The following is a 55,661-nucleotide window of genomic DNA, read 5'->3' on the forward strand; positions in this document are numbered from 1 at the left end:
CGAGGCAGGAAGGCGTACGGATCGCCCCACGGCTCCTCGTCGTGGTTCTGGCCGTGGACGTCGAGCAGCGGGATGCCGCCGGCGGCAGCGTCGCGCCGTGCCGGGCCAGGCCGGTGACGGCCACGCCGCCGAGGAAGGGGGCGAACGGGCAGAAGCGGCGCACCTCGTGCGCGAAACGCGGTGGCGAAGGCGGCGTCGCCGGCCCGCAGCCGGTCGCGGTGGTGCGGCCACCGGTGCGGGGCGTGGGCGCCGAAGGCCACGAACCAGCTGACGGCGGCCGTGGGCCGCAGCACGTCGAGCAGTTCCACCGCCGCCGTGCGCGCGTCCGGCGGCCCGTCCGGGGTGTCGCGGTGCCGGGCGGTCCGGTCGAGCACCGAGCCCGGGGGCGTGGTGACCGCGCCGGGCCGTACGTCCTCGGTCAGCCGGGCGAACCGGGCCTCCTGACGGGCGCGGGCGCGCCTGGCCCGTCAGCGGCGGGGGCCGAGGGCGGCGAACCCGTCGACCAGCGCCGGCAGGTCCCGGGCCAGCGGCTCCGCCGCGTCCTCGGCGAGCGGCATGCCGGCCCAGCGGGCAGACGCCGCGGGTGAGGACCACACCGGCCACGTCGAACAGCACCACGCGGGGGCGTGCGCTCCAGGCGCGGACAGCCTCGTCCCAGGCCGCGGTGGCCTCCGCGGTGACGCCCGCGACCTTCTCGGGTTCGAGCAGCGGCAGGAACAGTGCCTTGCGGGCGCGGTGGGCGTCCCCGTCGAGGGGGGCACCGCGCCCCGTCCGAAGAGGGTGTGCAGGACCGGCCCGGGCAGGGCGTCGTGGCGGCGGACGCGGCCCTCGTCGTGGAAGAGGCGCACCGCCTCCGATCCGCGTACGGCCAGCGCCGGGCGGCCGAGGAGCCGGGTGGCGACCACGGGGCCGTCGCTCGCGCGCAGCCGGTCGGGCAGCCACGCGTAGCCCTCGGCCAGTGCCGGGAGGGTGCGGTCCGTCAGCGGGCGGCGCAGTGCGTTCATGCGGGGTGGGTGCCTCGGCGGCCGGCCGCCGGGACGCCCGTCGGCGCCCGCCCTGACTTTTGTCAGGGACCCCTGACGCTCCGCGCTCCCTACAGTGCCGGGTGACCGACAGCTGCCGCGGCGCGGTACGTGCGTACAGGTCACGGCAGATCAGCACAGGGAAGACAGACATGCCGAACCGTCCCTCCAGCGGGGTCGCGGTGCTCGCGGCCGGGACCCTGGTCCTGCTCGCGCCGCTCGCCGTCACCACCGCCGGCACGGCCCCGGTCGCCGGCCCGACGCCCGCCACGGCCCCCGTCGCGGCCGACGCCGGCGTACGGGGCGGTGACCGGGGCCGTGCCGCGCCCTACACGGTCGAGGCCCACGAGAGGGCCGACGTGCACTCGGGCCCCGCCCGGTCCTCGGCGAGGACCGGGTCGCTCGCGCCCGGCCGGCCGCGCGGCGCCTACTGCTGGACGCACGGCGGGACCGTCACCGGGAACGGCCGCGGCGACGACGTCTGGGTCCGGCTCCTGGCGGGCCATGTGAGCGCCGTCCATCTCGAGGGCGGTGCGTACGGCGGCCTGCCCGCCTCGGCGACCTGCTGACGCGGGTCTCCGGCCCGCCCCCGGGTGCCGCCGTCAGGACCGCCTGCCGACGGCCGTGACGGTGGTCGCCCCGAAGGCGGCGGCCGGGGCGTCGGCGAGGGTGCCCGCCCGGTCCCGCCGGACGACAGCAACGGCGCTGCCGCCCCGGTCCACCGGGGCACAGGCCGACGTCGGCTGTACCGCGCCCCGCCGGAGGGGCGGGCGCGGCGGCAGGTCGGCCGGTTCCAGCAAGCCGGGTGGGCCGGGGACGGGACGGCGGCGGCCGGGGCGGCGGAGACGGCGAGCACGGCCACGGCCACGGCCACGGCCACCGACACGGCGACCGCGTCGGGCCTGCCCCGTACGACCCGGCACGCCGGCTGAGCGCCGCGCGCGCTGCGGCGCTCAGCCGGCGTGCCGCCGTACCTGTTCCTCCAGCCGCCGCAGGCTGGTGTCCAGGGCGTCGGTCACCGCCCGGTGCCCCGGGTCGTGGCGGTCGTCGAAGAAGGACAGGTGGACCGTCACCTCGCTGGTGCCGCCCTCGACGCCGGCGACCTGGAGCCAGCCGGCGTAGGCACCCTCGTCGCGGGTGCCCCATTCGAGCCGCAGCTGCTCCGGCCGGGCCCGCAGCAGTGCGGAGGTGTCCTGGTCGGTGCGGTCCTCGTGCACGGTGACGGCGGGCGGGTCCTCGACGCGCACGTGCAGGTCACGGGGCATCCAGGCGTCCAGCCGCCCGGCGTCCGCGGCCTGGTCGAAGACGCGTCCGGCGTCGGCGGGCATGGTGCGGGAACGCTCGTACTCGGTCATCGCGGCACCGCTCCTCGGCTCGGGGGTGGTCCTGCCACAGCCCCGCGTGCCCGGTCCGGCGCGGTCGAAGCGTCCGGCCGCGCTCGGCGAGCGGGGTACGGCGGGCGGTGCCAGACTGGCGCGCAACGCACCCCGGCCGGTGCGTGACTCATCCAGGACGACGTGCCCCACCCGCACGACGAGGGAGGACGAGTGTCGACGGCAGAGCCGGACGCCGGGCGGCTGTACGAGTTCCTCGCCGATCCGGAACACCTGACGCTGGATCTGTCCACCGCGGTGACGCGCTGCGCCAAGGCCCTGGCGCTCCAGCACGCCGTGGTCTACCTGGTCGACCTCCAGCAGCGGCACCTCGTCCCGCACACCGACGTGGCCGCCACGCTGCCCGTCGACGGCTCGCTGGCGGGCTGGGCGTACCGGACCCAGTCGCTGCGGGTGGAGGAGGGGGAGGCGGGCGGGGTCACCGTCTGGTTCCCGCTGCTGGACGGCGCCGAGCGGCTCGGGGTGCTCGCCGTCAACCAGTCCGCGCTCACCTCCGGAGGGCTCACCCGAGGCCGGGCGCTGGCCTCGCTGCTCGCCATGATGATCACGTCGAAGCGGGCCTTCGAGGACTCCTTCGTCCGGCGCACCCGTACCGAACGGATGCAGCTGCCCTCCGAGATGCTGCGCGCCTTCCTGCCGCCGCGCACCATCGGCGACGGCCAGGTGGTGTCGACCGCCGTCCTGGAACCGGCCTACGAGATCGGCGGCGACGCCTTCGACCACTCGCTGACCGAGACGACCCTGCACGTCGCGGTCCTGGACGCCATGGGGCACGACCTGGCCTCGGGGCTGACCAGCGCCGTGTCGCTGGCCGCCTGCCGCAACGCCCGGCGCTCCGGCGCCGACCTGCCCGAACTGGTGCGGTCCGTCGACGAGGCGCTGGCCCGGTGGCTGCCGGAGAAGTTCTGCACGGCCGTCATCGCCCAGCTGGACCTGGCCACCGGGGTACTGCGCTGGAGCAACTGCGGGCATCCGGCGCCGTTGCTGATCCGCCGCGACCAGTTGCTGATGGACGCCTTGGAGCGGGAGCCCGACCCTCCCATGGGGCTGCCGTCGCAGCTGTCCCCCCGGCCGCGCCAGACGCACGAGATGCCGCTGGAGCCCGGTGACCGGGTGCTGATGTACACCGACGGGATCACCGAAGCGCGAACCCGGGAGGCCAGGCTGATGGGTCTGGAACGGTTCGGGGACTACGTGATCCGGGCCACGTCCGGCGGGGAGCTGGCGCCGGAGACGCTGCGCCGCCTGATCCACTCGATCCTGGACGCGCAGGCGGACCGGCTGCGGGACGACGCGACGCTGCTGATGTTCGAGTGGCGCCCGCCGGCCCGCTGAGAGTGCCTGGTCCCCGCTCCGGTCAGACCTGGTGTCCGCGGGCCCGCAGCCAGCCGTGCACCGTGTCCTTGTCCGACGGTGTGATGCGCTCCGGGCCGGCGACGTAGGGTCCTTCGTCCGCGTTGAAGCCGGTGTCGGTGACCCGGGCGGTGACCCAGGTGGCCAGGTCCTGGGCGGCCCGTTCGGACAGCCGGCCGTGTGCCCAGCCGGCGCGGGCCTCGCGGGCCGCCGCGGGGTCGTGCCGCGCGGTCTCCGCCAGCCACGCCGACACCAGCCGCTCCACGGTGCTCCGCTCGTCGCCGTTCATGCCGTCCGGGTGCTCCGCTCGTCGCCGTTCATGCCGTCCGGGTGCCCCGGGCGGCGGCGCCCGTACCGTCCCGTGTCGACGGTGGCCCGCCGGGTACCCGAACGGCATCCCGTCGCCGGGGGCCCGCTCCCGGCCGCCGCGGGGACGGCCCGGACCGGAAAGGGAGGACAGCGATGACGCAGCCCGCCGACGATCACGCTCTCGACCAGCGCGCCGGCGTGTCGGAACTCCGAGTGGCGGGCGAGTCGGTGCCCGTCCCGTGCGGCGGCGGGACCCGCGAGGAGGACCTCCCGCTCGACCGCAACCAGGCGATCCTCCAGGCCGCCAAACAGGTCGGGGCGCTGCTGAAGAAGACCGGGCTGCCGTTCGCTCTGGCGGGCAGCGTCGCCGTCTACGCGCACGGCGGCGTCCAGAACCTCCAGCACGACGTGGACTTCTGCATCCGCCCCGAGGACGCCGGGGCCGTCGCCCAGGCGCTGCGGGAGGCCGGCCTGTCCGTGTTCACGCCGCCCGAGGACTGGCTGCTGAAGGCCGACTGCCTCGGCCAGCAGGTCGACCTGATCCACGCGCTGGCGCACGAACCCGTCACCGCCGAACTGCTGGGCCGGGCCGAGGAGTTGTCGGTCGACTCGGTGCTCATGCCGGTGCTGTCGCCGACGGACCTGCTGCACGGACTGCTGGCGGCCTTCTCCGAACACCACTGCGACTTCGGGGCCGTCCTGCCGATCGCCCGCACCCTGCGGGAGAAAGTCGACTGGGAGCGGCTGCGCCGCGACTGCGGGGCCGATCCGATGCCCGCCGCCTTCTTCTTCATCCTGGAGCGGCTGGAGATCATCCCGGCCCGTGCCGAGGAGGAGCACCGATGAGCGAAGAGAACGTCGAGTACCGCGTCGCGCACCTCCACGACCGGCTGGCCGCCGAGGAACTGGGCGAACTCGGCGTACGGGCCGAGGTCCGGGCCGGGGCGGTCGTCGTCACCGGTACCGTGCCCTCCGCCCAGTGCCGGGCGACCCTGCTGCGGGTCGTCGACGAGGAGCTGGCCGGGCTGACCGTGCACAGCGACATCGTGGTGGCCGAGACCTCCGGCCCCGACCGTGCCGAGGAGCTGTGATGATCCGTGTCGCCGCCGTCGGGGACATCCACATGGGCCTGGACAGCCAGGGCCTGCTGCGTCCCGCCTTCGACACCCTGTCCGACTGCGCCGACCTGCTGCTGCTCGCCGGGGACCTGACCCGGCACGGCACGCCGGAGGAGGCCCGGGTGGTGGCCCGGGAGGTACGGGAGCTGCCGGTGCCGGTGGTGGCCGTGCTCGGCAACCACGACCATCACGACGAGCAGCCCGAGAAGGTGACCGAGATCCTCCGGGAGGCCGGGGTGACGGTCCTGGAGGGCGAGGGGACCGTCGTCGAGTGCGCCGGGACCCGGGTCGGCATCGCGGGGACGAAGGGGTTCGGCGGGGGGTTCGTCGGGCGCAGCGCCGGGGAGTTCGGTGAGCCGGTGATGAAGGAGTTCGTCCGCACCACCCGGCGCAGCGCCGACGCGCTGTGCGCCGCGCTGAAGGACCTGGACGGCCGCGGCTGCGCGGCGCGGATCGCCCTGACCCACTTCTCCCCCGTCGCCGACACGCTCGCGGGCGAGCCGCTGGAGATCCACCCGTTCCTCGGCAGCTACCTGCTGGCCGAGGCCATCGACACGGCCGGCGCCGACCTCGCGGTGCACGGGCACGCGCACCTGGGGTCGGAGCACGGGATGACGGCGGGCGGGGTGCGGGTGCGCAACGTCGCGCAGCCGGTGATCAAGCGGGCGTTCAGCGTCTACCAGCTGTCCCTGACCTGATCACGATCACACATGCACACCCGGAACCTCCACGGTCACGCGCCCGGGTCCGCCGCGGTCGTACGGCCGAGCGCGGTGGTGTCCGGCCCGAACGACGGCACCTCGACCGGCTGGAAGCCCAGCCGGTCGTAGAAGGCCCTGGCCGGGGTGTTGGCCGTCGCCATCACCAGGTGGACCGAGGGCACCCCGCGCTGCCGCAGGGCCCGCAGGAACGTGTGCATGAGGGCGCGTCCGTGGCCGCGGCCCTGCCACTCGGGCAGCAGGTCGATGTGGAGGTGGGCGGGGTGGCCGGCCAGTTCGGGCACGACCATCCGCTCGGGGCGGTGCAGCAGCCCGGCGATCACCTCGTCGAGGGAGCCGGGCGGGCCCTGGGGCGCCGGGTAGCGGTCGGCGACCCGGGGCAGCCACCGGGTGCGGAAGTCGGCGGCGAAGCGCGCGGTGTCGGCCGTGCCGAGGATGTAGCCGACGGCGTGGCCCCGCCCGTCGTCCAGCACGAAGGTCAGCTCGGGCTCCAGGTGGGCGTAGGGGGCGGCGAAGGTCGCGGCCAGCACGCCCGGGTCGGTGTAGTGGGGCCGGCTGTCCTGGCCGTTGTGTCCGGTGCGGACACAGATGTCGTCCAGGGCCGGGGCGTCCTCGGGACGGTACGGGCGTACGGTTGCGCTGGCAGTCGAGGTCACGGCTGTATCGTGCCCCGCTGGGAGCGCTCCCACAAGAGGTCTCCGCTTCACGGGCGCGCGGGCGGGTACCCGCTCCGGCCGGAGGACCGGAGCGGACGGGAGAGCCGCACATGGACGAGACCGCGGACCGGATCGCGCACCCCTGGGGCGACCGGACGCCGCACCGGCGGCACGGGTCCTGGCCGGAGCGGACGGCTACTGGGACACCGCGCGGGGTTCCGGACCCGCACCGGACGCGCCCGGCCGGGCCGCCAACGAGACCACGGTCACGGACTGGGACCCGGTCTCCAAGCAGCCGCTGTTCAAGACGTCCGCCGCCGCGCTCACCCTGGTCGCCCGCGGCGACGGCACCCCGGCCCCGGCGCCGACGGTGACCGCGTCGGCCCCGGCCCCGCGCGGAGGTGCCCGGTGAACGGCATCACCCTGACCGTACGCGCCCTCCACCACGGCGAGGGACGGCTGGCGCACGACCTGAAGGCCGTGGCCGACCGGCACCGCACCGAGCACGAGGTACGGCATGTCGCGCTCGACCTGGCGGCGTGGTCCCGGGAGCACGTACGGCGGCTGACCGCGGCGGGCGCGGCGTACGGCCTCGACCTCGACGGGCCGATGGACGGGGACGAGAGCGAGGACGACGGGGTGTTCGCCACGCTCCGGCGGAAGATGTCCGAGGCGGTGGGCCACCGCCCGGAGCCCGGTCTGCTGCTCCTGCGCGACCTGCGCGACCTGCACCTGGCGGCGGCCGAGAACTCCCTGTACTGGGAGATGCTCGCGCAGGCCGCGCAGGCGTCGAAGGACACCGGGCTGCTGGCGGTGGTCTCCGGCTGTCATCCGGAGACGCTGCGGCAACTGCGCTGGACCAACACCCTGATCAAGACGCTGTCGCCGCAGGTCCTCACCGGCCTCTGACCTCGGACCTTGTGGGTGCGGGCCGTCAGTCCACGGCCTTCTGGACGTACGGCACCAGGCGGACCGGCCCCACCAGACCGTGGTCCTGCCGGGCGGTGGTGCCGAACACGTCCGGCCGGGCCACCCGGAGGCGGTTGATCAGCGGAGTGGCGACCTCGACCTCGATGACGTTGCGGCCGCGCCGCAGGTACGGCCCGATGTCGGCGACGGGGTGGAGGCGGTCCACCGGTGGCGTCCGGGTGCCGTTGACGGTGACCCGGACGGTGTCGCTGACCTGCCCGAGTTCCAGACGGGCGCCGTGCGAGGCGTCCCAGCCGGCGGGCAGGGTGACCGTGGTGCGGTAGCGGCCGACGCCCGCGGAGTCGGCCAGTTCAGGGATCTGCGACCAGGGCAGCAGCGTGTCGAGCTCCACCGTGCGGCGCACCAGGTCGGTGCGGGTCGCGGAGGAGCCGGGGAGCCGGTCCTCCACCTCCAGCCGCCAGGATGCGGGGGTGATGGGCTCGGGCACCTCCCGGACCGTCATGGTGACCGGGCGGCCCCGCGACAGCCGGGTGGTGAAGGTGCCCGCGGTGGTCGTGCGGACGGCCAGCCCCTTGCCGGTGAACAGCGCCTCGTCGGCGTCGGTGGTGAGGACGTGCGGGCGGTTGCCGTGACGGTCGCCGAACAGGCCGGGACGGCCCAGCGCCACGATCATCGTCTCGCCGGGCTGGAGCGTGACGCGGACGGTGAACGCGTCGCCGTCCTCGGTGTACCGGGCGAGCCGCACCGCCTCGCCGGTCCACGGGTCGAGCAGGTAGGGCACGGTACTCCCGCGCCCGGTGCGGCGCAGGGTCACGTCGTGGTCGATGGCGGCCACCGCGGGCTTGACGGTCTCGGCGTGCTTGCCGTTGACGAGGTAGTAGAAGTCGGCGTCGGCGGTGGCCCGGTGGGCGTTCAGGAGCGTGGAGGAGGTGGCGTACCGGACGTCGGGGGTGACGCCGAGGCCGGTGAGGGCGTCCCCGACGGCCGTCTTGCCGGTGACGAGGGCGACGTTGGGGAGGGCGAGCAGCCGGGCGAGGACCTCGCGCAGCTTCTCCGTCTCGCCGTCCGCCGGGACGCCCGGGGTCAGCGCCTGGTCGAAGACGCCGAGCAGCACGACCGGGAGCCCCTTGGCGGCGAGGGCGAGCAGCTTGCGGGCGTCGGCGAGGGCGAGGGTGGGGGTGGAGGAGTAGAAGAAGTCGCCCTCGACGAAGAGGGCCTTGTAGGCGGGGCCGTCGGGGGCGAGCCGGCCGCCCTCGACGGTGGCGGCGGGCAGGTCGAGGAGCGGCCCGCTGAGGAACTGGTGGCTCCAGCCGAGCGGGACGCCGGTGGAGGTGAACCAGGAGGCGCCGATGCCGGTGGCGGTGTAGCCGGTCTGCCGGAAGACGGCGACGTCGGCGCGGGTGACGCCGGCCTGGAGGACGCGGTGCACCCGGCCCAGGTAGCCGGCGATGTCGGGCAGGTGGTCCCAGGTGGGCTGGCGCGGGCCCCAGGACTCGCCGTAGCCGGGCGCCCCGCTGTAGGGGCTGAAGGCGGCGAAGCCGGGCCAGGCGGCGCCGGGGACGGTGGCGTAGGAGAAGCCGTGCACGACGGTCTGGTTGACGCCGGCCGCGTAGGCGCCGCCCATGGTGCGCAGGAACCGGTCCCACGTGGTGCTGTACGCCGACCCGTTGTAGGCGCCGGCCTCGCAGGAGAGGACGGTGTGGCCCGCCATGTCCCGGCCGCCGGCCAGGCAGCGGTAGTCGTCGAGGTTCTTGAAGCCGAGGGACTCGCCCTCGGCGATGTCGAGGATCGTGGCGGTGGCGATGGCGTCGGTCTGCAGGCCGTAGGGCTGGGCGCGCAGTTCCATGTCCAGGGAGTGCGCCCAGTCGCGCAGGGCGGTGACGTGGTGGCGGTTGAACAGGCCGGAGACGGTCTCCCAGAAGTCGTGGCGGATCTGCCGGGTCTCCTGCGCCTCGAAGGCGAACACCTGGTTGCTGTCGTCCAGGACCAGCGCGGGCAGGTACGGCAGCAGGGGGCGGCCGTGGTCCTTCTCGAACGCCTCGGGCAGCTTCGGCGTCCAGACCAGGCCCTCGGTCTCCAGTTCGACGGAGTCCTCGAAGAACGCGCCGCCCGCCGCCTTCAGCAGCTTGCGGATCGACGGGGTCAGCAGGTTCCGTTCCCAGTAGTCGGTGACGGCGGCGGTGCCGGCGGGGCTGAAGTGGTCGACGACGTAGGCGGCGGGCGAGGAGTGCGGGCCCGACTCGGGCTGCTGCCCCGAGCCGCGCTGCCAGTAGGAGATCAGCACGTACTCGCCGTCGTCGGGCGCCGTCCAGGTCAATGCGCCGTCGGTGACGGTGGCGGTGAGGTCCTGGACGGAGGCGAGGTCGAGGCCGGTCTCCTTGCGGGTGGAGTTGGCCGTGTTCACCCGGGCGGCCTGGACGGCGAGGAGCGTCTGCCGCGTGACGCCGGAGGACGGCTCGTGCACGGGCGCCGGGACGGGGCCCGCATAGGTGGTGCCGGCGGGCACCGGGGCGCGGCCGTGGGCGAGTTCGTGTACGGCGGCCTCGTCGTCGGGGGTGACGCCGGGGACGGCGGTCGGCCAGCTCGGGCCGAGGGTGAGGTCGACGGTGAGGCCGCGCCGCACGGCCCGGCGCAGGGCCGCCTCGACGCCGTCCCGCCAGGGTCTGCTCCCCCACCCGTGGTGGGCGGTGTCCAGGACCGACTTGTCCGTGACGCTGTGGTGGACGGCGGCGATCTCGACGCCGCCGAAGCCCGCGTCGGCGATCTGGTCGATCTCCCGGGCGATCTCGTCGGGGTCGACCAGTCCGTCCGGCCACCACCAGCGGAACTTGGGGCGCACCGACCGCGGCGGCTCGGCGAACCAGGCGGCGCCGGGTGCCTGTCCGGCGGACACGGACAGGGCGTTCGCGCCGAGGCCGTCCGCGGCGGGCCGGGCGGACGCGGCGGGCGCCCCGGCGGTGGCCCCCACGGCCACCGCGACGCCCGTGCCGAGACCGGCGGCGAGGATGCGGCGGCGCGGCACGGCCGGGCGCGGCGTGTTGTGTTCGTGCATGAGTGCGTCCCTCGACTCAGCGAAAAGGCGGGTGAATCGTTTCAATCGCCTGTCAGTGCGGGAACGCTAAGTGGCCCGTGCGGGGCGGGTCAAGATCCGTGCACGGGTTCTCGATCTGTTGCCGGGTTCTCGACCCGCGTTCTCGACCGCGCTCTCGACCCGCGTACCTGACGCGTCGTCGGCGGGCGTCGATTGGCGTGGGCCGGGTGGGGAACCCGGCGACGGCCACAGGGCCCGACACGTCTGGAGCACACCATGAGCCTTCTGCGCCTGGCCGGCCGTCCGATGCTGGCCTCGATGTTCGTCACCGGCGGCCTGCACTCCTTCCGCAGCCCCGAGGACGTGGCCCCGGCGGCCGAACCCGTCGTGCGCCCCGTGGCGGACCGGGTGGGCGCGTTGCCGGACAGCACCGAGCAACTGGTGCGGATCAACGGGGCGGTCCAGGTGGCGGGCGGCATCCTGCTCGGGCTCGGCCGCTGTCCCCGGCTGGCGGCGCTGGCCCTCGCCGCGACGCTGGTGCCCACCACGCTCGCCGGTCACCGCTTCTGGGAGGAGGAGGACCCGTCCGCCCGCGCCCAGCAGCGCGTCCACTTCATCAAGAACCTCTCGATGCTGGGCGGGCTGCTGATCGCGGCCGACGACACGGGCGGCGCCCCCTCGCTGCTGTGGCGCGGCCGGCACAGCGCGCGGGACCTGCGGCGCGACGCCCGCCTGGTGCACCGCTCGGTCAGGGCGACGGCGGGCCCGGCCGCCGCGGCGGGCGGCGTACTGGAGAAGCTCGGACGGCGCTGACGGGATCGGCGGGTTCCCAGCGGGTCCTCAGCGGTTCCTCAGTGGTTCCTCAGCGCAGCAGGTCGAGGGTGAGGGCGGCCGTCCAGGAGAAGTGCCGGGCGCCCCGGGCCTCGCCGGTGACGGGGTCGACGTACTCGGCGAAACCGGACCGGCCGGCCTCGGTGAGGAAGCCCTGCCGCAGGCGTTCGGCGTCCGCGTCCGCGCCGTGGGTGCGCAGGCCCCGATGGATCAGCCAGGCCGTGTTGAACCAGGCGGGGCCACGCCAGTAGCGCTGCGGGTCGAAGGCGGGCCCTGTGAGGTCGTAGCTGGGGACCAGCCGGGTGGCGGGGGCGGCGAAGCCCGGCCCGGCGAGGGTGGTGCGCAGGGCGTGGACCACCCGGGCCGGCAGGTGCGGGAGGAGGAGCGGGACCAGTCCGGTGACCCCGCGTTCGTCGACCAGGTCGCCGGTGCGCAGGTCGCGGACGCGGAAGAGGCCCGCCTCGGCGTCCCAGAGCCGGTCGACCAGGTTCCGGGTGAGGGCGTCGGCGCGGGCGGTGTGCGGGGCGTCGGCGCGGCCGAGGGCCCGTGCGGTGGCGGCGAGGGCGTGCTCACCGACGGCGAGCAGCGCGTTGAAGCAGGGGTCCTCGACGGCGAAGGCGGGCCGGGCGGCACGGTCGTCGTAGCCGGCCGCCCGGTAGTCGGCCGCGAGACGGACGTAGCGGCCGTAGTCGAGGTCGGTGGGCCGGTCGCGGGGGTGGCCGTGGTCGAGGTCGGCGCGCCGGAAGGTGTCCGGCGGGGCGGGGTCGACGCGGCCGAGGGCCCGGTCCCAGCAGGGGCTGTTGTCGGTGCCGGGCTCCCAGGGGTGGACGACCGCCGCGAGCCCCCCGCCGCCGAGGTCGCGGCGGGTGAGCAGGTAGTCGTGCCAGGCGGTGAGCCGTGGGTAGGCCCGGTCGAGGAAGCGGTGGCGGCGGGACAGGTCCGGGTCGGCGCGGTGGACCAGCCAGGCGGCCAGGGCGTGCACCGGGGGCTGGACGATGCCGGAGGTCTCCGGGGCCGCGGGGGCGCCCGCCGCCCGGCCGGCGCGGGAGGAGCGCCAGAAGTCCGGGCTGGGGAAGTAGGCGTCCTCGGGCACGGCGGGATTGAACACGATGTGCGGGATACGGCCGTCCGCCCACTGCGCGGCGAACAGCGACTCCAGTTCGCGCTGGGCGCGGCGGGCCGAGAGGTGGCGCAGCCCGATGGCGACGAAGGCCGAGTCCCAGCTCCACTGGTGCGGATAGAGGGTGCGGGAGGGCACGGTGGAGGCACCGGTCCAGTTGTCGGTGAGGACCCGCGCGGCCCCGCGCCGCAGAGCCGGGGCCGGGACGCCGGCGTGCGCGGGCCGGTCGGCCCGGTCGAGCAGTGACGTCACGCCCCGGACCCCTTCGGCTCGACGGCTTCCGGCTGCGGGGAGCGGGTGATGTGAACGGCACGTTCCACGGACGGCTCCGGAAAGTTACGGTCTGCGGTTGCGTCGACAATATCCCCAACTTATGTCGTGTCAACACGCAAAACCGATGCCGTGATGTCTGACGGTTGCGCTTAAGTCCGCGCGCCCGGTGCGCGCCGGACACGGCGTTACTCCGCCGGGGACGCGGGGACCCGGCGTCCGTGGTGGCCGGACCCGGCCCCGCGAACCCGGCTGGAGGTGTCACATGGGACACGGTGGAGACGTCGTCGACGAACTGACGACCGATCACCGGGAGGTCGAGGAGCTCTTCGGGAAGATCGAGGCACTGCCGCCCGGCCACAAGGACCGCAAGGTGTACGCCGATCAGGTCACCATGGAGCTGGTACGGCACTCGGTGGCCGAGGAGATGTACCTGTACCCGGCCGTCCGGGAACACGTGGCCGGCGGCGCCGCGCTCGCGGACAAGGAGCTGGAGGACCACGCCGAGGCCGAGCAGCTCATGAAGGACCTGGAGCACCGGGAGGCGGACGACGCCGAGTTCGACCGGCTGATGGGCATGCTGATGAGCGAGATCCGCGCCCATGTGGCCGACGAGGAGGAGAACCTCTTCCCCCGGCTGCGCGAGGCGTGTCCACCCGAGGCGCTGGACAAGCTCGGTGACCAGGTGCGCAGGGCCAAGAAGACCGCTCCGACCCGCCCGCACCCGGCCGCGCCGGACACTCCGCCGCTGAACAAGCTGATGGACCCGGGCGCCGGACTGGTCGACCGGATGCGGGACGCGCTGTCGGGACGCGGGAAGTCCGGCTGAGACGGACGCGCCGACAGGTCCGCCACGTGCCGTACTGACGGACGCGCCGACAGGTCCGCCACGTGCCGTACTGACGGACGCGCCGACGGGCCCGCCACGTGCCGTACGTGACGGACCCGTCGGCCTGTTCAGCCGGCCGCCACCAGCAGTTCGGTGACCGCCCTGACCACGTCCTCGGCGCTTCCCGGGCCCGCCTCCCCGCGCACGAGGGCCGGTGTCCCGACCGCCGCGGCCAGGTGGGCCGGGCCCGTCGCGGCCGTGACGAGCAGGTCGGCGGAGTTCAGCACGCCCGCGAAGGCCCGCGAGGTGGTGCGTCCGCCGAGGTCGACCGCGGTGTCACCGCTGACCGCGCGGGTCAGGGCGGCCTCTTGCGGTCCGCCGGTGACGACGACCCGGTGGCCCGCGTCGCAGAGCCGGGCGACGATCCCGGCGCCGTGCGCGGCGTCCCAGGCCCGGCCCGGATCAGCCGCTCCGGGGTGGACGGCGACGTACGGCCCGTTGCCGGTGAGGGACGCGGTGTCGGGGACCGGCCGGACGCGGAGCCGTCCGTCGTCCCCGGCGCGCAGGCCGAAACCCAGGTCGGCCGCCGCGGCGAGGGCCGCCTCCGCCCCGGCCCGGACGGCGGTCCGGTGCCGCCGGGCACCGGCGTCGCCGACGCCGCGGAGGGGGCCGTCGGCCCGGCCGGCGGCGACGCGTCGTACCCGCGCCGAGCGCGGCAGGCGCGGGGCCGGCCAGTCACCGAGCGGCTCCGGGCCGAGGACGAGCGCGACGTCGTACACCTCCTGCCGCAGCCGCGTCAGCGGACCGTCGGTGCCACCGGTGCCGTCGTCGGGCCCGGGTGTGTCCCACACCAGTACGTCGTCGACGTGCGGCAGCAGCCGGGCGGCGGACGCCCCGCGGGCCTCGCACAGCATGGTGACCGTGCCCGCCCGGGTGGCCAGCGCCCGCACGGCCGGGCCGGCCAGCAGGACCTCACCGAAACCGCCGGGGTGGGCGACGAGCGCCTTCACGCCCACCACCCCCCGCCGTCGCGCACCACCGCGGCGGCCGGCACCGGTGCGGGCCGTTCGGTGCGGGCGGCGACGGTGCGCGCGAGGCCCTCCTGCCAGGTCACACCGGGCATCCAGCCGAAGATCTCGCGGGCGAAGCCGGTGACCGGCCGGGGCGACTCAGGGCCGTCCGGCGGCCGGCCGGTGCAGGTCAGCGGCGCGTCGGAGCCGGTCAGCTCGATGATCCGGCGGGCGATCTCCCGTTCCGTCGGCGCCTCGTCGCCGCCGAGGTCCACGGGCCGTACCGAGCGGCCGGCCGCGACCAGCAGCACCCCGTCGACCAGGTCGTCGACGTAGCACAGGGAGTGCCTGCGGGTGCCGTCCCCGGCGACGGTGACCGGCCGGCCCGCCAGGGCCTGGCCGAGGAAGGCGCCCGGCACCCCGCCGTCGTCCGTCCGCATCCCGGGCCCGCAGACGGGGAACAGCCGCACGATGCCGGCGTTCGAACCGGGGTCGCCCGCCCGTGCCGCGACCAGCGCCTCGGAGAACCGGACGGCCTCGGCGTACGCCCCGTGCGAGGAGAAGGGGTCGGCCGGGCCGGCGGGGCCGGGGTCCGCGGGCGGCGGCGCGGAGGCGAGCAGGAACCGGGCGCCGTCCCGGGCGGCGACGGCCAGGGCGGCGCGGGTCCCCGCGCTCGTGGTGTCCAGCAGGTCCAGCGGGCGGTCCGGCCAGGCGGCCGGGCGGCCGGGACCGGCCAGGTGCAGCACCAGGTCGTAAGGTCCGGCGAGGGCGTCCGGGAGGCCGGGGTCCGCGACGTCGCGTTCCAGGAAGCGGAACCCGGGGCGGCCCGCCAGGTGGGCCACCTTCTCGGCCCGGCCCGTCGAGAGATCGTCCAGACAGTCGACTTCGACACCCGAATCCAGCAGCCGGGCGCACAGGTGTGAGCCGAGGAACCCCGCGCCCCCGGTCACCAGGGCCCGGTCCCAGGGGGCCCGGGCCTCGGTCTTCATGGCGAACGCCGCCATCGGCATCATGAGGAGACCTTCCCTTCCTCCGCGCAGCGCTGACGACCCCGCCCCGAGTGCCCCACCGAGTCGTCTTCATGCTCTGACGCCTGCCGTGCCCCGTGGCTCCCGGGCGTCCGGGACGACGGTCCGGACGCTGTGTCCGGGGTCACGGCGCGGGAGCCCAGCGGACACCTGTGAGCAACCGCACTCACCGCGTCAAGCAGCTCTCGGCAGAGGCCAGTTGGCGATATCTCGTCCGCACGGCGGACGGTTTCCGTCATCGACTCGCCGTCTCCCTCTGCCACCATGGTCGGCGCCGTACTCCGGCCTTGTGGAGCGACCGTGCAGCGAAGCCGGCGATCCCGCTCCGGTCCCCCTCCCCCTCCGGGCTCCTCCCCCGGCCTTCATGAGTGACGCAACGTGCCTTCCTCCCCCGTCCCAGCCCCGCAGGCCCCCGCGCCTCCCCCGGCTTCAGCACCGTCCCCGCCCCCGTCCCGCTCGCCGTGGCGGTCCCTGCGCCACCGCGGCATGCGCTGGTGGTCGGTCGCCAACTTCGTGTCGAACGCCGGTACGTGGATGCAGCTCACGGTGCAGAACCTGCTGGTCCTCCAGATCACCGGGTCCGCCGCCGCGACCGGTCTGTCCATGTCCGTCCAGGCCGCGCCCGCCCTGCTGATCAGCGTCTTCGGCGGTGCCGCCGTCGACCGCTGGCCGCGCCGGCTGACGGCCGCCGTCAGTCAGACCCTGCTCGGCGCCGTCGCCTTCACCACGGCCGTACTGGTGGCCCTCGACCGCCTCGACATGACGTCCCTGATGGTGCTGGCCGCGGTGACCGGTGTCATCGCCACCGTCGACGGTCCGGCCTGCTCCCTGCTGGGCAACGACCTCGTCCCGGCGGAGGACCTGCCCTCCGCGATCGGGGTGGGCGCCCTGGTGCACCAGGCGGGCCGGCTCACCGGCGCCGCCCTGGCCGGGGTCGCCGTCGGCTTCCTGGGCACGGCCGCCGCCTACGCGGCCAACGGGGTCTCCTTCCTGTTCGTGGCCTCCGTCATCCCGTTCCTGCGTCCGGTGCGCGGGGCGGCGGAGCGGGCGGCCGGGGCGAGCGGGAAGCCGTCCCGGCGTCCCACGACGACCGGAACGGGCGTGCGCGAGGGCCTCGCCTTCTTCGCCCGGCGCCCCCGGCTGCTGGCGCTGGCCGGGGTCTACGGGATCAGCGCGGTCTTCGGCCGGAACTACCAGCTCACCCTGGCCGTGCTCGTCACCGGGCCGCTCGCGGGCGGCGCCGGGTCGTTCGGCACGGTCTCCACCGTCCTCGCGGCCGGCGGCATCGTCGGCGCGGTGCTGGGCGCCCGGATGCGGCGGCCCTCGGTGCGTCTGGTGGGCGCGCTGGCGGCGGCGGGCGGGCTGTTCCAGGTGGCGGCGGGGGTGTCGCCGTCGATGGCGGTTCTGCTGGTCATGGTCCTGCCGATGGCGGTGGTGGAGTCCGTCTCCGACACGGCCGCCACGTCGGTCCTGCAGACCGACCCGCCCGCCCACCTGCGGGGCCGGGTGCTGGGCGTGTGGGGCAGCATCGGCACGGTGTGGAGCCTCGGCGGTCCGCCGGCGCTCGGCCTGCTGATGGAGCTGGCCGGCGCGCGGGGCGCCCTGGTGACCGGCGGCCTCCTCATCGCCGCCGCGATCGGCGCGGGGCACCTGCTGCACCGGCGCCGCGTTCCGGTGACGGTGCCCGTGCGGCCCGAAGGCGCCGACGCCCCGGCCCGGCCGGCACTGACGCCGGCCGCCTGACCGCACCACCGGTGCCGCGTCGTCCCCGGGGTGGCCCGGCGGACGCCGCCGCTCAGGCGGCCCGCGCCGAGCCCGTGTCCAGGCGGGCCAGGAGCTGGGCGCGGTGGAGGTCGGCGACGGGGGCGAGCAGGTCGGGGTGGCGCAGCAGAGCGGCGGCCCGGCGGTCGGCGGCGTCGGGCGCGAGCAGCCGCCGGTACTCGACGGGCGCGGCCCCGGACGGCTCCGCCGGTACGGCCCTGTCATCAGCACGCCGAGCCACGGACGGCTCCGCCCGCACCGCGCCGTCCTCCGCGAGCGCGGCCACGGACCGGCCAGCCCCCACCACACCGTCCTCCGTGGATCGGTCCACCCCCACCTCACCGTCATCCGCGAGCCCAGCCACGGACCGGCCAGCCCCCACCACACCGTCATCCACGAGCGCGGACACAGCTCGGTCCGCCAGCTCCGCGTCGCCCAGCAGGCAGGCCGCCCAACTCGCCACGGCCTCGTCGACCCAGCTGCGCCAGGCGTGCTCGTCCGGCGCACCGGCCACGGCGTCGTCCGCGCCCGAGATCCGGTCCAGCCGGGCGGAGCCGCCGGGCCCCGCCACAGCGACCAGCGCGGCGTCCATCGGCGTCGGGTGGCGCAGCCTGGCCGCGACCGTCACGGCCTGGCGTGCCTGCGCCTCGCAGAGCGCGGCGGAGAACGCGCCGCCGTACGCCGGGTAGGAACGTGTCAGCCACTGGGTGGTGGCCGCGATGACCGGGGAGAGTTCTGCTTGCACTGCCGAGCCGTCCGAACTGGTCTTCGATGGGTGGTGGGGCAGCGGCCACCGTAGCCCGCGACGTCCGGCCCGTTCCGTGGCCCGGATCTCCCCGGCGCCGTGGCGTCGGCCACATCCGTGCCGCGACCTCGGCAGACGCGGTGTCCGCCGAGGTCAGGGGTGCGATCCTGGGCGGTCGACCGCCGGCCGCCGGCCAGCGTCACCCGGTCCACCGACCACGAAGCTTGAGGAGAACCACTGAGTACCGCCGTCCTCTCCGCGGCCGTCCCGGTCGCCCTGCTGCTGGGCGTGCTGGTCTTCGCCGTCGTACGCCCCCGGGGTCTTCCGGAGGCCACGGTCGCCGTACCCGCCGCCGCCCTGGCCGTGGCGCTCGGCGCGGTCACGCCGGACGCGGCCTGGACGCAGGTCCGCGACCTGCTGCCGGTCGTCGGCTTCCTCGCGCTGATCCTGGTGCTGGCGCACCTGTGCGCCCGGGACGGCCTGTTCGAGGCGGCCGGCGCGCTGGTGGCCCGCCGGTACGGGAGCAGCCCGCGGCGGCTGCTGGCCGGGGTGTTCGTGCTGGCCTGCGCGGTCACCGCCGTACTCAGCCTGGACGCCACGGTCGTGCTGCTCACCCCCGTGGTCCTGGCCACCGCCGTCCGGGCCGGCGCCCCGGCGCGTCCGCATCTGTACGCCGTCGCGCACCTGGCCAACTCCGCGTCGCTGCTGCTGCCGGTCTCCAACCTGACGAACCTGCTGGCGTTCACCGCGAGCGGGCTGAGCTTCACCCGGTTCGCCGTGCTGATGGCGCTGCCGTGGCTGGTCTCGGTCGGCGTCGAGTACGCGGTCTTCCGCCGTTTCTTCCGCGCCGACCTCGCCGTGCCCGCCTCACCGGAGGCCGCCTCACCGAAGGCGGAGGAGACGGAGGAGGCGGTAGGGCCCGCCGTCCCCCGTTTCACGCTCGTCGTGCTCGCCCTGACCCTGGCCGGGTTCGCCGTCACGTCGCCGTTCGGGGTGGAACCGGCGTGGGCGGCGCTGGGCGGTGTCGTGCTGCTCGGCGGCCGGGCGCTGCTGCGGCGCCGGGCCACCGTCCGGGAGCTGGCCGGTGCCGCGTCCCCGTTGTTCTGCCTGTTCGTGCTGGCGCTCGGCGTCGTGGTGCAGGCCGTGGTGGCGGGCGGCCCGGCCGACGGGCTGGGCCGGGTGCTGCCCTCGGGGCACTCCCTGCCGGCGCTGCTCGGGGTGGCGGCGGTGGCCGCCGTACTGGCCAACCTGGTCAACAACCTGCCGGCCGTGCTGGCCCTGCTGCCGCTGGCCGCGCCGGCCGGCCCCGGCCCCGTCCTCGCGGTGCTGATCGGCGTGAACCTGGGCCCCAACCTGACCTACGTCGGCTCGCTGGCCACCCTGCTGTGGCGGCGTGTCCTGCACGGGCACGGCATCGCCGCGGACATCGGCCTCTTCACCCGGCTCGGTCTGATCGCCGTACCGACCACGCTGGTGGCGGCCACGGTGGCGCTGTGGGTGTCACTGCGCGTCGTCGGCGCCTGAGCCCTCCTACGGGGTCACCACGGCGTGGTCGGGAGGGTGGGACGGCGGACGGCCTCGGCGGCGTCGCGCAGATGGAGGGCGACGGTGATCAGGGCACGCAGCGCGGAGGGGCGCAGGTTCTGGGCGCTCTCGGCGGCCAGCACCAGCAGACAGCCCGCCGCCTGCTCGACCACGGAGACGGGGATCTCGAAGTCCTCGTCGTCGGCGCCGCGGAAGGCGCGCCACGGGGCGGCGGCACCGTCGATGGCCCGCCGCACCGCCTGTTCGAGGTGCTGCGCGGCCTGCTCGCAGACGGGGGGCGGCAGGATGATCGTGCGGGGGAACGCTGAACTGGTCATGATCTCACTGGTCCCCCGCTCCCGGGCCGTTCGATCGGCGTGCGCGGCGGTATTCACCGGGTCGGCGGCTCCCCGGAGCAGGGTGGCCGCCATGGACGCGACGGACGGCGAGGGGCCCGGGGCCGCGGCGGCGCGGCTCACCGGGCGGGCGGTGACGGGCGGGCGCCGGCGGTCCGCCGGGCCGGCCGAGGTCACCCTCGACGACGGGCGGACGGCGGTGGTCAAGCGGGGCGACGACGAGGCCGCGGTCCGGGCGGAGGCGGCCGGGCTGCGCCGGCCGGCGGACGCCGGGGCGGTCCGGCTGCCCGCGGTGCGCGGCGCGGACCGGCGCCGGCCGGTCACCGGCCTGGTGGCCGAACCCCGCCGGACGTCCGGGCCGCAAGGCGGTTCGGGCGGCCCCGGCCGCGCCGCACGCCGCCGGGGCCGCCGCGTTCGGTACCGTGCCGCCCGGCGGGCCGGAGTGGGCGCACATCGGACGGGCGCCGCTGCGCGACGCGCCTGGCGCGGACTGGCCCGGCTGGTACGCCGAGCACCGGCTGCCGTACCTGCGCCGCGCGGTCGACGACGGCACCGTGCGTCCGGCGGAGGCCGCCGACGTCGAACAGCTCTGTGCGCGGCTGCCCGAGCCGGCCGGGCCCCCGGAGCCGCCGGCCCGGCTGCACGGCGATCCGTGGAACGGCGATGTGCTGTGGGGCGCCGACGGCGCGGTCCGGCTGATCGACCCGGCGGCGCACGGCGGGCACCGGAAGACCGCCCCGGCGGCGCACGGCGGGCACCGGAAGACCGCCCCGGCGGCGCACGGCAGGCACCGGAAGACCGGCCCCGGCGGCGCACGGCGGGCACCGGGAGACCGGCCTGGCGATGCTGGGCCTCTTCGGCTGCCGGCGCCTGGCGGCCGTGCTCGACGCCTACGACGGGGCGGCGCCGCTCGCCGCGGGCCGGCGGGAACGGGTCGGCGTGCACCAGCTGTTCCCGCTGCCGGTGCACGCCGTGCTGTTCGGCCGGGGCTACGCCGAGCAGGCCGTCGCGGTGGCCCGGGCGGCGCCGCGGCGCTGACTCACCGGGTCACGACGTGCCGCTCGTCGGGCACGCAGTGGGTCATGGTGAGGCCCTCGACGTCGCGCGGCGGGTTCTTGCCGAGGTTGGCCAGCCGCTTGCGGTCCTCGTCGGTGAGGTCCTGGCTGGCCAGCGGCTCCAGGCCCGCCACGTCCTCGGGCGAGATGCCGAGTCCCTCGCCGACCCGCAGCCCGAGGTCGTTCTCGACCAGCAGGAAGTGCCACACCATGCGCTCCTGCACCGGCCGGTCGCACTGGGAGAGCAGGTTGACGAAGTTCTTCACCAGGTCGTCGCGCTCCCACTGTTCCATCAGGCAGTAGCGCTGCCCTGCCTGGAGGTAGTCGTTGGTGCGCGGGATGCGCTTGCGGGTGACCCGGCCGCGGATCTCCGGCCCCTGCTCGTCGTGGGTGGGGTACTCGGCCTCCCGCAGGCTGCCGTCGGTGATCGACGGTTCGTAGTTGACCGACGGGTTCTCGCCGCCGTCGATGTGGTACGCCATGAAGCCGTCGCGCTGGTTGGTGCGCACGGTGGCGTTCTTGGCCTGGTTGACCGGGAGCTGGAGGTAGTTGGGGCCGACCCGGTAGCGCTGGGTGTCGCTGTACGAGAAGGTCCGGCCGACCAGCATCTTGTCGTCGGAGAAGTCCAGGCCGTCGACGAGGACGCCGGTGCCGAAGGAGATCTGCTCGTTCTCCGCGAAGAAGTTCTCCGGCATCCGGTTCAGCACGATCCGGCCCACCGGTTTGGGCGGGAACTCCTGCTCGGGCCAGGTCTTGGTGTCGTCCAGCGGGTCGAAGTCCAGCTCCGGGTGGTCGTGGTCGTCCATCATCTGGACGAGCAGCTCCCACTCGGGGTAGTCGCCGCGCGCCACCGCCTCGTAGAGGTCCTTGGTGGCGTGGCCGGTGGAGTCCGCCTGCACGTTGGCGGCGTCCTCCTCGGTCATGCTGCGCACGCCCTGCTTGGGCATCCAGTGGTACTTGACGAGCTTGGTCTCGCCGGCCTGGTTGACCCACTTGTAGGTGTTGACGCCGAAGCCCTGCTGGTGGCGGTAGTCGGCCGGGATGCCGCGCGGGCTGAACAGGTTGACCAGCATGTGCATGCACTCCGGGGTCTGCGACATGAAGTCGAAGATGCGCCGGGGCTGCTGCTCGAAGGTGACCGGGTCGGGCTTGAGGGCGTGGATGACGTCCGGGAACTTGATGGCGTCCCGGATGAAGAAGACGCCCAGGTTGTTGCCGACGAGGTCCCAGTTGCCGTCCTCGGTGTAGAACTTCACGGCGAAGCCGCGCGGGTCGCGGGCGGCCTCGGAGGAGTCGCGTCCGCCGATGACGGTGGAGAACCGCAGGGCGATGTCGGTGCGCTTGCCGCGCTCCTGGAACAGCTTGGCCCGGGTGTACCGGTCGATCGGCTCGTCGCCCCAGGCGCCGTACGCCTCGAAGAAGCCGTACGCGGTCACCCCGCGGGCGTGGACGACGCGCTCGGGGATGCGCTCCCGGTCGAAGTGGCTGATCTTCTCCAGGAAGTGGTAGTTCTCCAGCGTGGCGGGCCCGCGGGCGCCGACCGTGCGCTGGTTCTGGTTGTCGTAGACCGGGTGTCCCTGCCGGTTGGTGAGCACCTTCCGGTCGTCGCCGGGAGCGGGACCCTGGCTCGATACGTCGGTCATTTTCCTTCGGCTCCTTCGACTCGTGGCCGCCGCGGGCGATGCGCGTGACGAGGCGGCGGCCGTCGGCCGGTCGCGTGGACGTCCCGGGTACCCGGCCGCGCGGGGTCGGTCACCTGTGACCTTGACACGGCCCGAAGAGCCCCGCGACCGGCCGGACAGGGCCGAACGGCGCATCGTGGACCCGGTCGTGGGACCACCGCCGGTCCGTGGCCGACGCCCGGCCGGCCACGGAACACTCCGATGGCCGCCTCCGCACGGACCCCGACGGGCCCGGCCACCGCGTCCGTCACTGCGGCCGGGCCCGGGGGCGTGCCGTGGTCAGCCCTGGGCGAGCCGGGCGCGCAGCAGGTCCTTGCCCAGTTCGGCGCCCTTGCGGCTGTCCGCCTGGGCCTTGCGGAACAACTCGGCGACCTCGGTGTCCTTGTCCCGCTCGGCGTCCTGGATGTACGTCTCCAGGCGCAGCGCGTTGTTCAGGCACGACTCGACGTACCAGATGAGGTTGTAGTCCTTGTCCTGCGTACCGGTCACACCGCCGGTCTCCGCTCCGCTGGTCATTACGGGCCTCCACTTCACGCGTCTGTTCGGCCAGAGCCTTCTCAGGCCCCTTCTCGGTGCGGCCGGGTACCCCTGCCCCGCGGCGGCACACGGCCGGCCGCCGGCGCCCCCTCTCAAAATGTCCCAGCGGGACACATGTCCCGCTGGGACATTTTCGGGTGTACCGTGGGACGTATGACGGCAGCGAAGCCCACGGACACCCCGGGCGCGCCCGGTGCCCCCGACGACCGGCGCCGGCGCAAGGCGCGGCAGACCCGGGACGCACTGTCGGCCTCCGCCTGCGACCTGATCCTCGGACAGGGGACGGCGGCCACGACCGTGGAGGCCATCGCCGAGCGCGCGGGCGTCACCCGCCGTACCTTCAGCCGGCACTTCGCGGGCAAGGAGGACGCCGCCCTGGACTTCGTCCGCCGCGACGGCGACCGGATCAACGCGCTGCTGCGGTGCCGTCCCGCCGACGAGCCCCCGCTGACGGCCTACCGCCGGGCGGTGCACGCGTGGCTGACCGACCCGGACGACCCGCCCCGGCAGCTGCGCCCGCGGATGCGGCGGCTGCTGGCCCTGGTCGACAGCGAGCCCGCCCTCTTCGGCGCCTACCAGCGCATCCGGGTCGACGCCCAGGAGGAGTCGATCCGCATCGTCGCCGACCGGCTCGGCACGGACCCCACCCGCGACGTGCGCCCGGCCGCCGTCGTCGACGCCGCCGCCGGAGTCCTGGTCGCCGCACTGCGCGTCTGGGCCCGGACCGGCGACCAGAACTCGGGAGCCGCAGACCTCGCCGCCCTCGTGGAGCGGGCCTACGACGCCCTGACCTCGGAGATCGCGGCCGCGGTCCCCGACAGCACCACGGAAGAGTGAGAGAACACCATGAACACTGCGGGTACCACCCCCGTCACCGACTACGCGTCCGAGTTCGCCGGCCGCACCGCCCTGGTCACCGGCGGCGCCTCCGGCATCGGCCTGGCCACCGCCCGCCGCCTCGGCGCCGGCGGCGCCAAGGTCGTCGTCGCCGACTACAACGCCGAGGGCGCCGAGAAGGCCGCCGCGGACCTGAAGGCGGAGGGCTTCGAGGCCGCCGCCGTCACCCTGGACGTGACCAGCCCCGAGTCCGTCGAGGCGGCCGTCCGGTTCGCCGTCGACACCTTCGGCTCGCTGGACCTGGCGGTGAACAACGCCGGCATCGGCGGCCCGTCCGCCCCCACCGGCGCGTACGACATCGACGCCTACAGCCGCGTCGTGCGCACCAACCTGGACGGCGTCTTCTACTCGATGCGCTACGAGCTGCCCGTCATCGAGGCCGCGGGCAAGGGCGGCGCCATCGTCAACGTCGCCTCCATCCTCGGCAAGGTCGGCTTCGCCGGCTCCTCGGCGTACGTCGCCGCCAAGCACGGTGTGGTCGGGCTGACCGAGACGGCCGCCGCCGAGTACTCCGCCAAGGGCATCCGGATCAACGCGGTCGGCCCCGGCTTCATCGAGACGCCGCTGCTGAAGACCATGGACAAGGACGCCTACGACGGCCTGGTCGCCCTGCACCCGGCCGGCCGGCTGGGCACCTCCGAAGAGGTCGCCGAGCTGATCGTCTTCCTGCTGTCCGACCGCGCGTCCTTCATCGCGGGCAGCTACCACCTGGTCGACGGCGCCTACACCGCCGTCTGAGTCCCGCCCACGGGGGAGACGACAGAACGAAGGAGTTCGACCATGAAGGCTCTGCAGTACCGCACCATCGGGGCACCCCCCGAGGTGGTCACGGTCCCCGACCCGGAACCCGGGCCCGGACAGGTGCTGTTGAAGGTCACCGCGGCCGGGGTGTGCCACTCCGACATCGCGGTGATGGAATGGCCCGCCGAGGGCTTCCCCTACCCGCTGCCGCTCACCCTCGGCCACGAGGGCGTCGGCACGGTCGCCGCGCTCGGTGACGGCGTGACCGGGCTGAGCGAGGGCGACGCGGTCGCCGTGTACGGCCCCTGGGGCTGCGGCACCTGCGCCAAGTGCGCGGAGGGCAAGGAGAACTACTGCCTGCGCGCCGACGAGCTGGGCATCCACCCGCCGGGGCTCGGCCGCCCCGGGTCGATGGCGGAGTACCTGCTCGTCGACGACCCCCGGCACCTGGTCCCGCTGGACGGCCTCGACCCGGTCGCGGCGGTGCCGCTGACCGACGCCGGGCTGACGCCGTACCACGCCGTCAAGAAGTCCCTGCCGAAGCTCGGCCCGGGCTCGACCGCCGTGGTCATCGGCGCCGGCGGTCTCGGGCACGTCGCCATCCAGCTGCTGCGCGCGCTGACCTCCGCCCGGGTCATAGCCCTCGACGTCAGCGAGGACAAGCTGCGCCTGGCCCGTGAGGTCGGCGCCCACGAGACGGTGCGCTCCGACGACCGGGCCGTCGACGCGGTCCGGAAGATCACCGGGCCGGTCGGCGCCCAGGCGGTGTTCGACTTCGTCGGCGTCGCGCCGACCGTCCGGACCGCCGCCGGCGTCGCGGGCGTCGAGGCCGATGTCGCGCTGGTCGGGATCGGCGGGGCGCCGTTCCCGGTCGGGTTCGGCCTGACGCCGTTCGAGGTGTCGGTGTCGGCGCCGTACTGGGGCAGCCGGGGCGAGCTGATGGAGGTGCTGGCGCTGGCCCGCGCGGGAGCGGTGTCGGTGCACACCGAGACGTACTCCCTCGACGACGCCCCGCTCGCCTACGAGCGGCTGCACGAGGGCAAGGTCAACGGCCGCGCGGTGATCCTGCCGAACGGCTGACCGGCCGGTCACGCGGAGGCGCGACCGGTCCCCCGTTCCGGTCGTGCCCCCGCGTCGTCCCCCGTGGTGTCCCCCGCGGTGTCCGAACCTAGGGGGCGGCCCGGCCGCTGTGAAGCGTGCCGGTGCCCGCTGCCCGGCCCCGGGGACTCACCCGTGCACAGGTCAGTCCGGATGGTCCGCTTTCGTGCCGCACAGCGCCGGCCGGTCGAGGTCGCCCACGGCCAGATGGGCCAGGACGACCTCGTACAGGTCACCGCCGCCGGCCAGCAGCTGCCGCTCCAGGACCGGTTCGGCGCCGCGGACGTGGTCGCGCACGGTCTGCGGGTGCAGGCCCAGCGTCCGCGCGGTCCGCTCCGCGTTGCCGCCGGCCGCGATCCAGGTGCGCAGGGTGCGCCGCAGGTTGCGGGGGTCGGGCTCCAGCCGGCCGAGGAGGTCACCGGCCCAGGCGCGCGGCGCGGGGTCGGTCAGCAGCTCGGTGAGGCAGGTCCGGTCCGGCCGCTCGGTGTCCCGGTCGGCGGGGTGCGGGTCGAAGCCGGCCTCGGCGTTCAGCGCGAGGTGGGCGGTGGCCCGGACGGTCAGGTCGGAGAAGTCCGTGCCGAGCAGCGCGGCGACCCGGTCCATGCGGGCCCGGACGGTGTTGCGGCTGATGCCGAGTATCTTGGCCGCGTTGACGGCGGTGAACTCCAGGCCGAGCCGGGTGGTGGCGAGCAGTTCGGCCCGGGTGTGGTGGGCCAGCCCGTCCAGGGGGCGCAGTGTCCGAGCCGTCCAGCCGCGCAGCGCCGCCGGGTCGATCAGCCGCTCGGGAGAGGTCCGCTCGGCGTACACGGCTGCCCGCTCCGGACGGATCCGGGCGACGGCCAGGGCGCTGACGGCCTGGCCGTAGGCGGTGGCCGTGCGCACCAGGCTCTGCCGGACGCTGCCGCCCAGCAGGACCCCGGGGTGCCGCTGGACCAGGGCCCGCAGTTCGTCGCCGGTGCTCTCGCGGGGCGCCACCACGATCACATGGCCGTCCATGGCGGGGCAGCGCACGACGAGGGCGCCCTCCCGGGTGGCGTCCCGGCACTCCCGGGCAAGCCGGTCGCGCCGGTCGGGGTCGGTCTCGACGACGTAGACGCTGGCCGTGTCGGTGTCGAGCAGTCCCGGCCAGAACCCCGCGGCGACCCGGCGCGCGGAGACGATCTCCTCCACCATCAGCAGCTGCAGGATCGCCAGGCGCAGGTCGGAGGTGGCCCGCTCCAGCCGGTACCCGGCCTCGGCCGAGGCGCGGGCGGCCAGCAGCAGGGCGAGCGCCCGCCCGGTGTGCGCGACGATGCCGGACGCAGTCCGGTCGAAGGGCGTCTCGCGCGCCACCGCGAGCACGGCCGCCGGTTCCGTGCCACCGTGGTCCACGCGGACCAGACGCAGGTGGCGTCCGGCGTCCTGGAAGGCCGCGGAGGCGATCCGGCCGGCGGTGAGGTCCCGCACCAGCTCCTCGTCCGGCTCCACCGGGGTGCCGGCCAGCAGCCGCCCGCTGCCGTCGCGCAGGGACACGGCCGCGCGCAGGGCGCCGGCCAGCCAGTCCACGACACCGCCCACGTCGTCGCCGGCCGGTTTCAGACGGCCGAGCAGCTCCTCCGCCCACCGCACGTGCCCGCTGTCCTCGTCCCGGCCCGCCACGTCGTCCCTCTCTCCTCGTCTTCTCGGGTGTTTCGGTTCCCCGCCCCATCATCCCGGCCGGACGGCCGGGGCGGGCCGGGCGGGGCCGGGCGGGGCCGGGGGCTTAAGCTCGGCGGATGGCGAAGTACTTCGACGTGCACCCCGACAACCCCCAGCCCCGCAGCATCGCCCAGATCGCCGACAGCGTCCGCTCGGGCTCGCTGATCGCCTACCCGACGGACTCCTGCTACGCGCTGGGCTGCCGGCTGGGCAGCCGGGACGGCATCGACCGCATCCGGTCCATCCGCAAGCTGGACGACCGGCACCACTTCACCCTGGTGTGCCAGGAATTCGCGCAGCTCGGCCAGTTCGTACGGATCGACAACGACGTGTTCCGGGCGCTGAAGGCGTCCACGCCCGGCAGCTACACCTTCATCCTGCCCGCGACGCGCGAGGTGCCGCGGGTGCTCCAGCACCCCAAGAAGAAGACCGTCGGTGTGCGCATCCCCGACCACGTCGTCACCCAGGCCCTGCTCGCCGAGCTGGGCGAGCCGCTGCTGTCCAGCACGCTGCTGCTGCCCGACGAGGACGAGCCGCTGACCCAGGGCTGGGAGATCAAGGACCGGCTCGACCACGTGGTCGACGCGGTCGTCGACTCCGGGGAGTGCGGCACCGAGCCGACGACGGTCGTCGACTTCTCGGGCGGCGAGCCGGAGATCGTGCGCCGCGGGGCGGGCGACCCGACGCGCTTCGAGTGAGCGGGTGAAAAGCCGGCCGAGCGCAGGTCACGGGGGCTTGCCGGGCCCAGGGGGCTCGTCCGCCCCGGGGACGGACGTGTCACGATGATCTCCGGTCAGCCCCGTGCCGCGGGCGGCCGTGTGCCGACGTCACCGCAGAGAGGCAGCCCAGCCATGACCGCCGTACAGGGAACCGCTGTCGACATCCCCACCGAGGACGGCACCGCCGACGCGTATCTGACGCGTCCCGACGACGGGCGGGCGCATCCCGCGGTCCTGCTCTACATGGACGCCTTCGGGCCGCGCCCGCAGCTGCGGTCCATGGCCGACCGGCTCGCCGGGGCCGGTTACACCGTCCTGGTGCCCAACGTCTTCTACCGGCACGGCCGGGCGCCGGTGGTGGACCTGCCGGAGTTCATCGACCCGCAGGCGCGGCCGGAGATCTTCCAGCGGCTCGGCCCGATCATGCAGTCGCTCACCCCGGACCTCGCGATGCGGGACGCGCGGGCGTACCTCGACTGGCTGGCCTCGCGCCCCGAGGCGGCCGACGGGCCGGTCGCGCTGACCGGCTACTGCATGGGCGCCCGGCTCGCGCTGTACACGGCGGGCACCTACCCCGACCGGGTGGCCGCCGCGGCCGGCTTCCACGGCGCCGGACTGGCCACCGACGACCCGGACAGCCCGCACCTGCTGGCCGACCGGATCACCGCCGAGGTGTACTTCGCCCACGCCGACCAGGACCACGCCATGCCGCCCGAGCAGCAGGAGCGCCTGGCGGCGGCGCTGACCGGGGCCGGCGTCCGGCACCGCTGCGAGGTCTACGCCGGCGCGGCGCACGGGTACACCCAGGCCGACACCGCCGCGTACGACGAGGCGGCGACCGAACGGCACTGGACGGCCCTGCTGGACCTGCTGAAGCGGACGTTCTGAAGGAGTCGTTCCGGAAGAGGACGTTTCACCTCACCTCCGGAAACCCTTGCACTTGCACGACCGGGCCCCGTAGAAACCTTCCTGCACCGCATGCCATGACTTCGGGGGGAGTTGGCTCATGGAAGGCACGGTCGACGGGTTCCGGTACGGGCTCGTGACGCCGGTGGCGGCCTATCTGATGGCCTGCCTGGGCGGGGCGCTGGGGCTGCGCTGCACGGTGCGGACGCTGCTCAGCCCCCACTCCTTCAAGGCGGGCTGGCTGGGGCTGGGCGCGGCCTCGATCGGCTGCGGGATCTGGACGATGCACTTCATCGCCATGCTGGGCTTCCGCGTCGAGGAGACCCGGGTCCGCTACGACGTCCCGCTCACCGTGCTCAGCCTCCTGGTGGCGGTCGTCGTGGTCGGCGTCGGCGTGTTCACGGTGGGCTACCGCGGGACCGGGCCCGGCACGCTGGCCCTGGCGGGCCTGGTCACCGGCCTGGGGGTGGCCGCCATGCACTACCTGGGCATGGCGGCGCTGCGGCTCGACGGGGACCTGAGCTACGACGTCCTGACGGTCGGGCTCTCCCTGGTGATCGCCGTGGCCGCGGCGGGTGCCGCGCTGTGGGCGGCGGTCAGCGTCCGGGGCTTCCTGGCGAGTCTGGGGGCCAGCATGGTCATGGGTGTCGCGGTCACCGGGATGCACTACACGGGGATGGCCGCGGTCAGCGTCCATGTGCACGGCACCTCGGGCGGCACCTGGGACGGCGACTCGCCGGCCGCGCTGCTGCTGCCGATGCTGCTCGGCCCGGCCGTCTTCCTGCTGCTGGCCGGGGTGGTGGTCATGTTCGACCCGCTGCTGGTCCTGGGCGAGGACGACCGGAACCGCGCTCCGGCACCGTCCGGGCGGGCCGCTGCGCACGGCGGGGCGCCGTACGCGTCGGCCGGCCCGCGCCCGGACTCCTCGCCGTCCCGGCGGCCTTGACGGCGCACGGCCCGGCGCAGGCGTCACCGCGCGCGCGAACTCGCCCGTGCCCGGCCACCGTTGGCCGATCATCCCGCCTCCGGCCCGGCCGGCAGGCGTTGTTACGGTGCCGGGATGGCTGATTCCTCACGTGACACCGCGGAAGGCGCCGGCTGGGGTGCCGCGGAGCGCGGCGCGTACCGGCGGCTCATGCCGGAGCGGGTCGAGAAGATCTCCTGGCTGGACCCGCGGATGCTGTGGGCCGCCCGCAACGGCGTCCTGGCCTCCTGGCTCGGCGATCCCACGGGCCGTACCCGGGGGCGCTGGGTGGCGCAGCGGGCGGCGGCCGGGGCCCCCGCCGACAAGGTGATCCGCCGGGACGACCCCGACCGGTTCTCCTTCCTGGTCATCGGCGACACGGGCGAGGGCGACGATCCGCAGTACGCCGTCGTGCCGGGACTGCTGCGGGCAGGCGGGGACACCCGGTTCGCCGTGCTCGCCAGTGACGTGATCTATCCGGTGGGCAGCGCCGACGACTACGGCCCCAAGTTCTTCCGCCCCTACCGGGACTACCGGGCACCGATCTACGCGATACCCGGCAACCACGACTGGTACGAGGACCTCGGCGGTTTCATGCGGGTCTTCTGCGACGACGCCCCGCCCCTGCCGCCGGAGCCGAAGCCCCGGCCGCTGACCCGCGCCTGGCTGCGCTCCCTGCTGTGGCACCGGCCGCGCCCGGACGACGGCCGGCGCCTGGCGGAGGCGCGGCGGCTGCGGTCGGCGCCCGAGCAGCGGGCCGTCCAGCCGGGACCGTACTGGGCGATCGACGCGGGCCCGGTGCGCATCGTCGGCATCGACACCGGGCTGCTGGGGACCGTGGACGCCGGACAGGGGGCGTGGCTGCGCGAGGTGTCCCGGGGACCGCGGCCGAAGATCCTGGTCACCGGCTCCCCGCTGTACGTCGACGGGGAGCACCACCCGTGCCCCGTCGAGGGCGGCGGCACCGTCGACGACATCGTCCGGGACCCGGCCCATCACTACGTCGCGGCGATCGGCGGTGACATCCACAACTACCAGCGCTATCCGGTCGACGTGGACGGCCGCACGATCCAGTACGTGGTCGCGGGCGGCGGCGGGGCGTTCACGCACGCCACCCACACCATTCCCCGGGTCTCGGTCGGCGGCGTCACCGAGCGGGACTTCCGCTGCTACCCGCTGCGCGGCGACTCCCTCGCCTTCTACAGCGCCCTCTACGGACGCCGTCTGCGGCTGCGCCGCTTCTTCACCCTGACCGAGGCCGAGGCGACCGCCGTGATCGCCGAGCGGCTCGGCATCGGGCCGACCCGCGCCCAGGGGGCCGGGGCGGCGCGGGTCACCCGGCGGGTCCGGCTGGTCGCCGGGCTGCTGGGCACCGGGCGGCGGCCGGAGAAGAGGAAACGATTCCGGCTGCCGGTGCGCAAGTTCTACACGCAGCTGTTCTCACCGGGTTCGGCGACGTACAGCCCGCCGTTCTTCAAGTGCTTCCTGCGGCTGGACGTCACCCCGGAGGCGGTGCGGCTGCGCTGCTTCGCCGCCACCGGCAACCGGGCGCAGGAGACCGACCCGCCGGTCGAGGACGAGGTGACGATCCCGCTGGTGTGACGGTCACCAGCGGCCCGGCGCGCTCCCGGTGAGCGGTTCGGAGGGGCGGTCGTCGACGCCCACGGGGACCTCGCCGTGCAGCATCACCCGGTGCATGATCCGGGGGTGGTCCAGGTGGGCGTTGTCGCCGGGCGCCAGGTGGATGGTGGCCCGGTTGTCCCAGAAGGCGACGCTGCCCGGCTCCCAGCGGAACCGGACGGTGTACTCGGGCCGGGTCGCCTGCTCCAGCAGCAGCTGGAGGACCGCAGCGCTCTCGGGGCGGGACAGGCCGGTGATCTGCTCGACGTAGTAGCCGTTGACGTACAGCACCCGCTCCCCCGTCTCCGGGTGGACGCGGACCAGCGGGTGGACGGTGGCGATCTGGTGGTCCAGCAGGCGGCGGAGGTAGGCGTCGTCGCCCGGGCGGGGCTGGTAGCCGACGCCCAGGCGGTGCTCGGCGCGCAGTCCGTCGGCGAACGCGCGCACCGGGGCGGAGAGCCCGGCGTAGGCGGCGGCCAGGTTGGACCAGGTGGTGTCGCCGCCGTACGGCGGTACGGTCTCGGCGCGCAGGATGGTCGCCGCGGGCGGGTCGACGCGAGCGCCGTGGTCGCAGTGCCAGCCGCGCAGCAGGGTGTGCCGCCGCCGGGCGAGCCACTCGTCGTGCTCCATGCCGAACCGGCCGCCCAGCTCCAGCCGGTCGGCGGTCGTCTCGACCTCCGGGAAGTCCGGCGGCGACGCCTTGCCGCGCCGGGGCAGGACGACCGGTTCGCCGAACCGGCGGGCCAGGGCGACGTGCGCGGCGTGGTCCAGCCGTTGGTCGCGGAAGAACACCACCTTGTGGCGCAGGACGGCGGCCCGGACGGCGGCGACCTGTGCGTCGGTGAGGTCGCCGGCCAGGTCCACGCCGGTGATGTCGGCGCCGATGTGCCCCGCGGCGGGCCGCACCTCGACCCCCGTGTCCCGCTGTGCCGTCCGCTCCGCGCCGCCCCTGTCCGTCGTCATGCCAAAGATCGTGACAGCCCGCGCCGGGTATGGCGAGAGCGCCTCGGGAACTTCCGGGACCGCGACGCCGGGTTGATCACCGCGGCGCCGTCCCGGAGGCTGGAAGCGCCATCCGTTCCGTACGCAGTCGAGAGAAGGTCTCCCGTGAGCAGCATCCCGGCACACACCCTCAACGACGGCACCGCGCTCCCCGCGCTGGGGCTGGGCACCTGGCCGATGGACGACGCCGAGGCGCGACGGGCGGTCGCCGAGGCCCTCGGCCTGGGCTACCGCCTGATCGACACCGCGGCCAGCTACCGCAACGAGACCGGCGTCGGCCTCGGCGTGACCGACGCCGGCGTGCCCCGCGAGGAGATCGTCGTCACCACCAAGCTGCCCGGCCGCCACCACGGCTACGAGGAGACCCTCGCCTCCTTCGAGCAGTCCCGCGCCCGGCTCGGCCTGGACTACGTCGACCTGTACCTGATCCACTGGCCGCTGCCCCGCGTCGACCGGTACGTCGACTCCTGGAAGGCCATGATCAAGCTGCGCGAGGAGGGCCTGGTCCGGTCGATCGGCGTCTCCAACTTCACCGCCGGGCACATCGAGCGGCTGGAGAAGGAGACCGGCGTGCTGCCCTCCGTCAACCAGATCGAACTGCACCCGCTCCTCCCCCAGGACGAGCTGCGCGCCTTCCACGAGGGGAAGGGCATCCGCACCGAGAGCTGGAGCCCGCTGGGCCGGGGCAGCGACCTGCTCGACGACCCGGCCGTCGCCGCCGTGGCCGGAGCCCACGGGGTGACCCCCGGTCAGGCGGTGCTGCGCTGGCACCTCCAGCTCGGCGCGGTGCCGGTCCCGAAGTCGGCGGACCCCGGGCGGCAGCGGCAGAACCTCGACGTCTTCGGCTTCGAGCTGGACGCGGACCAGCTGCGGGCGATCGCCGACCGTCCCCGGCGGCGGATCGGCGGTGACCCGGAGACGCACGAGGAGTTCTGACGCGGTGGCGAGCCGCGCGGTCAGCCCTGGGGGAGCGACTGCTCGGCCCAGATGGTCTTGCCGCCGCCGGTCGGCCGACTGCCCCAGCGCTGGGTGAGCTGGGCGACCAGCAGCAGCCCCCGGCCGCCCTCGTCGTAGGCGTGCGCCCGGCGCAGGTGCGGCGAGGTGGGACTGGCGTCGGAGACCTCGCAGATGAGGCTGTGGTCGCGGATGAGCCGCAGCTGGATGGGGGGTTCGCCGTAGCGGATGGCGTTGGTGACCAGCTCGCTGACCACGAGTTCGGTGACGAACGCGGTCTCCGCCAGGCCCCAGGCGGCCAGCCGTTCCATGACGGAGGTCCGGGTGGCGGCGACCTGCGCCGGGTCGGGGGTGATGTTCCAGGTGGCGACCTGCTCGGCACCGAGCGCCCGGGTGCGGGCCAGCAGCAGGGCGATGTCGTCGCGCGGGTCCTCGGGCATCACGGCCTTGAGCACGCTGTCGCACAGCTCGTCCAGCGAGGGCACGGACGCGGTCAGGGCGTGGCACAGCTCGGCGGTGGCCTGGTCGAGGTCGCGGACGCGGTCCTCGATGAGGCCGTCGGTGTACAGGGCGACGACGGAGCCCTCGGGCAGTTCCAGTTCCGTGGCCTCGAAGGGCAGGCCGCCGACGCCGAGCGGCGGCCCGGCGGTCATGTCGACCAGCCGCGCGCTGCCGTCGGGCAGCAGGACGGCGGGGGCGGGATGCCCCGCGGCGGCCACGGTGAGGCGGCGGCACACGGGGTCGTAGACGGCGTAGAGGCAGGTGGCGCCCAGTTCGGCGGCCTCGTCGCCCTCGCCGCCGGCGGCGAGGTGGCTGACCAGGTCGTCCAGGTGGGTGAGGAGTTCGTCGGGCGGCAGGTCGACGTCGGCGAGGGTGCGGACGGCCGTGCACAGCCGGCCCATGGTCGCCGAGGACGGGATGCCGTGGCCGACGACGTCGCCGACGACCAGGGCGACCCGGCAGCCGGAGAGCGGGATCACGTCGAACCAGTCGCCGCCGATGCCGGCCGCCGACCCGGAGGGCAGGTAGCGGTGGGCCACCTCCACCGCCGCCTGTCCCGGCAGGCCGGTGGGGAGCAGGCTGTGCTGGAGGGCCAGCGCGGTACCGCGTTCCCGGGCGAAGCGGCGGGCGTTGTCCACGCAGACGGCGGCCCGGCTGGCGAGTTCCTCGGCCAGGGCCACGTCGTCGCCGACGTACGGCTCCCCGGGCGCGCCGCGGGCGAGCAGCACGACCCCGAGGGTGGTGCCCCGGGCCCGCAGGGGTACCGCCAGGGCCGAGCGCAGGCTCCGGCGCCAGGCGCGGTTGTGCGGGGCCTGCTCGTTGCGCAGCCGGATCCAGCGGTCGAAGTCCGGGTCGCCCGGTCCCCTGAGCACCGCCCGGCCCTCCCGCAGCGCCTGGGCGGCCATCGAGTACGTCGGGTGGACGATCCGTTCGCCCAGATGAGGGGTGGGCCGGGGGTAGTTCTCGGTGGCGGAGCGGTGGGCCACCCGGCGCAGCGAGACGTCCGTGGCCGACTCCACGACCGGCTCCTCCGTGCCCAGCACCCAGTCGAGCAGGTCCACGCCGGCGAAGTCGGCCATGTGCGGTACCAGCAGCTCGATCAGTTCCTCGGCGGTGCGGACCACGTCCAGGGTGGTGCCGATGCCCGCCGCGGCCTCGTTCAGCAGGGCCAGCCGCTGCCGCGCCCGGTGCTGCTCGGTGGTCTCGAACCCGGCCATGGCGACGGCGGCCACCGCGCCGGACGGGTCGCGCACCGGCCACATCTCCACCCGCCAGGCGTGCTCGCCGAGCGGGGAGGAAGCGGGCGTGAAGGTCTCGTAACGCGCCGGGCGGCCGGTCTCGGCGACCTGCCGCAGGTACTGGTGGAAGCCCGGGCCGTCGGCGTCGATGCCCTCCATGATGTCGGAGAGCCGCCGCCCGATCAGCTCCCGCTCCGTCGTCCCCAGCAGCCGCAGCGCCGTGTCGTTGGCGCGCAGGTACCGCTGCGCGACGTCGTGCACGGACATCGACAGGGACGACTGCTGGAAGGTCTCCCCGGTCAGGGCAAAGCCGCCCCCGCCCCCGCCCGGCTGCTCGACGGTGACCACGTACCCGCCCGGTGAGCCGTCCGCCGTGAGCAGCGGCAGGGCGCGCAGCGCCAGCGCCACCGCGGAACCGTCCCGGTGGCGCACCAGGACGGTGCCCGACAGGGCGGACACGGCACCGGGCTCCGCGTCCTGGGCGAGCAGGTCGCGCGCGTACCGGCCCACGGCCTCCTCGGCCGGGTACCCGGTCAGCCGCCGGGCACCCTCGCTCCACCCCGTCACCAGGCCGTCGGTGTCCACGATCGCCGCAGCGGAGGCGTGCTCCATGCCGTCCAGGATCATCCCTTTACGCCCCACTATCAACCGCTGCGGATCCGGGAGGGCCGGCCGGGGCGGTCCACGCGCCGGTCACGGGCGCCGACGGCCGGTTCCTCAGGAGCGGTGAGCGCGCAGGGCCGCCAGGGCCCGGTCGGCGTGCGCGGCCATGCGCAGTTCGCTGCGGACGACGTCGAGCACCGTGCGGTCCTCGGCTATGACGAAGGTGACCCGCCTGGTCGGGGCGAGGGTGAAGCCCCGCCGTACGCCGAACCGCTCGCGGACCGTGCCGTCGGCGTCGGACAGCAGGGGCATGCCGAGCGCGTGCCGGCCGGCGAACTCCCGCTGGCGGTCCACGGCGTCGCCGCTGATGCCGACGGGCCGGGCGCCCACGGCGGCGAACTCGGCGGCGAGATCGCGGAAGTGGCAGGCCTCGGCGGTGCAGCCGGGGGTGAGCGCGGCCGGGTAGAAGAAGAGCACCACGGGGCCGTCGGCGAGCAGACCGGTCAGGCTGCGCTCGGCACCGGTCTCGTCCGGCAACGTGAAGTCGGGGGCGGTGTCACCGGGCCCCGGGCGCCCGCTCACGCCGCGTCCCGCGCGTTCCGGGCGACGCCGCGGGCCCACAGCACCAGCGGCAGTTGCAGGGGCAGCCGCCCGTAGGCGGCGGCCTTCTGGGGCGTGGGGCGGTGCCGCCAGTCGACGGCCATCTTGATGTTGGCGGGGAAGACGCCGACGAAGAAGGCCGCGGCGGCCTGGGCGGCGGCGGGCCGGGTGCGCGGCAGGGCGATCCCGGCGGCCAGCGCCAGTTCGGCGGCGCCGCTGGCGTACGTCCAGGCCCGGGGCGTGCCCGGCAGGCCGCGCGGGACGATCTCGTCGAAGCGCCGGGGGCTGGCGAAGTGGGCGGCGCCCGCGACGGCCAGCAGGCCGGCGAGCAGCAGGGGTGAGCGTTCGGACCGGGACACGGTTCCTCCTCCGGGGGGCCTGGCGCGCGATATTACTCGACGGTAAGGGAGTGGGGGCGGCGGGTCCGGCGAGATGCCTGCGGCGCCGGTCTCAGGCCCACGGACCCCGGCGAGGTGCCTGCGGCGCGGGTTCCAGGCCACGGACCCCGGCGAGATGCCTGCGGCGCCGGTCTAAGGCCACGGACCCGGCGAGGCACCCGCGCTGCCAGAGGGCCACGGACCCGGCGAGGCGCCCGCGCTGCCGGTCGCGGGTCGCCGGCCCCGCGGAGCGTCAAGCCCGCCGGTCATGAGCACCCGGCGGGTAGCCCAGGCTGCGGTGGAAGACGTCGGTGAACGCGCTGGCGGAGGACCAGCCGCAGCGGTGCGCGACGGTGGTGACGGGCGTGCCGTCGGCCAGCATCCGCAGGGCGTGGTAGAGCCGCGACTGGGTGCGCCACTGGGGGAAGGTCATCCCGAACTCCCGGCGGAAGAGGCGGCTGAGCGTCCGCTCGCCCACCCCGGTGGCGGCGCCGAGGGCGGCGAGGGTACGGGTGTCGGACGGGTCGGCGTGGACCAGGGCGCAGACCGCGGCGAGCCGGGGGTCGGTGGGGGTGGGCAGCCGCAGCGGCTGCCGGGGGGAAGCGCGCAGCTGATCGCGCAGCACGGCCAGCAGCCGGCGCCGCTCGGGGCTGTCGTCCCTCGGATCGTCGGTGTAGGCGAGGATCAGCTCGCGCAGCAGCGGGCCGACGGCGAGGACGGTGGGGGTGTCCAGGCCGAGCGGGTTGTCGGTGGCGGGCAGGCCGACCAGGCGCAGGTCGAGGGCGCCGTACGCCCGGTGGGCGTGGGCGGTCCCGGCCGGGATCCACAGGGCGCGGGTGCCGGGCGCGAACCAGGTCCCGGCGTCGGTGGTGACGGCGACGACTCCGGAGCCGGCGTGGACGATCTGGTGCTCGTCGTGCCGGTGCGCGTCGATGCGCTGTCCGGGGGAAAGGTGCCGCACGCCCGTGCTCGCGGTCGGCTCGTGGCGGATGTTCGACACAAGCAGGCAGATTATCGGAAGCGGGCCGATGGAGCCGGGCGCGAGCATCGACGGGTGACCGCGAAGAACGACCGGGCCATCACGCTGCTGTCCCTCGGGCACGCCTGCGTGGACGTCTACCAGGGAGCGGTGGCCGCCCTGGTGCCGTACTTCGTCGCCGAGCGCGCCTACACCTACGCCGCCGCCTCGGGTGTCGTACTGGCCGCGTCGCTGCTGTCGTCGCTGGTGCAGCCGTTGTTCGGGGCGCTGACCGACCGGTGGGCGATGCCGTGGCTGCTGCCGCTGAGCGTGCTGGCCGGCGGCGCCGGGGTCGCCGTCGGCGGAATCGCCGGCTCCTATCCGCTGACCCTCGCCGCGATCGCCGTGTCGGGGATCGGGGTGGCCGCCTACCACCCGGAGGCGGCGCGCGCGGCCCGGGCGGCGGCCGGGGGCAGCCATACGGCGATGGGCTGGTTCTCGCTCGGCGGCAACGCGGGGTTCGCGCTGGCGCCGCCGCTGGTGGCGGCCGTGGTCGGCGTCGGAGGGCTGGGGGCCTCTCCCCTGCTGGGCGTGCCGGCGCTGGCGGGCGCGGTGCTGTGCGTGGCGGCGGTGCGGCCGGGGCGGGGGCGGACCGGGGCGGCGGGCCGGGCGGCCCGCGGCGCCGGGGCGGGCGAGGACGACTGGGCGTCGTTCCTGCGGCTCACCGGGGCGGTGGTGTGCCGGTCGGTGGTCTTCGTCGGGCTGAGCACCTTCGTCTCGCTGTACGTGCGCGAGCGGACCGGCGGCGGGCAGGCGGCGGGCACGGCCGCGCTGTTCGTGCTCTACCTGGGCGGCGCGGTGGGCACGGTGGCCGGGGGACGGCTGGCCGAGCGGTACGGGCGGGTGGCGGTGGTGCGCCGGTCGTACGCCCTGACGGTCGTCGCGGTCGCCGGGGTGGTCCTCGTACCGGGCTGGGCGGTGTACGTCTTCGTGGCGCTGACCTCGGCGGGGCTGTACGTGCCGTTCTCCCTGCACATCACGCTCGGCCAGGACTTCCTGCCCCGGCGGACGGGCACCGCGAGCGGGGTGACCCTGGGTCTGGCGGTGAGCGCCGGCGGCCTCGCCGCGCCGGCCCTGGGTGTGCTGGCCGACGCGGCGTCCTTGCGGACGGCGCTGCTGCCGCTGATCGCCCTCCCGGCGGTGGGGCGGCTCCTGCTCCGCGGGCTGCGGGAGCCGGCCCCGGTACGCAGCGAGCGGGCTGCGTGAGGTTCCCGTGCCGTCGGGAGGCGCGCCCCGCACGCGCCCCGCACGTCCCGGCCCCGCTCAGAGACGGGCCCCGCGCCGCTCCCCCCGCAGCAGCCACGCCAGATAGGCGCCGCCGGCCACCCCGGTCAGGACGCCGACCGGCAGCAGGGCCGAGCCGGTCGCCCGCTGGGTGGTGAGGTCGGCCGCGGTGAGCAGGAGGGCGCCCATCCAGGCGGCGGGCAGGACGTTGGGGCCCGCGGCGCGCGTCACCCGGCGTGCCAGCTGCGGCGCGGCCATGGCCACGAACGGGATCGGCCCGGCCGCCGCGACCGCCAGTGCCGTCAGCCCGGTGCCCGCGCTCAGCAGCACCAGGCGGCTGCGCTCCGGGGGCACCCCGAGCGCGGCGGCGGTGTCGTCGCCCATCTCCAGCATGGTCAGGCGCCGCGCGTACACCAGGACGAGGGGGCCGAGGGCCACGACGCCGAGCGCCGCGATCCATACGTCGCTCCAGTCCCGGGCGTTGAGCGAACCGATGGTCCAGCTCGCCGCCTGGGCCGCCTTGCCGATGTCGGCGCGCAGGTACAGGAAGCTGGTCACCGCGCCCAGCACCGCGGAGGCGCCGATGCCGACGAGGACCAGCCGGTAGCCGTGCACCCCGCGCTTCCAGGCCAGCAGATAGACGGCGGCGGCGGTGGCGAGGCCGCCGCACACCGCGCCGACGGCGGTCTGCGCCGTGCCCGCGTCCAGGATGATGATGGCGACGAGCGCGCCGGCCGAGGCCCCGTTGCCGAACCCGATGACGTCGGGGCTGCCGAGCGGGTTGCGGGTGAGCGACTGGAACACCGCGCCCGCCATGCCCATCGCGAACCCGACCAGCGCGGCCACCAGCGCGCGCGGCAGCCTGAGGTCGAGCACCACGAACTCGGCGCCCGGCGGGCCGTCGCCGAAGAGGGTGCGCACCACCTCGGCCGGGGACAGGGCGTAGGTCCCGGTGCCGATGGCCAACACCATCGCGAGCGCCGCCAGCGCGGCCAGTACCGCGCAGACCAGTACCGCCCGGGGGTCGTACCGCACCGACCAGCGCCCCGCGCGCAGCAGTCCGCGCCGCAGGTGGGTCCGGGACACCGCCGCCTCGCCGTCCCGCTTCTTCTCGTGCCGCCGCTCGGCCCGTACGACGCTCACAGCTGGGCCACCTTCCGCTGCCGTACCAGATGGATGAAGAGGAGCCCGCCGAGGAACGCGGTGACGGTGCCGACCTCGATCTCCGACGGCGGCACCACGATCCGGCCGACGACGTCGGAGACGAGCAGCAGCACCGGCGCGAACACCGCGCAGTACGGCATGAGCCAGCGCGGGTCGGGTCCGCAGAAGGCGCGGGCGGCGTGCGGGATCATCAGGCCGATGAAGCCGATCGGCCCGCACACGGCGGTCGCGCCGCCGCACAGCAGGGTGATGGCGACGACGGAGAGCACCCGTACCCGGCGTACCCGGGTGCCGAGGGCCAGCGCGTGGTCCTCGCCGAGCGCGATCGCGCCGAGCGGCCGGGCCAGCGCGAAGGCGAGCAGCGCGCCGGCCGCGAGCAGCGGCGCCACGGTGAGCAGCAGGGACACGTCGCGCTTGGCGAGCGTGCCGACCGACCAGTACCGCATCTCGTCCAGGGTGCTCAGATGCCACAGGGAGAGGCCGTTGACGTAGCCGAACAGGGCCGCGTTGACGGCGGTTCCGGCGAGCGCGAGGCGGACCGGGGTGGCCCAGCGGCCGCCGCCGAGGGCGTTGACGGCGGTGGCGGCGACGGCCGCGCCGGCCAGGGCGAACCACAGGTACCCGGTGAACGAGGTGATGCCCAGGACGCCGATCGCGGTGACCACGGCGGCGGACGCGCCCGCGTTGACGCCGAGCAGGCCGGGGTCGGCGAGCGGGTTGCGGGTCAGGGTCTGCATGACCGCGCCGCCCAGGCCGAGGGCCGTGCCGACGGCGACGCCGATGAGGGTGCGGGGCAGTCTCAAGTCCCGCACGATCGCGTCGTTCTCGGTGCCCGAGGGGCTGAACAGGCCTGACCAGACCTGGTCGAGGGGGATCCCCTTGGCGCCGACGGCCAGTGACAGGGCGGCCGCCGCGACCAGCAGCACCAGGCCGAGCAGCAGACCGGCCGGACGCACCGCGGCCCGGCCGCGCGGGGTACGGGCGCCGGGCGCCGCGTCCGGCGGGGCGGGGGCCGTCGCGGCGCTCACGGGGCGGCCGCCGTACGGGCGCGGCGGCACCGGGAGTCGGGCACCGTTTTCGGCCGGTGCAGTGCACACATTCCAATGAACATGTGGTTAGCTTAGGCTACCCTTACCGGGGCTGTTGACGATCACGTCGACAGGAACCGACCGTCCCCTGTATACCCCTGACCGCGGTCCACGGAGAACACCGATGACCAGCCTGCCCAGTTCCGCCCCGAGTGATGCCTCCCCGGACGTCCGTCCGGTCCGCGTCACCGGTCCGCGCGTGGCACGCCTCCTGGCGGAGGCGGAAGGTGCCGACGCCGCGCGACGCGCCGCGCTGGCCGCCGAGTTCTGGGCAGAGGCGGAACGTTTCGGCACTCCGCTGGTCGAGGAACTGGACGGGCAGCCCGGCCACCGCGCGGTCACCTTCCTGTGGCGCGGTCACCGCGCCACCCGGCAGGTGCTGTTCCACGGCAACCGCATCACCGACCGCGACCACCTCGCCGGTTCGCTGCTGGAGCGGGTGCCGGGGACAAACGTGTGGCACCTGGGCCTGCGGCTGCGCGCCGACCACCGCGGCTCCTACCGGCTGGCCGCCGACATCTCGCTGCGGGAGCCCCCGGCCGACCCGGCCGGCCTCCAGCAGCGGCTGCGGTCGCTGTCCGCGCACGCCGCCGCCGACCCGCTCAACGCCCACCGGGTCGCCACCCGTTGGCAGCCGGCCGACGGCTCGGTCTTCGCCCTGCCCGACGCCCCGGCCCAGCCGTGGACCGGACGCCGGGGCACGGTCCCAGCCGGCCGGGTCGAACGCCACCGGGTGACGGCCGCGGAGCCGGTCGGCGACCGGGACACCTGGGTGTACCTGCCGCCGGGGCTCGACCGCCACGCCGGGACGCCGCTGCCGGTGGCCGTGGTGTGCGACGGCGACATGTGGTTCGGCCGGCTGGGCTTCGGCGACACCCTCGACGCGATGATCGCCGACGGGGCGCTGCCGCCGCTGGTCGTGGTCGCGCCGGACGCCGTGGACCGCCGGACCCGCTGGCGCGACCTCGGCGCCCGGGAGCCGTTCGTCGCCTTCCTGGCCGACGAGTTGCTGCCCTGGGCGGCCGGCCGCTGGCCGCTCACCACGGACCCGCGGCGGACCGTGGTCGCCGGGCAGAGCCTGGGCGGCATGACCGCCCTGTACGCCGGGTTCCTGCGGCCCGACCGGTTCGGCAACGTCCTCGCCCAGTCCGCCTCGCTGTGGTGGCGGCCCGGACTGCCGTCGCCGGCCGGTCCCAAACCCCTCTTGTCCGGCGACCCCTGGCTCGTCGCCCGGTACCGGTCCGCGCCGCCGCGCCCCGTGACGGTCCATCTGGACGTCGGACTGCACGAGGGCGCCATGGTCGACCACAGCCGCGCCCTGTACGACGCCCTGAGCGCCGCCGGTCACCGGGTCACCCTCGGCACGTACAACGGCGGCCACGACTACGCCTGCTGGCACGGCGCGCTGGCCGACGGCCTGGTCCGGCTGCTGGGCGCCCGCTGACCCCAAGACCTCTTTTCCGCCAACTCACCCACGACCGAGGAGTCCTTCTTCCATGTCCCGTGCACGTTCCCCCCGCAGAACCGTTCTGACGTCCGCCGCCGCGGTCCTGGCCGGAGCGGTCCTCCTGACCGGCTGCGGGGACGACGACGGCGGCAGCGACACCGCGAGCGGCAAGGAGTCGGGCACCCGTCAGGTCACCGACGCCACGGGCCGCGAGGTCGACGTGCCCGCCGACCCCAAGAAGGTCGTCACGCTGAGCGAGCCCACCCTGGACGCCGCCCTGGCGCTCGGCGTCGAGCCGGTCGGCGCCACCGCGGGCCGCGGGCAGAAGGGCGTCTCGACCTACCTGGCCGACAAGGCGGGCAAGGCCGAGGTCGTCGCCACGGTCGCCGAGGCCGACATGGAGAAGGTCGCCGCGCTCCAGCCCGACCTGATCCTGCTCGACGAGACGACCGCCGTGAAGACCCAGGTCTCCAAGCTGGAGTCGATCGCCCCGACGGTGGTCACCGCCAAGCTCAACGAGGACTGGAAGAAGGCCTTCACGGCCACCGCCGACGCCCTCAACAAGGCGTCGGAGGCCGAGAAGATCATCAGCGACTTCGACGCGGACCTGGCCGCCACCAAGAAGAAGCTGGGCGACAACGCGGGCGCGGTGGTCAGCGTGATCCGCTGGCAGAACAGCGCCCCGTCGGCGGTCGGCCGCGGTGTCGGCCACGTCGGCTCGACCATCACCGACCTGGGCCTGGAGCGGCCCGAGGACCAGCAGGGCGTGGGCAGCGGCCACAGCGAGCCGGTCAGCCTGGAGAAGCTCTCCACCATCGACGGCGACTGGCTGATCTTCGGCACCCTCGGCGACCAGGCCGACGGCGAGAAGGCGTACGCCGAGGCCAAGAAGGTCCCCAACTTCTCCAAGCTGAAGGCCGAGAAGGCGGGCCATGTCGTCGTGGTCCAGGGCTCCGCCTGGAACAGCGCCGGCGGCCCGCTCGCCGCGCAGATCGTCCTGGACGACCTGACGAAGGCGCTGGCCTCGTGAGCGGCGCACTGGACGGCCGGCTCGCCCTCGTGACGGGGGCGGGCCGGGGCATCGGCGCGGCGGTGGTCGAGGCGCTGGTCGAGGAGGGCGCCCGGGTCGTCGCCACCGACCTCGCACTCGGCGACGTGGAGACGCTCGCCGGCAAACTGGGCGAGCGGGTCACCCCCCGGCGGCTCGACGTCACCGACGCCGCCGCCGTGGACACGCTGGTGGACGCGGCCGAGTCGCAGCTCGGGCCGCTGGACATCGCCGTGAACGTGGCCGGCATCCTGCGCGACGCGCCCGTCACCGAACTCACCGACGAGGACTGGGCGGCGCACTTCGCGGTCAACACCACCGGCGTGTTCCACGTCTCGCGCGCCGTCGCCCGCCGCATGACCGGACGCGGCCGGGGCAGCATCGTCACCGTCGCCTCCAACGCGGGCGGCATCCCCCGCGCGAACTTCGCCGCGTACGCGGCTTCCAAGGCCGCCGCGGTGATGTTCACCAAGTGCCTGGGCCTGGAGGTCGCCCGGCGGGGGGTGCGCTGCAACACGGTCTCGCCCGGCTCGACCATGACCGACATGCAGCGCGCGCTGTGGACCGAGGGCGAGGAAGAGGCCTCGGCGCGGCGCGTCATCGAGGGGGACCTGGCGTCCTACCGCACGGGCATCCCGCTCGGCCGGATCGCCGACCCCTCCGACATCGCCGACGCCGTCGTCTTCCTCGCCTCCGACCGGGCCCGCCACATCACGATGCACGACCTGTACGTCGACGGCGGCGCGACCCTGCGGGCCTGAGCCCCACCCCGGCTCGGCCCCGTCCCCCACGGAGTCCCCCACCGGAGTCCTCACGGAGTCCCGGAGTCCCCCACAGGAGACTGTCATGTCCGTTTCCCTGCACGAACCCACCGCCGCAACGCCCGTCTCACCGGGCGCGGCTACCTCCCTGCTCGACGCGTACCGCCCGGCCACCGACCGCTTCCTGGCCACCCCGCACCGGACGCTGCTGGGCCGCGGCACCGCCGCCGTGATACCCGACGACGCCCGGCCGCCGGCCGTGCGGGTGCGCGAGGTGCTCGACGGACTGCGCCGCCCGGGAGCCGCGGCGCCGGTCGTCGTCGGCACGCTGCCCTTCGCCCCCGACGGCCCGGCCGCGCTGGCGGTGCCGGACATGGTGCACTGGGCGCCGCCGCTGCGCGAGGACCCGCTGGTCGCGCTGGCCGTCCCACAGGACGAGGACCGGCCGGACTGGCGGGTCGAGGAGGTCCCCTCCCCCGAGCGGTACGGCCAGGCGGTCGCCGCGGCGGTGGCGCGGATGCGGGCCGGCGAGTTCGACAAGGTCGTCCTGGCCCGCAGCCTGGAGCTGACCTCCGGCCGCGAGCCCGACCTGCCGGCCATGCTGCGCCGGCTGGCCCGCCGCGACCCGGCCGGCTACACCTTCGCGGTGCCCAGCGGCCCCGGCCGCACCCTGATCGGCGCCAGCCCCGAACTGCTGGTCTCCCGGCAGGGCGGCTCGCTCACCGCCAACCCCCTCGCCGGGTCGGCGCCGCGCAGCGCGGACCTCGCCGAGGACGTGCGGCGCGCGGTGGCGCTGCTGGAGTCCGAGAAGGACCTGCACGAGCACGCCGTCGTGGTGGCCGCCGTACGGGAGGCGCTGGCGCCGTTCTGCACCACCCTCGAGGTGCCCGAGCGGCCCACGCTGGTGCGGACCGCCGCCATGTGGCACCTGTCGACCACCGTCACCGGTGAGCTGGCCGACCCCGGGGCCACCACCGCCCTGGACCTGGCCTCCGCGCTGCACCCCACCCCGGCGGTGTGCGGCACGCCCACCGAGCTGGCCCGGCAGGTCATCGCCGAGTCGGAGCCCTTCGACCGGGGGCCCTACACCGGCATGGTCGGCTGGCAGGACGCCGACGGCGACGGCGAGTGGGTCGTGACGATCCGCTGCGCCGAGGCCGAGGGCAGGACCCTCAGGCTGTTCGCCGGCGCCGGTGTCGTGGCGGCGTCCACGCCGGAGGCCGAGACGGCGGAGACCGCCGCCAAGTTCCGTACGTTCCTGCACGCCGTTGGAGCCTCGCTGTGACCCTCACCCCCGGTGTGGACTCCCCCACCTGGCCCGCCGAGTTCGCCGAGCGCTACCGCGCCGCCGGCTACTGGCGCGGCGAGACCTTCGGCGGCGTGCTGCGCGAGCGCGCCGCCGCCCACCCCGACCGGACCGCCCTGGTCGACCCGGCCCCCGAGCACCGCACCTGGACCTACCGGGAGCTGGACGAGCGGGCCGACCGGATGGCCGCCGGGTTCCTGGCGCGCGGCATCCGCAAGGGCGACCGGGTTGTCGTCCAGCTGCCCAACATCGGCGAGTTCGTCGAGGTGGTCTTCGGGCTCTTCCGGATCGGCGCGCTGCCGGTCTACGCGCTGCCCGCGCACCGCGAGACGGAGATCGCCCACTTCTGCTCCTTCACCGAGGCGGTCGCCTACGTCGTCCCGGACCGGCACGCCGGCTTCGACCACCGGGAGCTGGCCTCGGCGATGCTGGAGCAGGTGCCCAGCCTCAAGCACGTGTTCGTGGCCGGCGACCCCGGTGAGCACACCGCGCTGAGCGAGGTGCCGTGCGAGCCGTCCGGCCCGTTCGACGGACCCGAGCCGCACGAGCTGGCGTTCCTCCAGCTCTCCGGCGGCACGACGGGTCTGAACAAACTGATCCCGCGCACCCACGACGACTACATGTACTCGCTGTGGGGCTCCAACGAGATCTGCGGGGTGGACGACGCCACCCGGTTCCTGGTGGTGCTGCCCGCCGCGCACAACTTCCCGATGAGCTCGCCGGGCTGGCTCGGCGTGCTGTACGCGGGCGGCACGGTGGTGCTGTCCCCGAAACCCGACCCGGCCACCGCGTTCCCGCTGATCGCGGCCGAGCGGATCACCATGACGGCGCTGGTGCCGCCGCTGGCGCTGGTGTGGACCGACGCCGCTCCGGCGGCCGGGCACGACCTGTCCAGCCTGGAGCTGGCCCTGGTCGGCGGCGCCAAGTACAGCGAGCAGGCCGCCCGCCGCCTGGAGCCCGCGCTCGGCTGCCGGCTGATGCAGGTGTTCGGCATGGCGGAGGGACTGGTCAACTACACCCGGCTGGACGACGACACCGAGACCGTCGTCACCACCCAGGGCCGGCCCATCTCCCCCGACGACGAGATCCGCGTCGTCGACGACGAGGACAACGACGTCCCCGAGGGCGAGCCCGGACACCTGCTGACCCGCGGCCCGTACACCATCCGCGGCTACTGGCGCGCCCCCGACCACAACCGCCGCTCCTTCACCGAGGACGGCTTCTACCGCACCGGCGACCTGGTCCGCCGGCTGCCCAGCGGCCACCTCGTCGTCGTGGGCCGGGCCAAGGACCAGATCAACCGCGGCGGCGAGAAGATCGCCCCCGAAGAGGTCGAGAACATCATCCTCGCCCACCCCGCCGTCCACGACGTGTCCGTGGTCGCGGTACCCGACGAGTACCTCGGCGAGCGCTCCCTCGCCTACGTCATCCTGCGCGCGGACGCCGAGCCGCTGAAGCCGGTGGCCGTCAAGCGGTTCGTCCGTGAGCGCGGCATCGCCGCCTACAAGGTCCCCGACCTCGTCGAGTTCGTCGACGCCTTCCCCCAGACCGGCGTCGGCAAGATCAGCAAGAAGCATCTGCGGTCCGCCGCCGAACAGTCCTGACCGCATCCGAGAGGACTCCCCCCATGGCACTTCCCGCCATCGCCCCCTATCCGCTCCCGGCACCGGACGAGCTGCCGGCCAACCGGGTGTCGTGGACCGTGGACCCGGCGCGTGCCGTCCTGCTCGTGCACGACCTGCAACAGCACTTCCTCGGCGCGTTCCCGGCCGGCGAGCAGCCGCTGACCGGCATGCTCGGCAACACCGCCCGCCTCCTCAAGGAGTACCGGCGCCTGGGTGTGCCGGTCGTCTACTCCGCCCAGCGCGGCGGCCAGACCCCCGAGCAGCGCGGTCTCCAGCTCGACTTCTGGGGTCCCGGCGTCGCCGACGACCCGGCGAAACTCGCCACGCCGGACGCCGTGGCCCCGCAGGACGGGGACACGGTGCTGACCAAGTGGAAGTACAGCGCGTTCGTCCGCACCGAACTGGCGGACCTGATGCGGGAGAAGAACCGCGACCAGATCGTCGTCGTCGGCGTGTACGCGCACATCGGCGTGCTGATGACCGCCGCCGACGCCTGGCAGCGCGACATCCAGGCGTTCGTCGTCGCCGACGCCGTGGCCGACTTCTCCCGCGCCGACCACGACATGGCGCTGCGCTACGCCGCCGGCCGCTGCGCGGTCGTGACCACCACCGACACACTGCTCCAGGAGGTCTGAGGCATGGCGCTCACCGTCGAACAGATCCGTACCGACGTCGCCGACTGTCTCGGCGAGGACGTGGCGGACATACCCCTCGACGAGAACCTCGTCGACTACGGCCTGGACTCGGTCCGCATCATGACGCTGCTGGAGCGCTGGCGCCGCGAGCACGCCGTGACCGCCGACTTCGCCGATCTCGCCGAACAGCCCGCCATCGAGGCGTGGGCCCCGCTGCTGGGGGTGGCATGACCGCCCTCGCAGAGGTGGGCGCGCCCGCCGTACTGCCGCTGACGGCCGCCCAGTCGGGCATGTGGTACGCGCAGGCCCTCGATCCGCTGAGCCCCGCGCAGAACACCGCCGAGTGCCTGGAGATCGACGGACCGCTCGACCCCGCGCTGTTCGCGGACGCCCTCGGGCGGGTGGCCGCGGAGGCCGAGGCGCTGCGGGTCCGCGTCGAGGACACCCCCAACGGGCCTCGGCAGCACCTCGCGGACTCCGTCGAACTGCCGCTGACCGTACGGGAGTCGTACACCCCGGCCGAGGCGGAGGCGTGGATGCGCGCCGACCTGGCCGAACCGTTCGACCTGGCGACGGGACCGCTGTTCCGGCACGCCCTGTTCCGGGTCGGCGCGGACCGGTGGCTGTGGTACCAGAGCGTCCACCACCTCGTCATGGACGGCTACGGCTACTCGCTGCTGGTGCGCCGCACCGCCGAGGTGTACTCGGCGCTGGTCCGCGGCGAGGAGCCCGCCCCGCGCTCCTTCGGCTCGCTGGCCGACCTCGTCGCGGACGACGCCGCCTACCGGTCCTCGGCCGCCTTCGAGGCCGACCGGGCGCACTGGTCCGAGGCGTTCGGGGACCGCCCGGAGGCGCCCCGGCTGGCCGGGCGCGGCGCGCTGCCGTCCCGTACGTTCCTCCGCCGTACCGCCCACCTCTCCCCGGAGACCACCGAGCGGCTGAAGGAGCTGGCCGGGCGGCTCCGCGCGACCTGGCCGGACGTGCTGATCGCCGCGCAGGCCCTGTACACCGCCCGCGCCACCGCCCGTACCGACGTGGTCCTCGGCCTGCCGATGATGGGCCGCATGGGGTCGGTGGCGCTGCGGGTGCCCGGCATGGTGATGAACGTGCTGCCGCTGAGGCTCACCGTCACCCCGGACGCCACCTTCGCGGAACTGGTCCGGCAGGTGGTGCTCGGCATCCGCGAGGTCCGCCGCCACCAGCGCTACCGCTACGAGGACATCCGCCGCGACCTCGGCCTGCTCGGCGAGAGCCGGGGCCTGGTGGGACCGCTGGTCAACGTCATGCCGTTCGACTACGGCGTGGACTTCGCGGGCGCCCCGGCGCGCGCCCGCAACCTGTCCGCGGGCCCGGTGGACGACCTCACCGTCAACATCTACGACCGCGCCGACGGCCGCGGGCTGCGCATCGACCACGACGGCAACCCCGCCCTGTACGAGGACGCCGCCCTCGCCGCGCACCAGGAGCGGTTCCTGCACCTGGTGGACCGGCTGGCCGGCACCGACCCGCAGGAGCCCCTCGCCGTCCACTCCATCGCCACCCCGGCCGAACGGGAGCTGGTCGTCGAGGAGTTCAACCGCACCGAGCGCGCGCTGCCGCCGACCACCCTGATCGGCCCCGTCGAGTCGCAGGCCGCCCGCACCCCGGACGCCACCGCGCTGGTCTTCGGGGACACCACGCTCACCTACGCGGAGCTGAACTCCCGCGCCAACCGGCTGGCCCGCCACCTCCAGTCCCTCGGCGCCCGGCCGGGCACGGTGGTGGCCGTGTCGGTGCCGCGCTCGGTGGAACTGATCGTGTCGCTGCTGGCCGTGCTGAAGGCGGGCGCCGCCTATCTGCCGCTGGACCCGGACTACCCGGCGCAGCGGCTGGCGTACATGCTCGACGACGCGGAGCCGGTGTGCGCGGTCACCGACCGCGCCGGCCGCCTCCCCGAGGGCACCCGCACCGCGGCGGTGGTGCTGGACGGGCTCGACCTGTCCGGGTACGCGTGGACCGACCCGGCCCGCGCCCTCACCCCGGCCCACCCGGCGTACGTCATCTACACCTCCGGTTCCACCGGCCGCCCCAAGGGCGTCGTCGTACCGCACCGGGCGATCGACAACCGGCTGCGCTGGATGCAGGCGGAGTACGGGCTGACCGCGGCCGACCGGGTGCTGCAGAAGACGCCGTCGTCGTTCGACGTGTCCGTGTGGGAGTTCTTCTGGCCGCTGCGCGAGGGCGCGGCGCTGGTGGTCGCCGAGCCGGGCGGCCACAAGGACCCGGTGTACCTGGCCCGGCTGGTCCGCGAACGGGCGGTCACCACCTGCCACTTCGTGCCGTCGATGCTCCAGGTGTTCCTGGGCGCGCCGGAGGCGGCGCAGTGCGGGGAGGTGCTGCGCCGGGTGTTCTGCAGCGGCGAGGCGCTGCCTCGCGAGACGGCGTCCGCCTTCGCCCGCGCGCTGCCGGGCGTGGAGCTGCACAACCTGTACGGGCCGACCGAGGCCGCCGTCGACGTCACGTACCACGCCTGCGACCCGGCGGATTCCGGTCCGGTGCCGATCGGGCGCCCGGTGTGGAACACCCGCCTGCACGTCCTGGACGCCGCCCTCCAGCCCTGCCCGCCCGGGGTGCCGGGCGAGCTGTACCTGGCGGGCGTCCAGCTCGCCGACGGCTATCTGGGCCGTCCCGAGCTGAACGCGACCCGGTTCGTCGCCGACCCGTTCGGCCCGGCGGGCACCCGGATGTACCGCACCGGCGACCTGGCCCGCTGGACGGCCGGCGGCGAGGTCGAGTACCTGGGCCGCACCGACCACCAGGTCAAACTGCGCGGCCAGCGCATCGAGCTGGGCGAGATCGAGGCGGCGCTGGCGGCCCTGCCGGGCGTGGACGCGGCCTGCGCGCTGGTCCGCGACGACCGGCTCGTGGGGTACGTGACCGGCGGCGCCGATCCGGTGGAGGTCCGGGCGGCGCTGGCCCGGGAGCTGCCCGAGCACATGGTCCCGGCGGCCGTGGTCGCGCTGGACGCCTTCCCGCTCTCCCCCAACGGCAAGCTGGACCGCCGCGAGCTGCCCGCCCCGGTCTTCGCCGGCGGCACGGGCGCGCGGCCCTTCGCCTCGGCCCGCGAGGAGGCCCTGACCGGCCTGTTCGCCGAGGTGCTGGAGGCGCGGGGGGTCGGTCCCGACGACGCGTTCTTCGACCTGGGCGGCACCTCGCTGCTGGCGGTCCGTCTCGTCGGGCGCATCCGGGAGGAGTTCGGCGCCGAGCTGACCATCGGCTCGCTGTTCGAGGCGCCGACGCCGGCCGCGCTGGCCGCCCGGCTGGACGCCGCCGCGCCCGCCTCCGACGACGCCCTGGGCGTCGTCCTGCCGCTGCGCGCCGAGGGCGAGGGCACGCCGCTGTTCGGCATCCACCCGGCGGGCGGGCTGGCCTGGTGCTACGCGGGACTGACCGCGCGGCTGCCCGGGCTGCCGGTGTACGGGCTGCAGGCCCGGGGCCTGACCGGGGACGAGGAGCTGCCGCGCACCCTCCAGGAGGAGGCGGAGGACTACGCGGCGCAGATCCGCCGCGTCCAGCCGCACGGCCCGTACCGCCTGGTGGGCTGGTCGGTCGGCGGGGTCCTCGCGCACACCGTGGCCGTCCTGCTCCAGGAGGCCGGCGAGCGGGTCGACCTGCTCGCGCTGCTCGACGCGTTCCCCGCCGAGCAGTGGCGGGAGCGGCCCGCGCCCGAGGAGGGCGACGCGCTCACCGCCGTGCTGCGCATGGCGGGCTTCGACCGCACCGGCGAACGCACCCGCGAGGACGTGCTGGCCACCCTGCGCGCGGCGGGCAGCCCGCTGGCCGGGCTCACCGACCGCACCCTGTCCCGGATCGTGGACATCGTCCCCAACCACGCCCGGATGATGCGCGAGCACGAGCACCGGGTCTACGACGGCGACATGGTGTTCTTCACCGCCGCCGCGCCGCGTGCCGAGGACTGGCTGACCAGGGAGGCGTGGCGGCCGTACGTGACCGGGCGGATCGTCAACCTCGACCTGGACTGCACCCATCCGCAGCTGATGCGGGACCGGTACCTCGACGACATCGCGGCGGTCCTGACCGCCCGTCTGAAGGAGCTGGACGCATGACCATCGACGCCATCGGCCCCTTCGACGCCGGGTCCGACGACGGCCACGGCAGCCATCTGGTGCTGGAGAACGCGGGCGGGCTGCGGTCCCTGTGGCCGGTCTGGCGCGCGGTGCCGGCCGGGTGGACGGCCCGCTTCGGTCCGGCCCCGCACGCGGCGTGCCTGAGCCGGGTGGCGGAGGCGGACCGGGGATGAGCACGGCGACGGCGGTGCGTACGGCCGGACGGCGGGGCGCGTCCCTGTGGGTCGTGCGCGCCCCCGCGCCGGACGCGCCGTCCCATGCCTCTCTGTACGCCTCCCTGTACGCCGTCCTCGACGCCGCCGAGCGGCGCAGGGCGGCGGCGCTGCGGCGGCCCGCCGAGCGGGCGCTGTACGTCGCCGCGCACGGCGCGCTGCGCCGCCTGCTCGGCGAACGGCTGGGCCTGCCGCCCGCCGGGGTGGCGCTGACCCGGCTGCCCTGCCCGGGCTGCGGCGGGCCGCACGGCCGTCCCGCCGTCGCCGGTCCGGCCGGGGACGCCCTGCACTTCTCCCTCTCGCACACCGCGGGGCTGGCCCTGCTGGCCGTCGCCGCCCGCCCGGTGGGCGTCGATGTCGAGCGGGTGCCCGAGCCGCGCCTCGCCGAGGACGCCGCCCGGTCGCTGCACCGCGCCGAACGGGCGGAACTGGCGCGGCTGTCCGCCGGGGCCCGTCCCGGCGCCTTAGCCCGCTGCTGGACCCGCAAGGAGGCGTACCTCAAGGCGACCGGCGAGGGCCTATCCGGGGACGCCCTGCGCGGACGCTGCCTGGGCAGCGGGCCCCGCCCGGCCGGGCTGCCCGGCTGGAGCGTCACCGATGTGGACGTGCCGGCCGGCTGGGCCGCCGCCTGTGTGGTGCGCGAGCCGGCCCGGGTCAGCGGCCCAGGAGGGCCACGAGGCCGTCGGCCAGTTCCGTGCGCCAGCACAGGTAGTCGTGACCGCCGTTGAACTCCCGGTAGGAGGAGTCGTGGTACCCGAGTTCCCGCAAGGTGTCGCGCAGTCGCCGGGCCGCGGGCAGGGCCACCCACTCCTGCTCGCCGAAGGAGAGCCACCAGCGCACCGGCAGCCGCGGCACGCCGGCGAGGGTCCGGGTGAGCCACTCGGCGTGCTCTCCGACGGGCCACCAGAACGAGCCCGACTGGACGAGGGCGTTGCCGAAGCGGTGCGGGGCGGCCAGGGCGGCGTACGCGGCGGTGAGTCCGCCCAGGCTCTGCCCGGCGACGACGGTCCGTGCCGGGTCGGCGGTGACCGGCAGCCGCCCGGCCGCCCACGGCAGCAGCTCGTCCGTGAGGTGGGCGACGTATCCGGGCCGGCAGCTCAGCTCGGCCCAGCGGGTGGGTTCGTCCACGGCCTCCGGCAGCACGGCGGCCAGCGGCGGGATCCGTCCGTCGGCGATCAGGTTGTCCAGCAGGTGCGCGAGACCGAGCCGGGGCCCCCAGTGCTCGCCGTCCAGCAGGACCAGCACCGGCAGTTCGGCGGACGGCGCCCGCCCGCCGGGGGACGCCGGGGGCGCGTACAGCCAGACCCGCCGCTCCCCGCCCAGCCGGGCGCTGGGCACCCGGTGCTCGGTGAGGGTGCCGTGCGGGACGTCGTCCGGCCGGGGCGCCCAGTCGCCGGCGTCGGGGGCGGCGGGGAGTTCGGCGTACGACACCGGCGTACCGCCCCAGCGGCGCGGCAGGGCGCGGTCGTTGAACGGGTCCGGGCGGGGGTCGGCCCGCAGGGCGCGCCAGTAGTCGGGGCCGGTGGCCTCGATCCCCTCGTCGACATGGAAGTCGTAGGTGCCGCGCCAGTCGTGCCGCAGGCGCAGGGTCCAGTGCCACACGTCCGTGCCGGGGACGTGTTCCATGAGGTTGCCCCCGGGGTCGCGCGGGTCGCCCAGCTTGTTGGGCAGCACCTCGACGGCCCGGGTGGCCGGGGTGCCGCGCCACAGGAACGTCACCGCCCGGTGCTCGGGGCTGCCCTGGGGATCGGGCCCCACCAGCGGTGTGCCGAGGCGGCGGACGTCCGCCCAGAAGTCCTCCAGCCCGTCCGGGTCCGGCAGCGCCCGGACGGGCTCCGCGAGCCGTGGGACGGGGTCCGGCCGGGGCAGGCGGGGCGGCCGGTTCGCGGTGGCTTCGGGCGGGTCGGTGAACACGGTGTGTGCGGATTCCATTTGACTGCTCACGATCTTCATATTAGGTTAGCCTTACCTTACTTGATCGCACGTCGCTTTCCGCGCCGGCTGTCCGCCGTCCCCAACGTGCCTCCTCTTCAAGCGTCCCTGCGGGGACGTTCGCCTGCCAGGAGCAGCCATCATGACCTCTGACAGATCCGCTTCACCCTCCGGTGCCCGGCTGGGCCGGATGGTGGCCCTGACCGCCGGTGCCACCCTGGGCCTCGGCGCCCTGGTCGCCGTTCCACTGGCCACGGCCGGTGCCGGCGGCGCGGGCGTCACCGACACGGTGGCGCTGGCCGCGGACTCGACCGCGCCGGCGGTCACCCTGGGCACGACCACGGTGAAAGCCGGCGGCGAGGTGGCGTTCACCGCCACCGGCTTCCCGGCCGGCGGCACGCTGAGCGTCAAACTCGACGACGCGACGCTGCTGAAGCAGTTCACCATCGGCGAGGACGGCAGCGTCTCGGACAAGGTGACGATCCCGGCCGGCACCAGCGCGGGCGGCGGCCACTGGCTGCGCTTCCTGGCACCACAGACCAGCGTCAAGAGCGAGAGCCTGACCGTCACCGCGGCGGCCACCGCCTCCCCCACGCCGACCCCGACCCCCACGACGACGCCGGCCCCGACGCCCACGGGGACCGCCACGCCGGCCGCCGACCCGAAGGTGAAACTGACCGGCGGCAGCAAGGTCGCCGCGGGCGGCAAGGTCTCCTTCTCCCTCTCCGGGTTCGTCAAGGGCCAGAACGTCACGGTGAAACTGGACGACAGCGAGATCCTCGGCCAGTGGAACGGCGCGGTGAAGGCCGACGGGACCTTCTCCGGCACGGTGACCGTCCCCGGCTCGACCGCCGCGGGGGCGCACTGGCTGCGGTTCCTGGCGCCGGAACCGGCGAC

53 protein-coding genes and 2 pseudogenes (2 of these 55 cut by a window edge) are annotated in these 55,661 nt (G+C 75.1%); 32 read left to right on the forward strand and 23 right to left on the reverse strand.

Annotated elements, in window-relative coordinates; all coding sequences use genetic code 11:
• Positions 1-374 carry the 5' portion of a hypothetical protein gene (locus tag ACIQR3_RS17510; RefSeq protein ID WP_403539513.1) on the reverse strand. 256 nt of this gene lie to the left of the window's left edge, so the window shows 374 of its 630 coding nt (coding positions 1-374); it begins with the start codon at positions 372-374; its stop codon lies off the left edge, out of view.
• Between the two features lie 93 nt (positions 375-467).
• Positions 468-1,004, reverse strand: coding sequence for a hypothetical protein (locus tag ACIQR3_RS17515; protein WP_403539516.1), 537 nt, complete (start codon positions 1,002-1,004; stop codon positions 468-470).
• Positions 1,005-1,174: 170 nt separating this feature from the next.
• Between ACIQR3_RS17515 and ACIQR3_RS17520 the strand changes: the two genes are divergently transcribed.
• On the forward strand, positions 1,175-1,591 hold the full coding sequence (locus ACIQR3_RS17520; protein ID WP_403539519.1) for an SH3 domain-containing protein: 417 nt from the start codon (positions 1,175-1,177) through the stop codon (positions 1,589-1,591).
• Positions 1,592-1,624: 33 nt separating this feature from the next.
• On the opposite strand, the gene ACIQR3_RS17525 is transcribed toward ACIQR3_RS17520, so the two are convergent.
• On the reverse strand, positions 1,625-1,822 hold the full coding sequence (locus ACIQR3_RS17525; RefSeq protein WP_403539522.1) for a hypothetical protein: 198 nt from the start codon (positions 1,820-1,822) through the stop codon (positions 1,625-1,627).
• A 153-nt stretch (positions 1,823-1,975) separates the two neighbouring features.
• A complete protein-coding gene (locus ACIQR3_RS17530; protein ID WP_403539525.1) occupies positions 1,976-2,377 on the reverse strand; it encodes an SRPBCC family protein in 402 nt (133 codons plus the stop codon).
• A gap of 162 nt (positions 2,378-2,539) precedes the next feature.
• On the opposite strand from ACIQR3_RS17530, the gene ACIQR3_RS17535 reads away from it, so the two are divergent.
• On the forward strand, positions 2,540-3,751 hold the full coding sequence (locus tag ACIQR3_RS17535) for a PP2C family protein-serine/threonine phosphatase (protein ID WP_403539528.1): 1,212 nt from the start codon (positions 2,540-2,542) through the stop codon (positions 3,749-3,751).
• A gap of 22 nt (positions 3,752-3,773) precedes the next feature.
• Here ACIQR3_RS17535 and ACIQR3_RS17540 read toward each other — a convergent pair whose 3' ends face one another.
• The gene (locus ACIQR3_RS17540; protein WP_403539530.1) at positions 3,774-4,058 is read right to left on the reverse strand and encodes a hypothetical protein; all 285 of its coding nucleotides are present in this window, start codon (positions 4,056-4,058) and stop codon (positions 3,774-3,776) included.
• Positions 4,059-4,231: 173 nt separating this feature from the next.
• Here ACIQR3_RS17540 and ACIQR3_RS17545 point away from each other — a divergent pair, with 173 nt between their 5' ends.
• The 3 genes from ACIQR3_RS17545 to ACIQR3_RS17555 are packed head-to-tail and all read left to right on the forward strand — an operon-like array spanning position 4,232 to position 5,894.
• A complete protein-coding gene (locus ACIQR3_RS17545) occupies positions 4,232-4,924 on the forward strand; it encodes a nucleotidyltransferase family protein (RefSeq protein WP_403539533.1) in 693 nt (230 codons plus the stop codon).
• On the forward strand, positions 4,921-5,169 hold the full coding sequence (locus tag ACIQR3_RS17550) for a BON domain-containing protein (protein ID WP_403539536.1): 249 nt from the start codon (positions 4,921-4,923) through the stop codon (positions 5,167-5,169). Before ACIQR3_RS17545 ends, ACIQR3_RS17550 begins: the two co-directional genes overlap by 4 nt.
• Positions 5,169-5,894, forward strand: coding sequence for a metallophosphoesterase (locus ACIQR3_RS17555; RefSeq protein ID WP_403539539.1), 726 nt, complete (start codon positions 5,169-5,171; stop codon positions 5,892-5,894). Before ACIQR3_RS17550 ends, ACIQR3_RS17555 begins: the two co-directional genes overlap by 1 nt.
• A 35-nt stretch (positions 5,895-5,929) precedes the next feature.
• On the opposite strand, the gene ACIQR3_RS17560 is transcribed toward ACIQR3_RS17555, so the two are convergent.
• Entirely contained in the window at positions 5,930-6,571 is a 642-nt protein-coding gene (locus ACIQR3_RS17560) for a GNAT family N-acetyltransferase (protein ID WP_403539541.1), read from the reverse strand.
• Between the two features lie 193 nt (positions 6,572-6,764).
• Between ACIQR3_RS17560 and ACIQR3_RS17565 the strand changes: the two are divergent.
• Together ACIQR3_RS17565 and ACIQR3_RS17570 are read left to right on the forward strand one after the other, a co-directional pair.
• Positions 6,765-6,983, forward strand: a pseudogene (locus tag ACIQR3_RS17565) (hypothetical protein); the annotation flags it as partial.
• Complete coding sequence (locus ACIQR3_RS17570; protein ID WP_403539544.1) at positions 6,980-7,480, forward strand: hypothetical protein; 501 nt, start codon at positions 6,980-6,982, stop codon at positions 7,478-7,480. The pseudogene ACIQR3_RS17565 and the gene ACIQR3_RS17570, both read left to right, overlap by 4 nt.
• A 25-nt stretch (positions 7,481-7,505) precedes the next feature.
• Here the strand turns inward: ACIQR3_RS17570 and ACIQR3_RS17575 are convergent, their stop codons facing one another.
• A complete protein-coding gene (locus ACIQR3_RS17575) occupies positions 7,506-10,553 on the reverse strand; it encodes a glycosyl hydrolase (RefSeq protein WP_403539546.1) in 3,048 nt (1,015 codons plus the stop codon).
• 255 nt (positions 10,554-10,808) lie between these two features.
• Here ACIQR3_RS17575 and ACIQR3_RS17580 point away from each other — a divergent pair, with 255 nt between their 5' ends.
• Positions 10,809-11,345 carry a DoxX family protein gene (locus ACIQR3_RS17580; RefSeq protein WP_403539548.1) on the forward strand — a complete coding sequence of 179 codons (537 nt, stop codon included), beginning with the start codon at positions 10,809-10,811 and terminating at the stop codon, positions 11,343-11,345.
• Positions 11,346-11,394: 49 nt separating this feature from the next.
• Here ACIQR3_RS17580 and ACIQR3_RS17585 read toward each other — a convergent pair whose 3' ends face one another.
• Entirely contained in the window at positions 11,395-12,735 is a 1,341-nt protein-coding gene (locus ACIQR3_RS17585; RefSeq protein WP_403539551.1) for an MGH1-like glycoside hydrolase domain-containing protein, read from the reverse strand.
• 283 nt (positions 12,736-13,018) lie between these two features.
• On the opposite strand from ACIQR3_RS17585, the gene ACIQR3_RS17590 reads away from it, so the two are divergent.
• Entirely contained in the window at positions 13,019-13,582 is a 564-nt protein-coding gene (locus tag ACIQR3_RS17590) for a hemerythrin domain-containing protein (RefSeq protein ID WP_403539554.1), read from the forward strand.
• 128 nt (positions 13,583-13,710) lie between these two features.
• Here the strand turns inward: ACIQR3_RS17590 and ACIQR3_RS17595 are convergent, their stop codons facing one another.
• Both ACIQR3_RS17595 and ACIQR3_RS17600 read right to left on the reverse strand, forming a co-directional pair.
• Positions 13,711-14,592, reverse strand: coding sequence for a glycosyltransferase family 9 protein (locus ACIQR3_RS17595; RefSeq protein WP_403539557.1), 882 nt, complete (start codon positions 14,590-14,592; stop codon positions 13,711-13,713).
• Entirely contained in the window at positions 14,589-15,605 is a 1,017-nt protein-coding gene (locus tag ACIQR3_RS17600; protein ID WP_403539559.1) for an NAD-dependent epimerase/dehydratase family protein, read from the reverse strand. Before ACIQR3_RS17600 ends, ACIQR3_RS17595 begins: the two co-directional genes overlap by 4 nt.
• 501 nt (positions 15,606-16,106) lie before the next feature.
• On the opposite strand from ACIQR3_RS17600, the gene ACIQR3_RS17605 reads away from it, so the two are divergent.
• The gene (locus ACIQR3_RS17605; RefSeq protein WP_403539562.1) at positions 16,107-17,363 is read left to right on the forward strand and encodes an MFS transporter; all 1,257 of its coding nucleotides are present in this window, start codon (positions 16,107-16,109) and stop codon (positions 17,361-17,363) included.
• Positions 17,364-17,415: 52 nt separating this feature from the next.
• Here ACIQR3_RS17605 and ACIQR3_RS17610 read toward each other — a convergent pair whose 3' ends face one another.
• Positions 17,416-18,126: a hypothetical protein gene (locus tag ACIQR3_RS17610; RefSeq protein ID WP_403539564.1), complete on the reverse strand. Its 711-nt coding sequence runs from the start codon at positions 18,124-18,126 to the stop codon at positions 17,416-17,418.
• A 288-nt stretch (positions 18,127-18,414) separates the two neighbouring features.
• Here ACIQR3_RS17610 and ACIQR3_RS17615 point away from each other — a divergent pair, with 288 nt between their 5' ends.
• Positions 18,415-19,650: an SLC13 family permease gene (locus tag ACIQR3_RS17615; protein ID WP_403539567.1), complete on the forward strand. Its 1,236-nt coding sequence runs from the start codon at positions 18,415-18,417 to the stop codon at positions 19,648-19,650.
• 14 nt (positions 19,651-19,664) lie between these two features.
• On the opposite strand, the gene ACIQR3_RS17620 is transcribed toward ACIQR3_RS17615, so the two are convergent.
• Positions 19,665-19,988, reverse strand: coding sequence for a hypothetical protein (locus ACIQR3_RS17620; protein WP_403539570.1), 324 nt, complete (start codon positions 19,986-19,988; stop codon positions 19,665-19,667).
• Positions 19,989-20,079: 91 nt separating this feature from the next.
• Between ACIQR3_RS17620 and ACIQR3_RS17625 the strand changes: the two are divergent.
• Positions 20,080-21,044: pseudogene (locus ACIQR3_RS17625) on the forward strand (fructosamine kinase family protein).
• Position 21,045: 1 nt separating this feature from the next.
• Here the strand turns inward: ACIQR3_RS17625 and ACIQR3_RS17630 are convergent.
• Together ACIQR3_RS17630 and ACIQR3_RS17635 are read right to left on the reverse strand one after the other, a co-directional pair.
• The gene (locus ACIQR3_RS17630; protein WP_403539573.1) at positions 21,046-22,704 is read right to left on the reverse strand and encodes a catalase; all 1,659 of its coding nucleotides are present in this window, start codon (positions 22,702-22,704) and stop codon (positions 21,046-21,048) included.
• 318 nt (positions 22,705-23,022) lie between these two features.
• Positions 23,023-23,259: a hypothetical protein gene (locus tag ACIQR3_RS17635; protein ID WP_403539576.1), complete on the reverse strand. Its 237-nt coding sequence runs from the start codon at positions 23,257-23,259 to the stop codon at positions 23,023-23,025.
• Between the two features lie 174 nt (positions 23,260-23,433).
• Here ACIQR3_RS17635 and ACIQR3_RS17640 point away from each other — a divergent pair, with 174 nt between their 5' ends.
• From ACIQR3_RS17640 to ACIQR3_RS17650, 3 genes are read left to right on the forward strand one after another with little or no spacing between them, the layout of a single operon-like run.
• Entirely contained in the window at positions 23,434-24,117 is a 684-nt protein-coding gene (locus tag ACIQR3_RS17640) for a TetR/AcrR family transcriptional regulator (RefSeq protein ID WP_403539578.1), read from the forward strand.
• A 9-nt stretch (positions 24,118-24,126) separates the two neighbouring features.
• On the forward strand, positions 24,127-24,915 hold the full coding sequence (locus ACIQR3_RS17645) for an SDR family NAD(P)-dependent oxidoreductase (protein ID WP_403539579.1): 789 nt from the start codon (positions 24,127-24,129) through the stop codon (positions 24,913-24,915).
• 42 nt (positions 24,916-24,957) lie between these two features.
• Positions 24,958-25,998, forward strand: coding sequence for an NAD(P)-dependent alcohol dehydrogenase (locus tag ACIQR3_RS17650; RefSeq protein ID WP_403539581.1), 1,041 nt, complete (start codon positions 24,958-24,960; stop codon positions 25,996-25,998).
• A gap of 162 nt (positions 25,999-26,160) precedes the next feature.
• Here ACIQR3_RS17650 and ACIQR3_RS17655 read toward each other — a convergent pair whose 3' ends face one another.
• Positions 26,161-27,654 carry a helix-turn-helix domain-containing protein gene (locus ACIQR3_RS17655; RefSeq protein WP_403539584.1) on the reverse strand — a complete coding sequence of 498 codons (1,494 nt, stop codon included), beginning with the start codon at positions 27,652-27,654 and terminating at the stop codon, positions 26,161-26,163.
• 116 nt (positions 27,655-27,770) lie between these two features.
• Between ACIQR3_RS17655 and ACIQR3_RS17660 the strand changes: the two genes are divergently transcribed.
• From ACIQR3_RS17660 to ACIQR3_RS17675, 4 genes are all read left to right on the forward strand, one after another.
• Positions 27,771-28,391: an L-threonylcarbamoyladenylate synthase gene (locus tag ACIQR3_RS17660; protein ID WP_403539587.1), complete on the forward strand. Its 621-nt coding sequence runs from the start codon at positions 27,771-27,773 to the stop codon at positions 28,389-28,391.
• 153 nt (positions 28,392-28,544) lie between these two features.
• Positions 28,545-29,300 carry a dienelactone hydrolase family protein gene (locus ACIQR3_RS17665; protein ID WP_403539588.1) on the forward strand — a complete coding sequence of 252 codons (756 nt, stop codon included), beginning with the start codon at positions 28,545-28,547 and terminating at the stop codon, positions 29,298-29,300.
• Positions 29,301-29,418: 118 nt separating this feature from the next.
• Positions 29,419-30,264, forward strand: a complete 846-nt coding sequence (locus ACIQR3_RS17670) for an MHYT domain-containing protein (protein ID WP_403539591.1) — start codon at positions 29,419-29,421, stop codon at positions 30,262-30,264.
• A 114-nt stretch (positions 30,265-30,378) separates the two neighbouring features.
• Complete coding sequence (locus ACIQR3_RS17675) at positions 30,379-31,884, forward strand: metallophosphoesterase family protein (protein WP_403539594.1); 1,506 nt, start codon at positions 30,379-30,381, stop codon at positions 31,882-31,884.
• A gap of 3 nt (positions 31,885-31,887) precedes the next feature.
• Here ACIQR3_RS17675 and ACIQR3_RS17680 read toward each other — a convergent pair whose 3' ends face one another.
• Positions 31,888-32,865, reverse strand: coding sequence for a TauD/TfdA dioxygenase family protein (locus ACIQR3_RS17680; protein ID WP_403539596.1), 978 nt, complete (start codon positions 32,863-32,865; stop codon positions 31,888-31,890).
• Positions 32,866-33,009: 144 nt separating this feature from the next.
• Here ACIQR3_RS17680 and ACIQR3_RS17685 point away from each other — a divergent pair, with 144 nt between their 5' ends.
• The gene (locus tag ACIQR3_RS17685) at positions 33,010-33,840 is read left to right on the forward strand and encodes an aldo/keto reductase (RefSeq protein WP_403539597.1); all 831 of its coding nucleotides are present in this window, start codon (positions 33,010-33,012) and stop codon (positions 33,838-33,840) included.
• Between the two features lie 20 nt (positions 33,841-33,860).
• Here the strand turns inward: ACIQR3_RS17685 and ACIQR3_RS17690 are convergent, their stop codons facing one another.
• The 4 genes from ACIQR3_RS17690 to ACIQR3_RS17705 form a co-directional block, all read right to left on the reverse strand.
• Entirely contained in the window at positions 33,861-36,209 is a 2,349-nt protein-coding gene (locus ACIQR3_RS17690) for a SpoIIE family protein phosphatase (protein WP_403539600.1), read from the reverse strand.
• 105 nt (positions 36,210-36,314) lie between these two features.
• Positions 36,315-36,782, reverse strand: coding sequence for a peroxiredoxin (locus tag ACIQR3_RS17695; RefSeq protein WP_403539601.1), 468 nt, complete (start codon positions 36,780-36,782; stop codon positions 36,315-36,317).
• Complete coding sequence (locus tag ACIQR3_RS17700; RefSeq protein WP_403539604.1) at positions 36,779-37,159, reverse strand: DoxX family protein; 381 nt, start codon at positions 37,157-37,159, stop codon at positions 36,779-36,781. Before ACIQR3_RS17700 ends, ACIQR3_RS17695 begins: the two co-directional genes overlap by 4 nt.
• Positions 37,160-37,430: 271 nt before the next feature.
• Positions 37,431-38,177 carry an AraC family transcriptional regulator gene (locus ACIQR3_RS17705; RefSeq protein WP_403539606.1) on the reverse strand — a complete coding sequence of 249 codons (747 nt, stop codon included), beginning with the start codon at positions 38,175-38,177 and terminating at the stop codon, positions 37,431-37,433.
• 54 nt (positions 38,178-38,231) lie between these two features.
• Here ACIQR3_RS17705 and ACIQR3_RS17710 point away from each other — a divergent pair, with 54 nt between their 5' ends.
• Positions 38,232-39,401: an MFS transporter gene (locus ACIQR3_RS17710; protein ID WP_403539608.1), complete on the forward strand. Its 1,170-nt coding sequence runs from the start codon at positions 38,232-38,234 to the stop codon at positions 39,399-39,401.
• Between the two features lie 57 nt (positions 39,402-39,458).
• Here the strand turns inward: ACIQR3_RS17710 and ACIQR3_RS17715 are convergent, their stop codons facing one another.
• Both ACIQR3_RS17715 and ACIQR3_RS17720 read right to left on the reverse strand, forming a co-directional pair.
• Positions 39,459-40,562, reverse strand: a complete 1,104-nt coding sequence (locus ACIQR3_RS17715; protein WP_403539611.1) for a FecCD family ABC transporter permease — start codon at positions 40,560-40,562, stop codon at positions 39,459-39,461.
• Positions 40,559-41,611, reverse strand: a complete 1,053-nt coding sequence (locus tag ACIQR3_RS17720) for a FecCD family ABC transporter permease (RefSeq protein ID WP_403539613.1) — start codon at positions 41,609-41,611, stop codon at positions 40,559-40,561. Before ACIQR3_RS17720 ends, ACIQR3_RS17715 begins: the two co-directional genes overlap by 4 nt.
• A 184-nt stretch (positions 41,612-41,795) precedes the next feature.
• On the opposite strand from ACIQR3_RS17720, the gene fes (ACIQR3_RS17725) reads away from it, so the two are divergent.
• The 10 genes from fes (ACIQR3_RS17725) (at position 41,796) to ACIQR3_RS17770 (ending at position 53,560) form a co-directional block, all read left to right on the forward strand.
• Positions 41,796-43,115 carry an enterochelin esterase gene (fes, locus tag ACIQR3_RS17725; protein WP_403539616.1) on the forward strand — a complete coding sequence of 440 codons (1,320 nt, stop codon included), beginning with the start codon at positions 41,796-41,798 and terminating at the stop codon, positions 43,113-43,115.
• Positions 43,116-43,167: 52 nt separating this feature from the next.
• Complete coding sequence (locus ACIQR3_RS17730; RefSeq protein WP_403539618.1) at positions 43,168-44,148, forward strand: ABC transporter substrate-binding protein; 981 nt, start codon at positions 43,168-43,170, stop codon at positions 44,146-44,148.
• Complete coding sequence (locus ACIQR3_RS17735; protein ID WP_403539621.1) at positions 44,145-44,927, forward strand: 2,3-dihydro-2,3-dihydroxybenzoate dehydrogenase; 783 nt, start codon at positions 44,145-44,147, stop codon at positions 44,925-44,927. The genes ACIQR3_RS17730 and ACIQR3_RS17735 overlap by 4 nt, the downstream gene beginning before the upstream one ends.
• Before the next feature lie 85 nt (positions 44,928-45,012).
• Positions 45,013-46,212, forward strand: a complete 1,200-nt coding sequence (locus ACIQR3_RS17740) for an isochorismate synthase (RefSeq protein WP_403539623.1) — start codon at positions 45,013-45,015, stop codon at positions 46,210-46,212.
• Positions 46,209-47,837: a (2,3-dihydroxybenzoyl)adenylate synthase gene (locus tag ACIQR3_RS17745; protein WP_403539625.1), complete on the forward strand. Its 1,629-nt coding sequence runs from the start codon at positions 46,209-46,211 to the stop codon at positions 47,835-47,837. The genes ACIQR3_RS17740 and ACIQR3_RS17745 overlap by 4 nt, the downstream gene beginning before the upstream one ends.
• A 23-nt stretch (positions 47,838-47,860) precedes the next feature.
• Positions 47,861-48,493, forward strand: coding sequence for an isochorismatase family protein (locus tag ACIQR3_RS17750; RefSeq protein ID WP_403539626.1), 633 nt, complete (start codon positions 47,861-47,863; stop codon positions 48,491-48,493).
• A gap of 3 nt (positions 48,494-48,496) precedes the next feature.
• Entirely contained in the window at positions 48,497-48,724 is a 228-nt protein-coding gene (locus ACIQR3_RS17755) for a phosphopantetheine-binding protein (RefSeq protein ID WP_215167579.1), read from the forward strand.
• On the forward strand, positions 48,721-52,599 hold the full coding sequence (locus ACIQR3_RS17760; protein WP_403539629.1) for an amino acid adenylation domain-containing protein: 3,879 nt from the start codon (positions 48,721-48,723) through the stop codon (positions 52,597-52,599). The genes ACIQR3_RS17755 and ACIQR3_RS17760 overlap by 4 nt, the downstream gene beginning before the upstream one ends.
• Positions 52,596-52,793, forward strand: a complete 198-nt coding sequence (locus tag ACIQR3_RS17765; protein WP_403539631.1) for an MbtH family NRPS accessory protein — start codon at positions 52,596-52,598, stop codon at positions 52,791-52,793. Before ACIQR3_RS17760 ends, ACIQR3_RS17765 begins: the two co-directional genes overlap by 4 nt.
• On the forward strand, positions 52,790-53,560 hold the full coding sequence (locus ACIQR3_RS17770; RefSeq protein ID WP_403539633.1) for a 4'-phosphopantetheinyl transferase family protein: 771 nt from the start codon (positions 52,790-52,792) through the stop codon (positions 53,558-53,560). The genes ACIQR3_RS17765 and ACIQR3_RS17770 overlap by 4 nt, the downstream gene beginning before the upstream one ends.
• On the opposite strand, the gene fes (ACIQR3_RS17775) is transcribed toward ACIQR3_RS17770, so the two are convergent.
• A complete protein-coding gene (gene fes, locus ACIQR3_RS17775; protein ID WP_403539634.1) occupies positions 53,487-54,764 on the reverse strand; it encodes an enterochelin esterase in 1,278 nt (425 codons plus the stop codon). The two genes, ACIQR3_RS17770 and fes (ACIQR3_RS17775), sit on opposite strands and share 74 nt — an antisense overlap.
• A gap of 142 nt (positions 54,765-54,906) precedes the next feature.
• Here fes (ACIQR3_RS17775) and ACIQR3_RS17780 point away from each other — a divergent pair, with 142 nt between their 5' ends.
• Positions 54,907-55,661, forward strand: the 5' portion of a protein-coding gene (locus tag ACIQR3_RS17780) for a hypothetical protein (RefSeq protein ID WP_403539637.1). 1,000 nt of this gene lie beyond the right edge of the window; the window shows 755 of its 1,755 coding nt (coding positions 1-755); the start codon lies at positions 54,907-54,909; its stop codon lies off the right edge, out of view.

The sequence above is a fragment of the Streptomyces sp. NPDC090994 genome (assembly GCF_044768905.1).
Taxonomy (GTDB): Bacteria; Actinomycetota; Actinomycetes; order Streptomycetales; family Streptomycetaceae; genus Streptomyces.

Coding starts and splice junctions, on each gene's coding strand:
- ACIQR3_RS17650 (WP_403539581.1), top strand. CDS start 24,958: ATGAAGGCTCTGCAGTACCGCACCATCGGGGCACCCCCCGAGGTGGTC.
- ACIQR3_RS17580 (WP_403539548.1), top strand. CDS start 10,809: ATGAGCCTTCTGCGCCTGGCCGGCCGTCCGATGCTGGCCTCGATGTTC.
- ACIQR3_RS17755 (WP_215167579.1), top strand. CDS start 48,497: ATGGCGCTCACCGTCGAACAGATCCGTACCGACGTCGCCGACTGTCTC.
- ACIQR3_RS17765 (WP_403539631.1), top strand. CDS start 52,596: ATGACCATCGACGCCATCGGCCCCTTCGACGCCGGGTCCGACGACGGC.
- ACIQR3_RS17760 (WP_403539629.1), top strand. CDS start 48,721: ATGACCGCCCTCGCAGAGGTGGGCGCGCCCGCCGTACTGCCGCTGACG.
- ACIQR3_RS17545 (WP_403539533.1), top strand. CDS start 4,232: ATGACGCAGCCCGCCGACGATCACGCTCTCGACCAGCGCGCCGGCGTG.
- ACIQR3_RS17555 (WP_403539539.1), top strand. CDS start 5,169: ATGATCCGTGTCGCCGCCGTCGGGGACATCCACATGGGCCTGGACAGC.
- ACIQR3_RS17670 (WP_403539591.1), top strand. CDS start 29,419: ATGGAAGGCACGGTCGACGGGTTCCGGTACGGGCTCGTGACGCCGGTG.
- ACIQR3_RS17680 (WP_403539596.1), bottom strand. CDS start 32,865: ATGACGACGGACAGGGGCGGCGCGGAGCGGACGGCACAGCGGGACACG.
- ACIQR3_RS17605 (WP_403539562.1), top strand. CDS start 16,107: ATGCGCTGGTGGTCGGTCGCCAACTTCGTGTCGAACGCCGGTACGTGG.
- ACIQR3_RS17515 (WP_403539516.1), bottom strand. CDS start 1,004: ATGAACGCACTGCGCCGCCCGCTGACGGACCGCACCCTCCCGGCACTG.
- ACIQR3_RS17660 (WP_403539587.1), top strand. CDS start 27,771: ATGGCGAAGTACTTCGACGTGCACCCCGACAACCCCCAGCCCCGCAGC.
- ACIQR3_RS17635 (WP_403539576.1), bottom strand. CDS start 23,259: ATGACCAGCGGAGCGGAGACCGGCGGTGTGACCGGTACGCAGGACAAG.
- ACIQR3_RS17540 (WP_403539530.1), bottom strand. CDS start 4,058: ATGAACGGCGACGAGCGGAGCACCGTGGAGCGGCTGGTGTCGGCGTGG.
- ACIQR3_RS17750 (WP_403539626.1), top strand. CDS start 47,861: ATGGCACTTCCCGCCATCGCCCCCTATCCGCTCCCGGCACCGGACGAG.
- ACIQR3_RS17590 (WP_403539554.1), top strand. CDS start 13,019: ATGGGACACGGTGGAGACGTCGTCGACGAACTGACGACCGATCACCGG.
- ACIQR3_RS17690 (WP_403539600.1), bottom strand. CDS start 36,209: ATGGAGCACGCCTCCGCTGCGGCGATCGTGGACACCGACGGCCTGGTG.
- ACIQR3_RS17620 (WP_403539570.1), bottom strand. CDS start 19,988: ATGACCAGTTCAGCGTTCCCCCGCACGATCATCCTGCCGCCCCCCGTC.
- ACIQR3_RS17630 (WP_403539573.1), bottom strand. CDS start 22,704: ATGACCGACGTATCGAGCCAGGGTCCCGCTCCCGGCGACGACCGGAAG.
- ACIQR3_RS17770 (WP_403539633.1), top strand. CDS start 52,790: ATGAGCACGGCGACGGCGGTGCGTACGGCCGGACGGCGGGGCGCGTCC.
- ACIQR3_RS17550 (WP_403539536.1), top strand. CDS start 4,921: ATGAGCGAAGAGAACGTCGAGTACCGCGTCGCGCACCTCCACGACCGG.
- ACIQR3_RS17640 (WP_403539578.1), top strand. CDS start 23,434: ATGACGGCAGCGAAGCCCACGGACACCCCGGGCGCGCCCGGTGCCCCC.
- ACIQR3_RS17730 (WP_403539618.1), top strand. CDS start 43,168: ATGTCCCGTGCACGTTCCCCCCGCAGAACCGTTCTGACGTCCGCCGCC.
- ACIQR3_RS17530 (WP_403539525.1), bottom strand. CDS start 2,377: ATGACCGAGTACGAGCGTTCCCGCACCATGCCCGCCGACGCCGGACGC.
- ACIQR3_RS17665 (WP_403539588.1), top strand. CDS start 28,545: ATGACCGCCGTACAGGGAACCGCTGTCGACATCCCCACCGAGGACGGC.
- fes (WP_403539616.1), top strand. CDS start 41,796: ATGACCAGCCTGCCCAGTTCCGCCCCGAGTGATGCCTCCCCGGACGTC.
- ACIQR3_RS17645 (WP_403539579.1), top strand. CDS start 24,127: ATGAACACTGCGGGTACCACCCCCGTCACCGACTACGCGTCCGAGTTC.
- fes (WP_403539634.1), bottom strand. CDS start 54,764: ATGGAATCCGCACACACCGTGTTCACCGACCCGCCCGAAGCCACCGCG.
- ACIQR3_RS17600 (WP_403539559.1), bottom strand. CDS start 15,605: ATGATGCCGATGGCGGCGTTCGCCATGAAGACCGAGGCCCGGGCCCCC.
- ACIQR3_RS17520 (WP_403539519.1), top strand. CDS start 1,175: ATGCCGAACCGTCCCTCCAGCGGGGTCGCGGTGCTCGCGGCCGGGACC.
- ACIQR3_RS17740 (WP_403539623.1), top strand. CDS start 45,013: ATGTCCGTTTCCCTGCACGAACCCACCGCCGCAACGCCCGTCTCACCG.
- ACIQR3_RS17675 (WP_403539594.1), top strand. CDS start 30,379: ATGGCTGATTCCTCACGTGACACCGCGGAAGGCGCCGGCTGGGGTGCC.
- ACIQR3_RS17575 (WP_403539546.1), bottom strand. CDS start 10,553: ATGCACGAACACAACACGCCGCGCCCGGCCGTGCCGCGCCGCCGCATC.